This window comes from Candidatus Venteria ishoeyi (genome assembly GCF_030378065.1).
GTDB lineage: Bacteria > Pseudomonadota > Gammaproteobacteria > Beggiatoales > Beggiatoaceae > Venteria > Venteria ishoeyi.
On sequence record NZ_JAUCGJ010000001.1, the window covers coordinates 57,672 to 115,342 of the forward strand.

A 57,671-nucleotide genomic window follows, 5' to 3' on the forward strand; every position below is an offset into this window, starting at 1 on the left:
GTCATTGTATGTATCAGACAACCAATTAACAGGTTTAATTCCTCCAGAATTAAGCACATTACCCAAATTGCGGTATTTACGCTTAAATAACAATCTGTTTCATGGGGAAATTCCCAAAGAACTCGCACAAATTCAGACATTAAAAACCTTAGCTTTATATGATAATTTATTAACAGGAAGTATCCCCAGAGAACTGGCACTACTGGAAAACCTTGAGTTTTTATTATTATTTAACAACCGTTTAACGGGGGAAATTCCTGCTGAATTAGGTCAACTGAACAAGCTGCAATGGCTGGATCTAGAAGTGAATCAACTGTCCGGAGAGATTCCACCTGAACTGGGTAACTTATCCAGCCTGACACGTCTGGATCTCGATCATAATTTATTGGTTGGTACACTGCCGATAGAGTTGGCCAAGTTATCCAATTTAACCGATTTATATATTAAGAAAAATCAGTTAACCGGAATCCTGCCCCCTGAATATAGCCAAATGACCAAACTGAAAAAAATCTATTTACAAAGCAATGACTTTACAGGGCCTTTACCCGAGCAATGGTCTAGTATGCAGGATTTATTATGGCTTAATTTATCCGATAATCATTTTACAGGCACAATTCCCCAGACATTCTCACAGTTAAGCAAACTGGAACGCTTATATCTGGCAAATAATCAATTAACCGGGATCTTGCCCGTTGAATTGATGCAGCTTACCGCACTGGAAGCTGAGACTGGCTTTAATATTGCGCGTAATGCTTTATTCACCACTGATCCGCAATTACAGGATTTTATCACACAGAAAAGTACAACATGGTTATCCATGCAGGCCATCGCACCAAGCGATATAAGCGTATTGGGTGTTACGGGTAGTAGTGTTACACTGAGCTGGACAGCACCTAATAGCTACGCGCCTTATGATGGCTTTTATCGTATTCAATATGCAACCGAACCGGGTGGCCCTTATCTGCTTAATGGTGGCAGCGTGACTAATAAACGCCAGACGACTCACACAATCAACAACCTGCTGCCAGAAACAAGCTATTATTTTGTACTTGAAACCTATACCCTGCCTAATGAGCCTCAGCGCAATACTATCATCAGCGCAAGTAGCAGCGAAGTCAATGCAACCACCCCCTCTCTGGCACAAATTGCAGGCAATTTTCATATTGCAGCTTTAACAGAGAACACCCTAATGCGTGATTTAAGTTTTCATGGCAATATGGGCGTTTTTGACGTTAATAACGAAGGGGGCCTATTTAGCTTAAGTGTACAGCGTGAAGGTGACCTGACAGGCTCGGCAAGTATTGATTATTACTTTACTCCAGCTACTGCTGATGAAGGCGATGATTTTTTATCGCAAACAGAAGATGAAGAATACACGGCAACATTACTATTTGCTGCGGGAGAACAAGAAAAATCTGTACAAATTCAGATTATTGATGATGGAGAAGCAGAAGAAAGCGAGTATTTCCGGTTTTTCCTGAGTAATCCCAGCACCGGAATGAAAGTCATTGATGATACACTGATTTTTCATGTTCTGCCAAATGAACTGCGTCCGGAAATTGAAACTGAAGAAACTGAAATTACGATGTATCCGGGCCAACTGCGCTCACTTATATTCAATGGTGGTACAGGTAAACGCTTGATACACCAGCCATCTGATCCGGACATACTGGAAACTAAAGACTATGATGGTGGTGATATTCTAAGCCTGATTGGCAAACAAGTGGGAAGTACGCAAATTATTCTGGAAGATGAAAACACCCCGCCAGAGCTTATACAATTAAATATTGTGGTTGCTATCCAACCACAAAAAATGTATGACCCAGGCAGACCCGATACAGTATTTAACTTTCCTAAAAACAAGGTTGATTTAATACAGCCCATGTATGTCCCTGATACAGATGATGCCCAGGAATCCTTACCCATACTTTTTGTTATCAAGCTAGGTGATCGCTTTTTAGGGGTTAAAAATATCGCCACTTGCCAAAGGGAAGCTGGATGTCCATCAGCTTATCAACTCAGTTATATTGATGATGATTTAGCCGGTCAGATGTTTTTTCATAAAAGAGTCTTACATGAAAGCCTGGATTTCAGTGAAGACTTATCCAATGTGAGCGGATTCGATTTAAATAATCTGGATTTATCCAGTATTGATGAAAACTTATCTGTGGATGTATTTATGGGTTATGGAAAAGATAACAATGAAACATTGATATGGACTTGGTATCAGGTCAATATTCATGACTGATTATGCAAACTTTTGATCCCGTTTACAGCCAGCTCAATGGCATTAATCTGATTGAAGCCAGCGCAGGCACCGGTAAGACTTATACCATCGCCACCCTGGTGCTACGTTTATTGCTGGAACAGCATCTGGACATTCAGCAGATACTGGTGGTGACTTTTACCGAAAGCGCCACTGCCGAATTGCGTGACCGGGTGCGGCATAAAATTGTTGAAGCACTGGCACATTTAAATGCAGATTTTTATGGCAGCGAGAGTATCGCTGTCAAACCGGATGAGACCTTATCTGCGATTCTGGCGCAGCAAAAGAATACCGCACTGTGTCGCAAACGCCTGGAAAAAGCCCTGCATCATTTTGATGAAGCCGCGATTTATACCATTCATGGCTTTTGTCAGCGCATGTTGCTGGAAAATGCCTTTGAAAGCGGCATTCTGTTTGGCACGGAATTACTTAAAGATCAAAGTGATTTGCTGGAAGAAATCGTGCTGGATTTCTGGCGTATTCATTTTTATCCTGATACTGATCCACAGTTTCTTGATTATTTGATGGGTCGGGGTTACGGCCCGGAAAAGCTGACAAAATTTTTGCGGGGCAAGCTCGGGCAGGCGTTCTTAAAACGCATTCCTGAATTAAACACTGAATCATCGACCGAGCTGCTGGATAAAGATGCAGAAGCAGATTTATTACAGGCCTATATCACGGCTTTTGAAGAGATGCGCCAGAGTTGGCCAGTGGTGGAAGTTCAGGTCATGAAGCTGTTATTACAGCACCCGGATCTCAGTCGTAATAAATATCGGATAACCTCCCTGCAAAACTGGCAGGTGGCAATGCAGCAATTATGCGCTTTAGCGCATCCACCCATACAGGTTTTTGAAAAATTTGCCCAGTTTACGAATAACAAACTTCAGGAAGGTACTAAAAAAAATGGGCAAACACCGGAGCACGTATTTTTTGATTTATGCGATAGTGTGCTGGAAACCCGCGAGGCCTTGCTGGAAGCGTATACTCAGCGTGAGTTGTGGTTAAAGCATCAGTTATTTGATTATGCGGAAGCTGAGTTTAAAAAACGTAAACATGTGTTGCACCAGCAAAGTTTTGATGATTTGCTGCAAAATTTGTATTTTGCATTAGTTGGTGAGCATGGTGCAGCCTTGGCGGAGGCAATACGCAAGCAGTATGCGGCGGCTTTGATCGATGAGTTCCAGGATACTGACCCGTTGCAATATGCCATTTTTCAGCATTTATTTCCGGCAGATGCGCAACAGGCACACAGTCTGTTTTTAATCGGTGATCCCAAGCAGGCGATTTACAGTTTTCGTGGCGCGGATATTTTTACTTATTTAAGCGCAGCCAATGATGCGCATCAGCGTTATACACTGGATACCAATTGGCGTTCTAAAGCTGCGTTGATTGCGGCGGTTAATCAATTATTTGGCAGGGAAAATCCATTCTTACTGGAGGAAATCCAGTTTCGCCCGGTGAATGCGCCACAGTCTGCCTCGAAAAAATCTATTACCAAAAAGCCGTCTGCGGCAATGACGCTGTGGTTTACAGAACGTGTGGCAGCCCGACAAAAAGATAAAAAACCGATTGATAAAAAATGGGCCAAACGTTTTTTACCGGAACGGGTGGCGGGGGAAATCCTGCGTTTACTGAATGAATCCGATAATGGTGCGGAGGAAGCGGTGATGGCGGGGGACATTGCCGTGCTGGTGCGTAGTAATCAGCAGGCAATAGAAATGCAGGCAGCGTTGCAGCAGCACCGCATTCCCAGTGTCTTATACAGTCGGGAAAGTCTGTTTGCCAGTCATGAAGTGGTTGAAATGCTGCATTTAATGGCGGCGATACTGGAACCCTGGCATGAACGACGTTTGCGCACGGCCTTAGCCACTGATTTGTTAGGCGTGGATGGGAACGCTCTGGAGGCTTTGGCGGATCAGGAAGCCGTGTGGGAGCGGTGGTTGTTTTCGTTTCAGCACTGGCATGAGCGTTGGCATCAGCATGGTTTTATCCAGATGTTCCGCAACCTGTTACAGCAACAACACATCGCCGAGCGTTTGTTGCAATATCCCGATGGTGAGCGCCGCCTGACCAATTTACTGCATTTAAGCGAGGTGCTGCAACAAGCTTCAACGCAGCCGCAGCGCGGTATGCATCAGCTTTATCAATGGCTGACACAACAAAGCCAGCAACGCCCTGATGATGATGTCTATCAATTGCGGCTGGAAAGTGATGCGGCAGCAGTGAAGCTGGTGACAATTCATAAAAGTAAGGGGCTGGAATATCCTGTCGTATTTGTACCGTTTGCCTGGGATGGGCTGTTGCGGGCGGGTAAAGATGAAATCTGCGTGTTTCATGACAGAGATAATGCACAACGGATGCTGGATTTAGGCTCGGAAGATTTGCAAGCACATCAAAATCAGGCCGAACATGAAGAACAGGCAGAAAATTTGCGCCTGCTTTATGTTGCCATCACCCGCGCCAAGCACCATTGTTATCTGGTTTGGGGCGCGTTTAAGGATGCTCAGACCTCTGCTTTGGGACATTTGCTGCATGGCAGTGACGCTAATATTATTCAGACCCCGGATACTGAGCTGCGCCAGGACTTAGACAGGTTGGCAGCAAATTCCCAAGGCTGTATTCAGGTAAACGATCTACCGCAAGCCAATGTCCAGGCAGCCAGTTATTATCCGGTTAATTTAGAACAGCAGCCAGTACTGGAAGCACGCCCGTTTTCGGGGAAAATACCACTGCCCTGGTCATTTGCCAGTTTTACGGCCCTGGTGGTAGCAGAAGGCCATACCCAGCAGAACAATGCCCAGGATAATAGTGAATATCAGGTTGATGAGCGCCTGCAACGCACCGGAGAAACAAGCAGCGGCATTGCCACAGGCGAAACAAAGCAGGTTGACGGTAGTCTCAGCCTTGTAGAAGAAACAGGATGTGCTAACAGCCCACATCCGGCTTTCTTATTTCCAGCAGGTGCTAATGCCGGAAATTTTTTGCACGAACTGCTGGAGCACTTAAATTTTAACCGCTGGCAGGCAGATAATGACCCCGGTTTGTTTTTGCACCTACTACAAGCTTATGGCTTTGCTGAAGAACTGGAAGCCGCCTTATATCAGTGGCTTGATGCCATCTTAAATACACCACTGGAGCAAGCTGAAAACACAGCAGAAAACAGCGGGGAAACGCCATTAACATTAGCGCAATTAAATAACCAACAGCGTTTGAATGAATTGGAATTTTATTTTCCACTGGCAAAAATTAATACCCGGAGCTTATATCATATCCTCCATCCTGTCTGGCAACAACACTGGTCAAAAACTTTTGCCATGCCGCCAGAATTTCCGCCGCTGGAAGGTTTTATGATGGGGTTTATTGATCTGGTATTTGAGTGGCAGGGGCGGTTTTATCTGGTGGATTACAAATCCAACAGGCTGGGTGAAGATATTGCGGATTATCACCAGGATCGCTTACTTGCAGCCATGCAGGAAAAACATTATTTATTGCAATACCATATTTATACGGTTGCCCTGCACCGCTATCTGCAACAGCGTATTGCTGATTATCATTATGATACCCATTTTGGCGGGGTGTATTATCTATTCCTGCGCGGTATGCGACCTGATTTGGGCGCTGACTATGGCATATTTCAGGATCGCCCGGAGCTGGAGTTGATTGAGCAGTTAAGCGAATACTTTGCGCAAGAATGAGAGGTAGGGTGGAATAGCACAGCATATTCCACCATTTCCCTTCGCTGCTGTTTTCCTGAGTTGACTTCCAGTATGATGTCAAAATCTATCGTATTTATGAGCAAAGGAGCAGGCATATGGTTCAGGTTAAAGTGCCACCATTAGCAGAGTCACTGACAGAAGCGGTGGTGATGGAATGGGTGAAGCAACCGGGAGACTGGGTCAAAGCCGATGAAAAACTGGTTGATCTGGAAACCGATAAAATTGTACTGGAAGTGGTAGCGCCACAAACCGGGCGTTTAAACAAAATCCTGAAACCTAAAGATACGGTGGTGGGTAGTGAAGAGGTGCTGGCAGAGATTATTGCCCAGGCACCGCCCACAGAGGCTGTGCCTGTTGATATGCCGGAAGCCACTGAAGTGGAACAAGACAAGACAACGGCTAAAGACACATCAGATACGACTGATAGCCCGGAAAAAATTGAAATTAAAGTCCCCGCGCTGGCTGAAAATATTACTCAGGCTGTTATGTTACCCTGGTATAAAAAACCAGGCAGTTGGGTGAAATCCGGCGATCATCTGGTGGAAATTGAAACCGATGGCATGGTACTGGAAATTGTTGCACCTTATAACGGACAATTACGCAAAATTTATCAAACTGAAGGCGATGTTGTCAGTAGTCATGACGTGCTGGGAGATTTATTTGTTTCCAGTGAGGAAATGAGCAGTCGGGAAATTCCCATTCAAGTGCCTCCCATGCCAGAAATTCAGATTGATATCCCTGAAAATATTGAAGTTAATCTTGCAATGGCCCCTAAAACCGGCCCTGCCGTGCGCCGCATGACCACTGAATTGGGTATTACGCCTGAACAAGTACCGCATCATGGGGATCGGGTGCGGCGTGAGGACGTCTTAAATTATCAACAGCAACAAGAAAAGCAGACACCAGCACCTGTGACACCTGTAACACCGAAGCCAGCGCCGCAAACAACCCATACAAAACCACGTATTCAAATTCCAGCTGATCCTTTTGGACGTGAGCAAGAACGAGTGCCGATGAATCGCCTGCGCAGTCGGGTTTCTGAGCGTTTGCTGGAAGCGCAACAAAATCATGCGATTTTGACCACGTTTAATGAAGTCAACATGCAACCGATCATGGACTTGCGTAAACAACACCAGCCAGCTTTTGAAAAAGCGTATAATGTGCGTCTGGGTTTTATGTCGTTTTTTGTCAAAGCTGCCATCGTCGCCTTGCAAAAATATCCCGTGCTCAATGCATCCAGCACTAACGATGAAATTATTTATCACGGTTTTTATGATATCGGCATAGCCGTCAGTACCCAACGTGGTTTGGTAGTACCGGTATTACGTGATGCGGATCAGTTATCTTTTGCACAGATTGAAAAAAATATTCGCGCCTATGGGCAAAAAGCCAAAGAAAACCGTCTGAAAATGACCGATCTTGAAGGGGGGACTTTTTCTATTACCAACGGCGGCATATTTGGCTCCATGCTCTCCACACCAATACTAAATCCCCCGCAAAGTGCAATTTTGGGTATGCATAATATTGTTGAACGTCCGGTGGCGGAAAATGGTGAAGTAGTCATTCGCCCGGTGATGTATATTGCGCTGTCTTACGATCATCGTATTATTGATGGGCGTGACGCAGTGCAAGGATTAGTGGCAATCAAACAATCACTGGAAGATCCGATGCGTTTGTTGTTGGAATTATAAGCTGATGTTACGCAGGTGATTTTTTATTCGAGTGTGTCCCACCTAACCTAAAAGAGCGTAAGCGTTTAATGGGTAAAATGCTCTATGAACAAGACAAAACTGTTCTACCCAAATATATTGCCATTATTCACAAAATTGACGAAATGGGAAATTATTGGGTATTGTTTGAGCGTGAAGATAGTTTAAAAATCATTGACATCATAGATGTGTTACATCGCAAACAAGCGTATTGCAGGAGGTAGCCATGTTTGAAAATATACAAATTATTCGTGATCAAGGGAAAACAAAATTTGCCGTGATTGATTTTGAGGAGTTTGTGCATATTAAATCCTTGCTGTCTGACGAGGAAAAGCTTGAGGATTATCTGGATTATTTACATATCCAGAAGGTTAGATAAACGCTTGAGTCTTGCGGAAGTGCGGCAAGCTTGTACTGATGAAAAATGAGATAAATAACCTGAGTTTGACGTAAGCTTCTTTTTGCGCTTATAGCACAAAAAACTGCTTCCGTCTTACGCTAAATTTTTAATAGTATGTGCTAGAATTAAGTATTTTTGGAGAAAAAACCTTATATCAAACTCAGGTTCAATAACTTGCTGATGTTACGCAAGGGCTTCATTAGTTTGTAAATTAAACTAAAACCGCTGCCATTCACAACAGGCAGCATCCTACATTGTTATTATTAAGAGGATCACGATGAAAAAATATTTATACTTTATGCTATTCAGTGGCTTATTATTATGCCGCAGTGGTTTTGCCGGCACGGGAAATGGCTATTACCACAAAGATAACAGTACCAATTTTGTACATTATGATGCGGTAGCATCTTATGCAATCAGCCCGGTTGTAATTGATGGCATCTTATCCACAGGAGAATGGAACACCGCATTAGCCCGGGATTTTTATAAATTTGATCGTGCTGATAACCGTATGCGTATATTGCATCAGTATGACGATACCTATTTGTATTTGTTAGTACAGGTGGATGATGACAAACTTTATGATGACAATCCGCAGGTATCAACAACGCGATCAGGCTCTGGTTTTATCAACTGGGACACTGACAAGGATGATGGCCTTGAAATTTATATTGACGCCAATAACAGCCGTGACAGCATGGCTCAGGTCACTGATAAGGTACTGGCTTTTTCAATTTTAGGGCGGCATTTCCGTTACGATACAGGTGATGGTGCAGGTGAGACTGGTTTTTTTGCAGAAATTAGCCCGGTACCAACCCACAGTGCAGGTGTCACCCGAGGGCAGGCGGTAAGCAATGGTACAACCATGTCATTTGCTGTGGGTGTAAATGGTAGCGTTAATATTGACAGTGATACTGATCAGGGGTATGTGGCAGAAATTGCCCTGCCTTGGAGCCATCTGGGCGCTTCACCTGTGCCGCTTTCTTTTGTTTCCAGCAATGTCATTGTTATCGAAAACGACCGTGCCAATGGTTTTGAAGTAGAGGAAAATAGCGTCCTGGATCAACCACAGGAGTTGGATCGGTTTTATAAATGGTTTAGTGATGGTTTGAATGGACCAAAAAATTATGCGCGGGTGTATTTATTACCGAAAACAGATATTACCGCACCGGGTGCAGTCACGGGTTTAAGCATCAGCCATACCCAGGCAATGTCGGCTTTATTATCATTTAATGCAAGCGGCGATGATGCTAACAGCGGTATGGCAGCCGCTTATGACATCCGTTACAGCAACAGCGCCATCAGTACTGAAGCTGATTGGGAAGCAGCCAGTGTGTATCAAAACCGTTTTATACCACGCCTGGCAGGTAAGCCGGAACAACTACGCATACTCGGCCTGCAAGCTGCCACTAATTATTTTGTTGCCGTGCGCGCGGTGGATTACGCGGGCAATCGTGGCCCCATCGCCAGCACAGTGCTGACTACCCTGGCAGCACCAGCAGATTACGGCAAGGGGCATATTTATCCCGCTCCCGCAGGCAAGGCTTTTGTTTATGAAAATGGTGACTTATTCATGCCTTCACCACAGGCCATGGGTATCAGCTGGTATGGCCTGCGTGATTTATATACCCGCTCGCTGTGGTATGAAGTGGATAAAATACTGGTTAACTGGTCAGAAGTTCAGGAGGAATCCGGTAATGCACGTCAGTTAATTGCTGAACTTGCCAATAAAGATGTCAACCTGATACGCTTGTTTATTGAAGACTTGGCATTTGCTGATACAGCGAGTCATCCTGATGCGCTGCGTGCTTTACCCGGTGCTTCAGCCAGTAATGATGGCGTTGCCTGGTTAGAATTTCCAGCAACGGCAGCAGGCAGTAACTATATACCGGAAACCCTGCAATTTTTAGATGATTTTATGCGCCTGTGCGCAGAATACGGTATTTATGTGGTAATTACCCCCTGGGATAATTATTTCTATCGTGAAGACCTATTTGCTGTACATCCTTATAATGTTGCCAATGGCGGTACACTTAACACCCGTGAAGCATTTATTACCGACACCGGTGAAACCCGCACTGCACAGAAGCAACGCTTAAATACCCTGTATAACATCGTATCCCAGCACCATAATTTCTTTGGTTGGGAAATGATGAATGAGTGGGATAATAAGACTTTTGCCGAGCGCGATGATACCAAACCTGAAATCTGGCAGGCTCAACGCATGGCCTGGATTCAGGATTTGCTGGCACATTTACGCATGATTGATAAAACCCATATGATCACCGTGTCTTCTGTAATTGAAGAGCCACAGTTTGGGTTACAGGATTTCCTGTTGCGCAGTGATTTATTTGATTTTGTCGCTATCCACAATTATGGTACCGCAATCAGTGATCCCCGCAAAGCCAATGACAGTGATATGACCATTCGCCCAGCACTGGATGCCGCGCAGATGGTGCGTTATATGGTGGCTAACAGCCGTGATCACCGCCCGGTTTATGACCTGGAATCTGGCCCAATTGATGTGTTTAAGCTGGATGCAAATGGTAAAGCGGTTTCCGGTTATCCTGCTGATTACAGTCAGGCCCAGGATGAAACCATATTACATCATATTCAACGCAGTTCTCTGGCAGCAGGACTGGCGGGTATTTCTCTGCGCTGGCCCAGCAAGGTGCTGGAGCCTTTAGGTCCGCAGCTTACATCCAATATGCGCACTGATCAGCAGCAACTGAGCACTATCCTGGAAAATACTCAGGTTAACTACAAAACCTTTGTACCATCACCTTGGGAAAAACAGGTTGCCAGTTCGGTATCCACACTGCAAATCACTGCCAGCAGCGATGGTCAGCAGGGCTTGGTGCATTTGTTACAAGATACCCGCAAAGCCCTTGCCAGTGTGCCAGAATCGGTGCTGACCTTAACCGGTATGAGTGATGGTATTTATCGTGTTGCCAGTCATGACAACCTGGGCGGCGCAGCGCAAACGCAGGATGTTACAGCCAGTAATGGTACCTGGTCTGTGGCTTTGCCAGCTTTTAATAATGACTTATTGGTCAGCTTTGCTTTGATACAAGCTGCTTACCAAGCTGCTACGCCAGTCTTTAATCAATCAGCTTATCAGATTGGTGATAACTTAAAAGTCACCCTGTCGCATAACCAGACGGGCAAAGATCGTTATGTGGCGATTCAGATTCCGGTCATTGATTTATTATTTATGCTGACAGGTAATAATCAGTTTGTCGCTTTTGATGGCAGTCTGCCTTTATGGCAAGGTCAGACGGATGTCATGGATCTGACTCTGACACCGGATTTGCCAAAAACGACTTATATGATTTATGTACTGGAAGCACCCAGTGGCAGCACGGATCCCTTAACTGAGGGGGAATTGACGTTTCAGTCATTTATGATTCAATAAGGAACCTGAGTTCGGTATAAGTTTTTTTCAGCGCCAAAGGTGCTGAAAAAAACTTACATCTCACGCCAGGTTATTTATCAGCAGGGAATCAGGCTGGAATTACCTACGCTTTGGGTTTGCTTTGGGTTTACTAACGCTTAATATAATATTTCGACTTGTTCCTTACCCAGAAGATGAAATAACTGGTTTAGCAATTCCTGCTCAGGTTTAATATACCAGTCAGCACTGAATTTAAGTCGGGCCTGAATACCGTCTTCCCGGTAATATTGTAATGAGACGGGCATTTGACCGGGACGAAAGTGCTTGAGCGTTTCTTGTAATTGCGGCAATTGTCCGGCTTGGTTTTCATAGAGCTTTAATTGCAATCCGGTGGCGTTTTGTTCACGAATACCGGCAATGTCCCATAGGTTTTTAACCGTCATGCTCAGGCCGCCATTGTATTCATCTTCTGCAACTTCACCTTCAACAATTAAAATACTGTCTTTAATCAGTAAGGGCTGAGCACTGTCACAGAGCTCGGAATATAACTTGGCTTCCAGACGCGCACTGCCATCATCCAGGGTTAAGAAAGCCATTTTACCGCGACTGGTACTACGTTCGCGTTTTTCAATCAGCAATCCTGCGGTTTTCAGGGTGTTGCCACGCCCGGTAATAGACATCTTGCTAAGGCGGCGGCTGAAGTGTGCAAGTTCAGGTAAATATTGGTTAATGGGGTGGCCTGTGAGGTATAAACCCAGGGTGTCTTTTTCACCACGTAAGCGGATATCATCAGACCAGGGGGCGATGCCTTTTGCATAAGGCAGATGCTCGGCAATTTTTTCTGGCACGCTTGTCTGGGTTGCGCCAAACATACCAAATAAATCCTCCTGCCCGCTGTCAATAGTGGTTTTATGTTGTTCCGCCATTCTCAACGCCGTATCCAGCGAGGCCAGCAATACAGCGCGATCCTGTTGTTGATCCAATTTATCCAGCGCCCCGGCACGAATTAAACTTTCCAGCACCCGGCGATTACATTTTTTTAAATCCACACGCCTGCAAAAATCAAATATATCCGTGTAATTACCCTGCGTCAGACGCTCCTGCACAATACCTTCCAGCGCAGCTTCTCCCGCACCTTTAATTGCGCCCAAACCATAAAAGACCACATCTGGCGCGGCATTAGAGACGCTGAACTTAAACTCGCTGCTGTTGACATGTGGTGGGTGTACTTCCAGCTTCATGGCTTTGCATTCTTCAATCAGCCCCACCACTTTGTCGGTATTATCCATATCTGAAGACAGCACTGCCGCCATGAATGCCGCAGGATGGTGCACTTTAAGCCAGGCAGTTTGGTAGGAGATTAAGGCATACGCCGCAGAGTGAGAATTAGAACAACACAGCCCCGAAGCCAGCAGAAAATTATGTTCAGGATGATCTACTTCAAGATCGTAACTTTGACGCCATCCCAGGAAAGTTGCTCGTACAGGCTGCCGTAACACCGTATCCCGTCCCAACTGCCATCGTTGATCAGGTCGAGCAGTTGGTTCAGTTCGGGATAAATAAGTGCGCCAGAGTTGCCTTTGAAACATGTCATCGAAAGACGGATTAAGCGCCAGGATCGATGCAGGATCTCTCGATCCAAGAGACGATCTCGCGCTTGTACTATTTGTAGTCGTTCTTCTGAATTGATGGGCAGAAAATGCCAGGGACCATCCACTTCGATGACTATTTTCTTCTGCCGATGTACAAAGTCGATTTGTTTGCGTTCTTGCTGACACTTCATTTGTGTATTGCGAAGAAAACCCAGTGGAATTAAGTGGGGTTCTAACCATATTTCCATTTTGGACAACTTCGGAGAACCATGCGCTTTGGCTTGAATTGCTTGAAATTCTTCTGGATGTGTGTCGCGCCATATTTTCAAGCGTTGCGCCCGTTCTTCCTGTATCTCGGGACGTGCTGATGTTTGCTTCGCCGTCTGCGAATATTTCTCGCGCATTTCTGGTGTGTGTTCTAAATCCCTGCATGTCTGTGCACGAATTTCCTGGCGAATCTTTTGACATGCCTCGCACTGCTGAAAATGCGCGCTGGCTTTCTTGCGCGTTTTCATGACAAGGCCGCAATACATTGTCCGCGCTTTGCCTGCCGAAGGTCCCGAATGAATCATACTCATACAAACCGGACATTGTTTCTGATGTGCATGAATATCGCGCTTTCTGCGTTGCACCGCGCCACATTTCGCCACCCAGTGATATTTCTTTTTTGCATCCTCGCAGGCTTGACAGGTTTTCTGATGCGCTTTCATCGCCCGCTGTGTAGGCAGCACAGCCCCACACCTTGCTTCCCATTTGTAAGATTTTCCACAGCGGCTGTTGTCCGTATTCGGTGAGCCATTTGTGGTCGAGGGTGCATTTTTCGATTGTTCCGTCATCAAATTCAATCTCCCAAAGTGGTGTCAGTCCGTGGTCATGTAAGGCGACAACCGTGCTATATACAGACTTGCCTGTTGAGCTACGACTCAGCACCTTGTCACCTGTTTTACAATCTTCTATTGACTTAATGCCATTCATTGTATAGACTTTTGTTTGAGGGTCAACCGATTTGTTGAAACCGTACCCAGCAAATTTTTCCATTAAGTCGAAAATATAAGTTGCCTGGTCTGCATCGACATTTCTTTCCAGCGCGCCTTTCATAAAAATATCGCGTTGTTTTGCCATTTCTTCAGGCTTTTTCTTGCCCATGGCTCGGCGCAACATATCCGCGCCGCCCAGCGTGTAACTCGCCAGAATCTGCGCAATCTGCATCACTTGTTCCTGATACAGAATAACGCCGTAGGTGGGTTGTAATATGGGTTCTAAATCAGCATGGGGATATTCAATTTTTGCCCGCCCATGTTTACGATTGATGAAATCATCCACCATGCCCGATTGCAACGGGCCGGGGCGATAGAGTGCGACTAATGCGATAATATCTTCAAAATTATCGGGTTTCAGGCGTTTAATCATCTCCTGCATGCCACGCGATTCCAACTGGAATACAGCAAGGGTTTGACCAGATTTGAGCAACTCAAAAGTAGGCCTATCATCCAGCGGAATACTCAGAATATTGAGCTTTTCAGCGCCTGGATCAGTGTCTTGCTGTGCATTTTTCTGATTCTCAAGTTTTCTGAGATTATCCAGCGCCCAGTCAATAATGGTCAGGGTACGCAAACCCAGAAAGTCAAATTTGACCAGGCCCACGGATTCCACATCATTTTTATCAAACTGCGTGACGATGCTGGGTTCATGCTCTTCACAATACAGTGGCGAAAAATCAGTCAGTGCAGTCGGTGCGATGACCACGCCACCGGCATGTTTACCGGCATTACGGGTCAGTCCCTCCAGTTTCAGCGCCATGTCGATCAGGTCATGGACTTCTTCTTCATCATCATAACGACTTTGCAGTTGCTCTTCCTGTTCCAGAGCTTTGGTCAGGGTCATGCCGATTTCAAAAGGAATCAGCTTGGCAATCTGGTCAACGAAACCATAAGGGTGATTTAATACCCGCCCAACATCGCGCACCACTGCTTTTGCCGCCATCGAACCATAAGTGATAATTTGTGAGACTTTTTCACGTCCATAATGCTCGGCGACATAATTAATCACCTCATCGCGCCCTTCCATGCAGAAATCCACGTCAAAATCGGGCATGGAAACACGTTCAGGATTAAGGAAGCGTTCAAATAGTAAATCATATTCCAGCGGATCAATATCGGTAATGCCCAGGGCATAGGCCACCAGCGAGCCTGCACCAGAACCACGCCCAGGGCCAACGGGAATATCATGTTGTTTAGCCCACTGAATAAAGTCAGCAACAATCAGAAAGTAACCGGGGAAATCCATGCCGATGATGACATCCAGCTCAATTTTCAGGCGTTCTTCATATTCCTGGCGATGCGCCTCAGCGTCTTCGCCAAACAGGAAAACCAGACGTTGTTCCAATCCTTGCCGGGATTGCTCGCGTAAATAATCAGCAGTGCTTTGCTTGCCGGTTGGGAATTGGGGCAGGTAGTTTTTGCCCAAAGTCAGTTCAAGATTACAGCGTTGGGCAATCAGCAGGGTGTTGTCAATGGCTTCAGGTAAATCAGCAAATAATTCAACCATCTCCTGTGGACTGCGCAAGTATTGCTGTTCACTGTGACGCTGCACGCGGCGTTTATCATCCAGGGTAAAACCGTCATGAATACAGACCCGGACTTCATGGGCTTCAAAATCTGTTTTGTGCAGAAAATGTACATCGTTGACTGCAACCACAGGTACTTGATTTTCTAATGCCAGGTTAACCGCCTCATGCAGGTATTCTTCCTCTCCTGTGCGCCCGGTACGGGAAACTTGCAAATAAAACCGATCCGGGAACAGGTTTTGCCAGCTTTGTAATTGTTGACAGGCTCGATCCTTGTTGCCTGCAAGCAGGGCCAGACCCGGCTCGCCTAAGTGTCCACCGGATAGTGCGATAAGCCCGGCATTATCTGCTTGAATCCAGGATTTTTGCAGTGCGGGTATACCCAGTTTCTGGCCTTCAATATAACTTCTGGAGATGAGCCTTGACAGGCTGAGATAACCCTCATGATTTTGGCACAGCAAGACTAAACGACTGAGTTGATCCTGCTCGTCACGCAACCAGACATCGGCACCAGCGATTGGTTTGATACCCGCGCCTTGTGCTGCGCGATAGAATTTAACCAAGCCAAATAAGTTATTCTGGTCGGTAATGGCGCAGGCAGGCATAGCCATCTCCTGCACGGCTTTAACCAAGGGTTTAATGCGCAAAAGACCATCAACAACAGAGTATTCGCTATGAGTCAGCAAGTGTATAAAAGGTGTATTTTCAGACATGAGTATTTTCAAGTAATAAGGAGCGCACAAATCAAAACAGCATTACGCAACAGCGCCTTTTTCCAAGCGCATTGAAAGGGTGCTAAGGAACGAGGATGAAATATCAGTATTTTTAGTTACAGAAATTTTTTATTTTTAGAAAATTATTTTCTGAAAACCTATAGCTTTACAAGGATTTGATAATATCCTGTACCAACTTCGGCCCCTGATAAATCAAGCCGGTATAAATCTGCACCAGACTGGCACCAGCTTTGAGTTTATCTTGTGCCTGTTGCGCGTTCATAATGCCACCGACGGCAATAATCGGCAGCTTGCCATTGCTGGCTTGCGCTGCCGTTGCAAGCACATGGTTTGCTGCATTCAGCAGTGGTGTGCCGCTGAGTCCACCAGTCTCTTTGGCAGTGGCATATTTGTTCAGGCCAGGACGGCTGTTAGTGGTATTGGTGGCAATCAAGCCGTCGATTTCATGACTTAGCAGGGTTTGGGTGATGTCGATGACTTCTTCTTCAGCTAAATCCGGCGCAATTTTTAAGAATAAAGGTACATAGCGGCCTTGCTCCGCATTTAAGCTATATTGTGCATTTTTTAATTTTTCCAGCATTTCATTAAGTGCCTCGCCATGTTGTAGTTCTCGCAATCCCGGCGTGTTTGGCGATGAGATATTAATCGTGACATAATCGGCCCATTGATATGCGGCATATAAACCTTTTAGATAATCATCCACTGCATTTTCCAGTGGGGTATCAAAATTTTTACCCAGATTAATACCTAAAGGCACTTTAGTTTGACGCTGTTGCACCTGTTCCAGCAGATAATCCAGGCCTTTGTTATTAAAGCCCATGCGATTGATGATGGCTTGCACCTGGGGAATCCGAAATAAACGCGGGCGGGGATTGCCCGGTTGTGGTCTGGGGGTGATGGTACCAACTTCGATAAAACCAAAACCCAAAGCCGCCAGCACATCAATATACTCGGCATTTTTATCCAGGCCCGCCGCTAAACCCACTGGGTTTGGGAATTGTAAACCCGCGACTGAGACAGGTTTATCATAAACCGGGGCAGGTAACAGCAAATGCAGCAGCCCCAGCTTTTCCAATAAAGACAGGCTGTTTAAGCTGGCAGCATGGGCGGTTTCTGGCGGCAATAAAAATAATAAATGACGCAATAAGGCATAAGGCATAGGAGAGGCTCTTTATAAAAAATGGGTAAGTTAAGATTTAGACAGCTTCTGTTTATAATATTTTCTGTTGTAAACAGATATAGCTTTTACGTGGTATTGTGCGTAATACTTATTTATTTAACAATATCGGGCATTTTACGCGAGCAATGGCTTAAAGTAAAAATTGACGGACATGTTGCAGCCGTGCTGGAAGCCATTAAAAATCTGGAACATGTATAACCTGAGTTCAATATAAATTTAATCAACGCTAAGGAGTGAGGATGAAATAAATGCAGAAACTGGGCGCAGGATTTTTATTCATTTTCAAGGCGTGAAAACAGGCGCATAGCAAGCTATGTAACTGTTTTCACAACGCAGAAAATGGAGGGAAAGACCAGCCAAGTTGCTGAAGTTATAAAATTCTCACTCCTAAGATGCTGGAAACTGCTTCCATCTCATGCAATGATTAAATGATGGGTAAGGAATAGGGGGTAACATGATTGACTGGAAAAACAATTTAACTCTGCGGTGTCAATATGCCCATTAAATTTTTAGCCAAAAACAAAGCGCTGCTGTCTAAAATTCACCTGTTTCGTTCCGTGGATTTAGAAAGTATTGAAGTCTATCTGGAGGCCTGTATCGAAAAAAATATTGCTGCCAATGAGGTTCTATTGTCTCCTCAACAACAAAACCAACATATTTATATTTTATTGAGCGGCGTGTTACAGGTTCATCTGGACTCTTTGGATAATCCACCGCTAAATAAGATCGAAGAGGGGGAATGTGTCGGTGAAGTGTCGATTATCGACAGTCAGGAGCCTTCTGCATATGTTGTAGCCAAAACAGATGTAAAACTGTTGGTTTTATCACAAGCCACGATTTGGGCAATGGTAAATGTCTCACATATGGTGGCAAAAAACCTGTTATATATTTTGACAAAACGCTTACGTCATGGTCACAGTGTGATTGCTGATGGTGTTGAGTTGCAAAAACAATTACAGCATCATGCCGTTGTTGATGGTTTGACGGGGATTCATAACCGGCGTTGGTTCGATGAGACTATCAGCCGGAAAATTCAACATAGTCGCTTATCTGAGAAAGCGTTATGCCTGGTGTTAATTGATATTGATTATTTTAAATCTTTTAATGATAGCTTTGGTCATCTTGCCGGGGATCGTGTTATTTGTGCTGTTGCTGATGTATTACTGAACAATATGCGGGGGGATGATATGTTGGCGCGTTTTGGGGGGGATGAATTTATTGTTGCGCTGACAGATACTGAATTAGTGCAAGCTTTGCGTATCATTCAACGCATAAAAAACCTTATCGGTCACTTATCGGTGTATGATGACAATCGTTTATTACCCGTAATCAACATCACGGCAGGCATTAGCAGACTAGAGGCAAAGGATACTGCGGCATCTTTCTTTAAGCGTACAGATCAAGCGCTTTATGAGGCAAAAAATAAAGGCCGTGATTGCATTGTTGCAGTTTGAAGCCATATAACAATCGCTTAGGAGTGAGGATGAAATAAATGCAGAAACTGGGCGCAGGATTTTTATTCATTTTCAAGGCGTGAAAACAGGCGCATAGCAAGCTATGTAACTGTTTTCACAACGCAGAAAATGGAGGAAAAGACCAGCCAGGTTGCTGAAGTTATAAAATTCTCACTCCTTACTACACAGGCAGCAGAAAAAAATAGGCACAGAATAGTTTACAGTTCACGGATAATACTATGCTGGGTATAATAACAGCATGAATAAAGAAAAATCACTGACTTCCCCGCAGCCGGGACAGCATCAACGGGGTGCGGAAAAAACTGCACGCATTCCCGTTAAAATTCAACATGACGAAACGCCCTTATTGCGTAAACCTGCCTGGATACGCAGCAAAATTATCAATCCAGTCAAAATAGGCAAACTCAAAAACACTTTGCGCGAGAATCAATTATTTACCGTATGCGAAGAAGCCGCCTGCCCGAATCTGGGCGAGTGCTTTTCCAGCGGAACCGCCACATTTATGATTCTGGGTGATATTTGCACCCGCCGCTGTCCATTTTGCGATGTTGCGCATGGTCGACCACAGCCAGTGGATGGCAGCGAAGCGCAAAAATTGGCGGCAACGGTTAAGGCCATGTCGTTAAATTATGTGGTCATAACTTCTGTTGATCGCGATGATTTGCGCGATGGCGGTGCCCAGCATTTTGTCGATTGTATTTCAGCATTGCGCGAAGTGCTGCCGCAGTTGAAAATTGAAATTCTCACTCCCGATTTTCGTGGACGCATGAAAGTGGCGCTGGAGATTTTTAAACAAGCACCACCGAATGTATTTAATCATAATCTGGAAACTGTGCCGCGTTTGTATAAAGCCGTGCGTCCTGGTGCAGACTATTTGTGGTCGTTACAATTACTTCAGGCATTTAAGGCCTTGCACCCGCAAGTGCCGACTAAGTCCGGTTTAATGCTGGGCGTGGGGGAAACCCTGGAAGAAGTTGAAGCCGTGATGCGGGATTTGCGCGAACATGATTGTGAGATGCTGACCCTGGGGCAATATTTACAACCCACGCGTGGTCATTTACCCGTTAAACGTTATGTCACGCCTGCCGAGTTTGAGCAGTTAAAAACGATTGGCTTGGAAATGGGTTTTGCCCAGGTTGCCAGTGGGCCATTGGTACGCTCTTCATATCATGCGGATAAACAGGCAGCAGATTTGACATAAAAATTAACATTGAGATCTAACGCTGAAAAAGCATATCTACATTATTTTATACCGTCATCTGAGTTTGGCACATATCTGGTATACTGCTCTCGGACAGCCTCCTAAGGTTTGCTTTCATAAAATTCTCATAAGGAAAAGTGTTCTTTCATGGACAGTATCGTATTAAATATGGAAATGATCGTGGTCATGTCGATTCTGGCATTTACCATGTATCTGTTTATCTCTGAAGTTGTGCGCGTTGATGTCGCGGCAATTCTGGTGATGGTGTTACTGGGTGTAATCAGCTATGTCTGGCCCTGGATTGGTGATCCGGGGACGCAGATTCTGGATATTAAACACTTGTTTGACGGTTTTTCCAGTAATGCCGTGATTTCGATTATTGCGGTTATGATTATTGGCGCAGGTTTGGATAAAAGCGGCATTATGGGCCAGGTTGCCAATAAAATTATGTCCGTGGGTGGCACCACGGAAAAGCGCATTATCCCCCTGATTTCCAGTACTGTTGGTATTATTTCCAGTTTTATGCAAAATGTCGGTGCAGCGGCTTTGTTTCTGCCGGTAGTCAACCGGATTTCCAACACGACCGGTTTGCCGATGTCACGTCTGCTGATGCCAATGGGTTTTTGTGCGATTCTTGGCGGCACCGTTACCATGATTGGCTCCAGCCCGTTGATTTTGCTTAATGACTTGTTGCCTGCGGATATGGAAGGTTTTAACCTGTTTGATGTCACGCCGGTTGGATTGGCACTGATTGCCACTGGCGTATTGTATTTTGTATTGCTGGGGCGTTATGTTCTGCCTGCCAGCAGTGAACAGGAAGACACCCTGGCAAAAACCATGTTGCATTTTAAGTCCACTTACGGACTGGAAGGACAGCGTATTGAGGTTGTGGTACCCAAAAACAGTCCGCTGGTGGGAAAAACAGTCAGTGACCTGGAAGCCCTGTCTAATTATGAAATTTTGATTCTTGCCAGCTTAAGCGGCAGTCATATGCGGGTGTCCCCGGCTAAAGATGTGAAAATACAGGCAGGTGATGCATTGGCTTTATTGGGAGAGCCTGCCACCATAGAAAGCTTTGGTCAAAATCAGCAATTGCACATGCGCTCTGAGTTGGAAGTCTTCGCCGAATCACTGGGGCAAAATAAAGCAGGGATCAGTGAATTGGTGATTCCTCCCGGTTCACGCCTGAGCAATAAAAGTCTGATGGATCTGCAAATGCGTAAAACCTATGGCTTGAATGTGATGGCAGTATTTCGTGGCGAGCAAACCATTCGCCAGGGTTTTCGGGAGCTGGTATTACATGCGGGTGACACGCTGGTGGTACACAGCCTCTGGGATGACTTAAGCGCACTGGAAAAAAACCGTGATTTTGCAATTATCACCGCCGATTATCCTCATGAAGAGCTGCGTCCACACAAATTGAATTATGCTTTAGGCTTTTTCTTTGTCGCCATTGCGCTGGTATTGTTTACCGATATGCGTTTGTCGGTGGCCTTGCTGACGGGCGCGGTAGGCATGATACTCAGCGGCGTTTTGACCATTGATGAAGCCTATGAAGCGGTGAGTTGGAAAACTGTATTTTTGCTGGCGAGCCTGATTCCGCTAGGCATGGCTGTTGAAATCACAGGCACCGCCGCCTGGATTGCGCAGGAAACCTTAAATATTTTAGGTGATGTACCGGCCTGGATGCTACAGGCAGCCATTGCGGTACTGGCAACCTTTTTTACTCTGGTGATGTCCAATGTGGGCGCAACCGTATTACTGGTACCACTGGCGGTGAATATCGCGCTGGGCGCTGGGGCAGACCCCAGAATATTTGCGCTGACAGTCGCCATTGCTACTTCTAACTCCTTTTTGATTCCCACCCACCAGGTTAATGCCTTGATTATGGGACCGGGCGGTTATCGGGTGAAAGACTTTATGCTGGCAGGCGGGGGCATGACCATTTTATTTTTGATTGTATCCATGATAATGATGAACCTTATTTTTTGAACCTGACGTGTTCAAAAAATAATACAGCACAGGTACGCTTTATCGAGATATGAATTCCTGTGAGTATTGAGAGAAAGGGGAAAAAGCGATGCTATACAGCATCGCTTTTTTTTGATAACTTGCTACGAATTCCCGCAGAGCGTGGGAATAAGGCGCTTAAGGCATTTTAACCGGATTGTTTTTACCCGCTTGCGTCCACTCATGCATAGAAGCATCATAAGAGGCCGCTTTATCATTACCTAACAATTGATTGAGTACAAACCAGTGACCGGTACTGTAATGTCCACTGTTACAATAGATGATACTGGGTTTGCTGACATCAATACCTGCATCAGTAAACAAAGCTTTAAGTGCTTCGGGACTTTTATGGGTAATGACGCCGGTTTTTGTATCAGTTTGATACAAGTTCAGATGCGAAATATTGTGAGCCGTCGGAATATGGCCTTTGGCATAGACATAATCCTTTTGTTTTTCTCCCGTGAAATAAGGTGGGGTGCGGCCATCAATAATACTGTCTGAGCCTGTATCAACAGCTGACTTCACTTCTTGCTCAGTTGCCAAAATGTCTTCATTGGTTTTGCCGCTGACGCTGAAATTACCTTTGACAACAGTAGGTGCCTCGGTGCTGAGTTCACGTTTTTCCACGGCCCACTTGTGTGTACCGCCCTCTAATAGCGCGACATTATTATAATCAAAGTATTGAAATGTCCAGAACAAACGGGTGGCAAAGGTCAAATCTTTTGAAGCTTTGCCTTTAAAGCTGATGACCACAGTGCTGTCTTTATTAATCCCAGCCGCTTGCATTTGTGCTTCAAATTCCGCTTTGCTCGGTACAATCTTAATTAAATCGTAACCATTTTGATGACGCTTGACCCGCACTTTTTTCCAGTTAATCAACACCGACCCTGGGATATGTGCCGTATCATAACTTTTCAAATCCTTGCGTACATCCAACACACTCACCTGTTTGAGATTATCAGCAAGCCATGCCGTATCAACCAATGAACCAGGCACATCCAATGCCCAGGTGTTCAAACTGCTGGCGCTTAACACCGTTACACATAACAATTTGCGTACTAACATAACATCCTCCTGTTTTTTATTTAATTTTTATTGAGTATTGAATTGTACCTGAGAACAAAAACTCAAACTAATAAAAAATGGGATATTCACTAAATGAGTGGCAGTACATTATTATCTGTAATCAGTAGCGTTTGTATATCCAGCGTACCTGAAGAGATTGCTTCCAGACTGGTGTCTGTTACGGGCAGGAGTGCTTCACTATTGTCTGTCTCAATATTTGTTGGCTGAGGCTCGGGTGCCTGAAATTCCGGGTCTTCCTTGATGTCATCAGCTAATATGCTCGCTTCAGGTGTATCTAATAAGTCAGCAGGGTCTAAAATCTCACCATCTTGCACAAGGCTTGCAGGATCTTGAATTTCAGCTTGTTCAGCTTCTGCCGCTGTGGCAGTATCAGCGTTTAGCTCTACTCCATCCTCAGTTCCTGCAAGATTTGGGCTTGTATTTTCTGGTGTTGTTGTTTCCTCTATTTCGGTTTCTAAATCGGGTGCCTGTTCAGTTTCTACATTATCCTCTACATCTACATCGCTATTATCTTGCAATGTTGCATTGTCATTGAATTGCTCTGATTCTGGTAAATCTGGTGTGTCTTCAGTTGCTTCTTCAGTTGCTTCTTCAGTTGCTTCTTCCGTCGCTTCTTCCGTCGCTTCTTCCGTTGCTTCTTCCGTTGCTTCTTCCGTTGCTTCTTCCGTTGCTTCTTCCGTTGCTTCTTCCGTTGCTTCTTCCGTTGCTTCTTCCGTTGCTTCTTCCGTTGCTTCTTCCGTTGCTTCTTCCGTCGCTTCTTCCGTTACTTCATTAGTCACTTCATCAACTATTTCATCACTTGTTTCATTTTCATCGGCTGCAAGGTCAATTGCCGGATTATTTTCTACATCAGCTTCCAGTGCTTCATCTTCTGCCTGAACCTGGATGACAACATGCGCCTGTGACAGATTTTCGTGTTGATTTTCCAGTGTATAATCAAAGCCAGCTTCTCCCAGCCAGTTTTCATCCGGAGTAAATTGCACCAAAGATGCGCCTGTGTTTTCTGGTTCCAATAATGCAACCTCACCGTGTTGCGCATATCCAACCTGTGTAACCAGTGCCTGATCACCCGGTGTGATAGCATCATTTTCCAGCAAATCAGTCACCGGGATGGTGAGTATCTGTCCTGCTGTCACCATAAAAAAATCATTTCTGGCTTGTAATACCGGTTCAGAATGTAAAGCAGTATCATCCACAATACTCTCCAAAGCCGGTGGTGATACAACTTCTGGCGGCTCAGCTTCAGCAATACCTTGTTCTGAAACCGGTGTTTGCAGTGTTGGTATCGCTTCTCCTGAATTCAAATCTTCCGTAATGTGCTCTTCATATGTTGGGCTACCCGTAATTGAAGCCAGTGGCGGCGTTGTTGTATCTATTGCTGTTGATTCCGGGGAATCGGTTTCTGGAGATGTTAATGCAGGGCGAGCAGCCAGTTGTGGTGGTGCTGGTTTTGCGGGTGTTTCCTGCTGCGCCTGTGGTGTTTGCTTATCAGCTATTACCAGATTTGGGGTGCTGACCATACTACCGCCGCTGAAAACACTGGAATTGTTTGATACAGGGGGTGTAGCAGGGGTTTCCAATGTGGCTTGCGTGGATGTTGCAGATGCTGGAACAAGCGGTGTATTTACACCACTGATATCACTGTTTTGCACAACATCAATGGATTGAGTCACTATATCAACTTGCATCCCATCGGATTCAGCATAAACAACTTCTGTTGCTGGCTCAGGTGTTGGAGCAACAGATGTGTCAATCACTGTTTGCGTGGCAAGCAAGCTATTTTCCTGAGGAGGATAATTGTTAGTATCAACGACATAGGGTTGGCTGGCTTCAGGCGCATGGCTTATAAACGCTTCATTGTCACTGATATAAGCTGAAGATTGTGCCAGCATAGTGCTATCCGGCGCTGCATTTAAAGGCTGTAGAGGCAATAACTGCTCACGAAACCCCGGTAAATCCATTAATGCGGTGCTGCTGATGCTGAGCGGTTCATTGGATATGGGAATATGAATCGCATCGCCCATTTGCAAAGCAGACAAGGAATCACGATATTGTGTGGGTTGAATATCCAGTCTACCCGTCAGATAAACCACATTGGTCGAGCCATCGTTATCAATCCAGCCATCAACTTCAGCCCCCTGACTGCTTAATGTGGCTGCCGGAGTATGAATGGTGCTGCTATAACTGGAATCGGCCTGAATCAAACGAAATAAACCACTTTCCACGCTGGCAACAAAAGTTTCCTGGTGCTCACTTTGTAAGGCATACAGTTCCAAAGTAATACGGGAATCGGGGCCAAGCTGAAACATGGTGCCGTCTTTTAACACCAGACTCAGATAGCAGCCTTTACTCGTAATAATGGTATCGTTTAGATAAACCGGGGAGCCTTGATGCAATTCGCGTAATAATTCACCATTTTGCGCCGTTGCTGTTGCACCCTTGATAAAGCCAACCGTACCAATTTGCTGCAAACTGATTTCATCCGCAACTGTGGGGGCGATTTGCCAATCCTGATTGCCAGACTGGGCTTTCACTGTGCTGTTTTCAGCAAGCAAAATAGACGTTGATGCGACAAACATTGGAGCAATCCCATCTTCTTGTTGCACGGTGGTATCAACCTTCATATTAGAAAAAGTGAGCGCGCGCATAATATAACCTGAATATCGGTTTTATTGTTTTAAATAATTTTATAGTACAACACTAGCAAATCAACTGCCTGTTCAGACTAATGGCATAAATCAAGAGATAATACCGGGGTTTTTTATTTATTCACTGAAATTACACACACCGGTTGTTATGATTTTAAAGCTGACACCGCACCTGGACTGGCTAAAAACCAGTATGGAGAAAAAAATATTTTTTTTGCACCTCAAAGCACAAAAAAGAAGCTTTTGCGTAACGCCACTTATTATTCATCAATCCTGCAAGGCCTTCTCTGTATTTAGCGTGTATATTTATAGTACTAAGGAACGAGAATTTTATAACTTCAGCAACTTGGCTGGTCTTTTTCTCCATTTTCTATGTTGTGAAAACAGTTACATAGCTTACTATGTGCCTGTTTTCACGCCTTGAAAATAAATAAAAATCCTGCGCCCAGTTTCTGCACTTATTTCATTCTCGCTCCTTAACTAGCATTATGCAAAGGAGATGTATTATGAATATTTATGGGAACGCCTACACAAATAGCCTTGTCGGTGTGTTGTTCTTATTCATCAGCAGTCTGTTTTCCTCTGGTTTTGCAGCAATTTCTGGTGGTGATTCACAGTGGAATGTACCCTCTAATTTACGCTGGGGACGTGTCAACAGCTTACTGGAAAATGAAACCGGTTTATGGGTAGGCACATCTAGTGGATTGGAGCAGCATGATATACAAAGTGGCAAGCTGGTGCGAGTGTGGACCGATCTGGACGACCTGCCTGGTAATGGTCGTGGGGTTGACTTTTTATTATCCGGCATGGGGGGTTCAATCTGGATAGGCATACGTAATTACGGCGTAGCGCAACGCAGTGCAGAAGGTGAATGGCGCACTTTTACCGACTTACCCAATGCTGATATCAATACCCTGCTCAGCGATCAACAAGGTGGTGTCTGGGTCGGTACTGAGCGTGGTTTGTTGCATATTGATAATACCAGCACAGTACACAGCTATGATTTCGATAACAGCCAGTTGCCTGGTTTATGGATTAGCGCCTTATATATGGATGTGCAGGGTAATTTATGGGTAGGCACTTTGAGTGGCCTAGCCAGACGCAATATTGATGATTCCTGGTTGGTCTTCACTACAGAAAATTCCCTGTTACCCGATAATAATATTTCTGCACTGGCACCTGATGGTCAGGGTGGTATGTGGATTGGTGCTATCTGGGGCGGTCTGACCCATTTTGCCGCAGACGGTTTGCTCGATCTGATTAATACCTCCAATTCGCCTCTACCTTCTAATTGGATTAAACAATTATTACTCGATGGCAATGGTGATTTATGGGTCTCTTCCAAAAACTACGTGGCTTATCATCCCGCAGCAGGTGGCTGGCTGATTTTTGATCCTGAAGCCGCCGGTTTAATGCGCAACCTGCCACCAGTTTTCTATCAGGGGCAAAGTGGCCTTTGGGTGGGTTCTGACCCCACCTTATTGCGTCTGCAAGGTGTTGATTTACAGGTATACAACCCCGAACCTGAAGCAAGTCTCAGCAGCGGAACCACCAGTGCCGCAGAAGAAAACGCCATCCGCAGGCGTCTGTTTGCACCTGATGCACAAGGTGGACGCTGGTTTGTTGATGGCAGCGAACTGGTATACCAGAATCATCAGGGTCAGAATATTGTGCGCCTGGATGATGAAAACTCAGAATTACCTGGTTACATCCGAAAATTAATTTCTGATCGTCAAAATGGCTTATGGGTAGTCAGTTACAGCAGCGATCAGGGGGGGCTGGTATTCAGTCATCGCAGCTTAAATCCAGCAGATAATCAATGGGAACATTTTACCCTGGATAGTTTTTCTGGTGGTTTGTTGTCCAGTGTCAATGATGTAGTGGCCTCACCTGAAGGTGGCTTGTGGCTCACGGCCAGTACCGGTGAGGTTTTTGCCATGCTGGCTTACCTCACCCCGGATAGACATTGGGAAGTGTCTTCTTTAGGCGAAGATAACGGTTGGCCGTTTAATTATGTACGGGAAATTCTGGTGGATGATCTGGGTAATATTTGGCTGGCTGGTTATCGTTATTTATTACAACGTCCCGCCAGCACGCTACCCGTGCGCCGCATAGACAGCCGCTGGCAACAGATTAATATGGCAGATTTAGGGCTGGGTAATACGGTTAACAGTATGCTGGCTGATGGTGAAGGTGGACTCTGGTTAGCCACCAGCGATGGGCTGGCGCACCGTGATACGCAAAATACCTGGCGCAGTTTTGATGATGTGAATGCCGGTCTGCCCAGTAACTATATTGATGGCTTGCAAACAGGCGATGCTGGCGACTTATGGGTAAATACGCCTAATGGTTTAGCCTACATCGATAGCATTGCTCACCACCAAACCGGTGGTAGCTGGAAAACCATTGATACAGAAAATTCTAACTTGCCTACGAATAATGTCTTCAGTATGTACAACGATGGTGACGGTGGTTTGTGGCTGGACACGGATCTGGGTTTTGGTCACTTAAGTTTTAATTTTGATCTGGATGATGAGATCAGTGGCAAACGCGCAGCCATTATTATTCACGCACGTCCACAAAGCAACAGCGATAAACAACATATTATCCGGGATCGGATTAGTGGTGCGGTATATGACGGTTTAAGCGAGCGTTATTATAAAAATGACGACATTTATTTTCTGTCCTACAAACCGGATATGGATGTTAATGGTGACTTGCAAACTGATAAACTGGCAGTTGATGCCCCCGTGACCTATTTTGAAAGTGGCACGATACCACCGCGTGACTTGACCCTGGCTGATATTAGCGCAGTTTTTAACTGGGCCATACAGCAAGGTAGTTTAGGGCAGGCACTGATTATCAGTATTATTGCCGATGCGGATGAGACTGGCGCACTATTATTAAACCCGGATACCGGGCAAAGCTTAAGTGTGAGTGACCTGGCTGCACTGTTGGATGATTATCAGCAAAATACTGATAATACCGTGATTCTGTTGCTTGAATCTTCTCATGGCGGCGCTTTACTGGAAACCCTTGCCGGTGACAAGCGTATATTGCTCACCAGTACCAGCGCGGAACAAACCGTACAATATCAGGATGTACTGGGTAGTGACAGTTTTCTTTGGAAATATTTCCGTCGTCTGCGCAGTGGCATGAATCTGGAAGCGGCATTTCACCGGGTGGAAACCGAATTGCTGGACTCAGGTAGTGAACAAAGCCCACAACTGGAAGACAGCGGTGATGGCATTGCCAATGGTGACCGGGATGGCAGAATGGCGCAACAATATTGCTTAAATGGCTGTTTTGCACCACGCGCTAACCAGCAAACTTATCAAAATGGCGATATGCTGCGTTTAACAGTGCCCAATTTACCACGCAACAAACTCAGTTATGTTGGGCTGGCATTACCTGATGGGCAAGGTAGCCTACTGTTTGTGGATAAAAACCAGCCTGTGTCCATAGAAGAGGGTTTCCAGGCATGGCGTGGCAGCGATATGATGCTGGAAATGGAGGTCATACCTGAACTGCAACGTGGCGAGTACATTATTTTCCTGATTCGCACACCTAAGGGTATCAACCCGATGGAACAAGTTGAATTATGGGAAACCAGTCAGGAAAGCATAACGATAGAGTAATGCTCATTAACCTGAGTTAATATGAGATGTAAGCGGCTTTCAGAAGCAAAGCGGATGAATAAAGCTGGCATCAAATTCTGATTACCCTATAAACGCTGGCTGCGTTTGATTTCCAGATAATGGTTAATCAACGCCGCTGGCAGTTGCTCAGGTAAGACATCAATTGATAAGGCTCCTTGCGCATTTAATGCTTGATGTGCTTGTCTGCGGCGTAACAGATACTCTTCCAGGGCGGCGTATCTTAATGCGCTCTGAAATGAGCTAATTGGCTTCTCCTGCGTAGCTTCCAAAATCTGTTCCCTTAAACTGGCAATCAGAACCACATGTTTCTTACGCAATAAGCCTAATGCTGTTAATAAAGTGGGATTGTCTTCATCGCGTAAATTGGTCAGTATAATCACCAGAGCACGTTTTTTTTGGCGTTGTAGCAAAGATTGCGCAGCTTGCAGGTAATCACCACTGTTGGTACTGGGTTGCAAATCATAAAGCTGATTTAACAAATGATTAATCGTGTCTTGTCCAGGGCGTGGTGGCAACCAGCGCGTGGCACCGCTAAAGGTCAGTAAACCGGGCGCATCACCTTGGCGCAATGCGGCATAGGCGACCAATAATAAGGCATTTAAACAATGATCAAAATGCGACAAGTGATCATCTTTAGCGCGCATACGCTGGCTGCAATCCAATAAAAAAACAACTTGTTGCTCGCGCTCGTCGGTATATTCACGGGAAATCAGTTTACGTTGCCGGACGCTGGTTTTCCAGTCAATTTGGCGCATACTGTCGCCTTCCCGGTATTCCCGCATCTGATGGAATTCCATGCCTTCACCACGGCGTTGCTGTTTGCGGATGCCCAATTGCCCGAGACGATTTTCCATCGCCAGTTTCATATACTTACGAATCGCCGCAAAATTGGGATAAATGCGTACAGTTTGTGGCAGATGCTGGTAACGCCGTTGTGACCATAAGCGCCAGGGAGAATATAAACGCAGATGTATACCAGGAAATAACATGTTGCCACGTAGCTGTGGTTGAAATAAATACTGAATCTGAAGTTTTTTAGTGGCGGGCAAAAAAACCTGATAAGGCTGATCTTGAACCACAGCAGGTGTGGGGTAATCGTCAAAAATTTCCAGTTTCAGGGGGGGAATTGTGGATATGCTGAGTTTAACCGGACTCCAGATACCTAAGGGGAGTGAATGCGCAAGCTTACGTTCTAGCGTGGGCGTGGGTAAGCGATACAGAGAAATCCAATCTAACAGTGCTAAAAATATAATAAACAGGCCAAACACCTGCCACAATATCTGCATTACGGGAGAAAATAAGCTGCCAACTGCCAGTAACAAACAAAATCCTGATAAATGCAGCAGCAAGCGAGCGGGCTGGACAGTTAGCATAAGCGCCTATGGAAATGAGGATTTTATCCCCGTTCCTTATCTACGCCTGCGCTTGCGTGTTGAACGGCGTTTTTTAGTTCTGCGCTTTTTTGAGCTACGTTTAGTACGCTTACGCTTAGTGCGTTTGGAGCGCTTAGTGCGCTTACTTTTTCTGCTTTTTTTACTCTTCCGGCTTTTTCTGCTCTTCCGACTCTTTCTACTCTTCCGGCTCTTTCTGCTTTTTTTCTTTTTCGTGCTGGTTTTGCCTTTATAACCTTTAGCGCCATTGAAGTTAGCGGCTGCTTTTTTTGTACTTTTATTCATTTTTACGCCACGCAGGTTAGCGCGACGAAAATCTGCACCATTCAGATTTGCGCTATTTAAGTTGGCACCACGTAAATTACAGCTACGCAAACGGGCACGACGTAAATTCGCACCACGCAAATTTGCGCCACGTAAATTACTACTGCTAAGATCAGCCCCACTGAGGTTGGCACCACTTAAATTTGCTGCACGTAAGTTGACGCCACGTAATTTTGCGCCAGAAAGATTAGCGCCATTTAAACGTGCCCTGGATAAATTAATACCGCGCAAATTAGCCCCGGTTAAATTACACTTAGGGCATTTTTTGGTTTTTTTCAGTTTTGCTACATCTTTTGCATTTGCCGCCCAGGAAACCGGAGCTTGCATAAGCAGCAAAAAAGAGATAATAAATAAGCAAGCGAATTTTTTCATGTTGTAAATCTTCGATTTATTTGTGACGAGGTTAGGCGAAGCCATAAAAAAACTCAAGCTTAAATTTAATCTGGAAATGATGACAAGTTTTGAAACTTTGTCGCTTAGATGACAAAATAACAGATGTCATGATTATAAAAGTCAATAATTTCATTAAGTTATATTTTTAGTAGCCAAAGTTAGTCGCTAAAGTTGAAAAATTATGAAACATTTTACCGAATTTTACCGCCATTTATCGATTCGTAGACGCTTTCTACTGATTATTTTTCTATTTTTATTTATTAGCATTACCTTATATGTCTTCAGCCTGCAATTAGCCGGGCACTGGAGTCTGAGTTTATCCTGGTTTATTGTGTTATTAACCGTATTGCTATTACCGCTAAGCCTGTTACTCAGTCAATGGCTGGTAGCGCCATTACGTGATTTAATTTATCAGTTTTCCTTATACTTAACTGAGCATGACAATAGTTTGGAAAACAAAGTGCTATTATCAAACTTTGAAATCAACAGTGTTCAGGATGAGATAAAACCCTTATCTCAATTATTTTACCATCTAGTCACCCACAGCAAACAACAACAACAAGACATCCAACAATTGCAAAAAAATCAACATTGGCTTGAGCAACACTTGAAACGACTAGAAGTGCTGAGCCAGGTATTGGATGAATCTCCAACATCATTGATTGATTATATCAGTGAAATTCAGCAAATCAGCCAGGTACGTTATAGTTTATTTGCCGAGCGGGATACGGATAATCGTTTTCACACCCGCGTTGTGTTTGATAGTGGGTATTTACAAGATAATTTTACCTGCCATTTATCCTGGGCAGAATTTGAAATCCCTTTATGGTCGAATAAAAATCAGGGATGCCAGTTTGTACCGGGGCATCACTTTCCTGATAGCGTAAAGCAACTGGTTGACTGGCCAATTAACAGCGGCTGTTTAATTACATTACACCCGATACAAAATGAAATGGATGGCATAATGCTGTTACTGCATGATAAAACGTTGCCACTCTCATCAACCCAGGTTTTATTTGTTAATTTATACCTTGGGCGTTTATTACAATACCAAATATATCAAAAACAGCAGAAAAAATTAAAAAATATCCCGCAAAAGTTATCTGAAGAAGAAAAAATGGCAATATTTGCATCTGATGCCGAATCTTTCACAGTTGTCGCTCCTATATCAAGTATCGAAGCACCCAAGGATATACCAAGTACACATAAAAATACGATTGCACTGCGTGTTTTAGTGGCAGAAGACAGTATTATTAACCAAGCGGTCATTCAAAAAATGTTAAAACATTTGGGGCATAATGTTGATGTGGCGGAAAATGGCCTAGTTGTCTTAGATAAACTACAAAAACAAGACTATGATTTAATTTTGATGGATTGTCAAATGCCGGAATTAGATGGTTATGCAACCACCCGTAAAATCCGACATCTGGAAAAACAGCAGCAATCCCTGCGTATGCCGATTATTGCGTTGACAGCCCATGCTTTAGATGAGCATCGTACTAAAAGCCATATGGCAGGTATGGATCAACATTTAAGTAAACCTATTAATTTATGGCAATTATTTCAACTCTTAGAAAAATGGGGAAAATATATCGTTGATATGAGAGCAAGGCATACACAGCAGTTAACCGATAGCGTTAGTGAGCAAGATGAAGATATTTTTCAAAGGACAACGCAGACACATAGTGTTATACCACCAGAAATAACGACGACAAAGAATCATAGCATTCAAAATCCACCAAGTTTAAATAAAACAACCTTAAATAATCTCAGTATATTAATGGGTAAAACCCAACTACAAAAAATTATTCAGCAGTTTTTGGATTACGCACAAGTACAATATGCGACATTACAAGAAGCCTATCAAATGCAAAATATGGATTTATTACAGCATAAAGCGCATCAGTTTAAGGGGGAGGCATATCAGATCGGCGCGGAAGTTTTAGGTGATTTATGTAAATCACTGGAAAAATCATCGCATTCAGGTAACATGGCAGATATTAAAAAATATTTAGATTGTATCAAAATTGAGTTACAACATGTGATGACTATATTGACGACCGAGTTTTTATCCGCATGAACAAACCCAGCTCAACACCTCATTCTGAACCACCGGTTCTCCAAACAACAATGCTGCCGCATCATTCTCAGGAAAGCAGCTTAAGCAGTACGATGCACGCACCTAGCCGTATATTGGTGGCAGAAGACTCCCCTGTATTGCTGGCAATTATGCTTAATACCCTGGCTACGGCTTATGGTTATCAAGTGGAAACTGCTGAGAATGGTCAGCAGGCACTTGAATTGTTTATGCTCAATCCAGCCGATATGATTTTGATGGATGCAGATATGCCTGTTTTAGATGGTATTTCTGCTTGTGCCCAGATTCGTCAATTAGCAGAAGGACGTACTGTGCCGATCATGATCGTAACTGGTTATGGCGAGCGTGATTGGGTTGATCGCGCGTATCAGGCTGGTGCAACAGATTACGTGATGAAACCCATTAACTGGGATGTGTTGCGTAATCGTATTGAATATATGCTCAAAGTGAAGCAGGCAGAAGAAGCTTTGCTGGCAGAGAAAGAAAAAGCCCAGGTAACACTGGCCTCAATTGGTGATGGGGTGATTACCACGGATGCCTGGCAACGGGTGGAATATCTCAATCCCGTTGCCAGTCAGTTAACGGGTTGGAGTAATAAGGAAGCAATAGGCAAAAATTTATCCGTAGTTTTTAATATCATTGATGAAGACAGTAAAGAGACGGTCTATATTCCATTACCTGATGAATTATATTTACCCAAAGTGCAAGACAAACACCCACAAATTATTTTGTGTAATGAGCCTCAAACCAAACATTTTTCAGTTGAAAACACGGCAGCACCGATACAGGATCATAAGAATCGGATTATTGGTATGGTACTGGTTTTTCATGATGTCACTGCCAGCCGACAAATGGCAAGGGATATTGAATATCAGGCCAGCCATGATCCATTGACAGGGTTGATTAACCGCCGTGAATTTGAGCGTCGTCTGAACCTGATGACCCAGAGCGTGCTGGAAAAGGAAACCGAACACACCTTGCTCTATATGGACTTGGATCGCTTTAAGGTGGTCAATGATACTTGCACACATGCCGCAGGTGATGAATTATTACGCCAGGTCAGTAAAGTTATTAAAAAACAGATTCGCTACCACGATACTGCGGCGCGCTTAGGTGGGGATGAATTCGGTTTTTTGTTGGAACACTGTACTTTGGATAATGCCCTGCCGATTGCTGAAAAGTTATGTCAGGCCATACAGGAAATCCGTTTTCCCTGGGATAGACATGTTTTTACCATTGGTGCCAGCATTGGCGCGGTATCGGTTAATTTTCAACATGCCAACATGAACCGCCTGCTGAACATGGCCGATGAAGCCTGCGTAACCGCAAAAGATCAAGGGCGTAATCAGGTTTATGTTTATCAGGAAAAAACTAAAACGCAACCGGGCAGTGGGCAGTGGTTTCTACGTTTACAGGAAAGTCTGGAGCAGGATAATTTCTGTTTATTTCAGCAGGCTATTTTACCTTTGAATAAAAAAGACCAGGGTTTGCATTATGAAGTTTTATTGCGTATGCAAGATGAAGCCGGACAGTTAATTTTACCGGGATCTTTTTTTTCCGCAGCTGATCGCTATAACCTGATGCCCAAACTGGATCGTTGGGTTATTCGTTATTTATGCCGGTGGTTACATCATCACCCTGAACATTTGCAAAAGCTCAACCTGGTATCCATTAATATTTCTGACCGCTCTCTGTCCGACGAAGATTTTGCTGAGTTTGTACTGGAACAATTAAGCCGTTGGAATATTCCTGCGCAACGACTTTGTTTTGAGTTTACAGAACTCGCCGCTTCCACGCATTTACTGAATACTCAACATTTGCTGACTGAATTACACCAGGCAGGATGTTATTTTGCACTGGATAATTTTGGTATTGGTATTTCCTCATTTAATACACTTAAAAACCTGCCCGTTGATTTTATTAAAATCCAGGGCAGTTTAATTCAACAAGTCATGGATAATCCATTAAACCGCAGTATTGTGCAATCAATTACGCATATTGCGCAAATTTTAGAAATGTACACGGTTGCTGAGTTTGTGGAAAATGATCCTGAAATGCTGAAAACTTTGCAGGAAATTGGTATAGATTATGTTCAAGGTTTTGCTTTAGCGGAACCCGAACCTTTAAAATAACCCGGATTATTTTATTGGGCAGACTCTTTAACAAACTTATCCATTTTTAACCGGAAAGTCTTGAGCTTTTACCGCTTGCACATAGGCCTTAAAGGCATCAGCAATACATGCTTGTCCCAGCATGAAATTTTTGGCAAAAGCCGGGATCTTACCGGGGGTTAAGCCTAGCATGTCATAACTTACCAGCACCTGACCATCGCAAGCATAACCTGCACCAATGCCAATAACCGGAACTGAAAGGTGTTGCGCGATATACTTACCCACTGTTTCCGGCACGCATTCCAATACCAGCAGACGAATACCTGCCTGTACCAGCTCTGTTGCCTGAGCGTATAACTGATTTGCGGCTTGCTCGGTTTTTCCCTGTTGTCGATACCCCCCCAGTTGATGGACAAACTGTGGCGTTAAACCCAGATGACCACAAACGGGAATACCGCGTTGTGTCAGTTGGGTAACACTATCAAGCACCCAAGCCGCGCCTCCTTCCAGTTTCACCATGTGGATGCCAGTTTGCATCAAAGCACTGGCATTTGCCATTGCCTGTTCTGCTGTGGCATAGCTCATAAATGGCATATCTGCAATAATAAAATTCTGTGGTGCGCCGCGCCTGACTGCGCGACAATGATAAACCATCTCCTCTAAGGTGACGGCTAAGGTACTGTCCTGCCCCTGCACCACCATGCCCAGAGAATCACCTACCAGCAGGCAGTCCATGCCGGCAGCGACAGCCTGTGCTGCAAAACTGGCATCATAAGCGGTTACGCAGGCAATTTTTTTTCCATCATTTTTCATCTGCTGTAGTTGCAAGATGGTTTGTGGTGCAGTGCTTTTCATTGAGAACCTCTAATAACATCGCAAATTACTGGCAGTCAAAAGTTGCAGAGCAAGGCACGAGTAGCGCAGCTTTTGGCTGTCTGAGTGCATTTGCCTTGTTATGTTTAATGATTGGTTTTGGGTGTTGCGACTTCATTTTCTATAATAATTTCTGCTATATATTTGCCTCAATGAAATTGCGCTAAGACATTTTGCTTTATTTGAGTGGACGATGTTCTTGGATTATAACGAACTTGAATAATTTTTTTCCCCTCAGCTTTTAAGTAAGATTCAACATCGATATTATATTGTTTATCCCCCCAATCTTCTCCAATTACAAAAATATCGACATTTAATTCCTTGCAAGCAGATATATATTCAAGTTCATAGTAGGGGCGTACAATATCTACACAGCGTAAAGCCTTCAGCATTTCCTCTCGTTGTTCAAGGGGAATAACAGGTATATTGGGCTTGTAGGAATTCACTACACTATCTGAGGCAACGCCAACCACCACGACATTACCTAAAGTTCTACAGTATTCTAGTAATGCAAGATGACCTACATGTAACAAATCAAATGTACCTACCGTATATATAATCATTGTGTTATTTGTCCCCTGTATCAAAGTAATTTTTATTAATATGCTGTACCAATCTCGTTACTTTCTATAGAAGTTTCCAGCCATAGATAGCAGTCATTCCAAGTGTATAAATAGCAAGAATATAAACATTGACTGGATTTCCAGAAAGTTTTGGTGTTTTGATTTGCGACACATTCAAAGCAGCAAGACCAAGACCACTAGCGTACAAAATAACAGTAAAAATTCCCCCACTAAAAATACCTTCAAATAAAAAAATGAAAACGAGTATTATATTATTGTTATCAAGAGCCATCCCAGTGTATTTCGTCCCACCAGCAAGGCCGAAGGTACTGAAATAACTCAACCGTATCGCACTAGCGGCAATCATTAAAAAAGCACCAACTAAAAATACAGGCTCAAATTTTCCATAGCTCAGCAGAAGAATGGACGGTGCAACACCATAACTGACAATATCTATTAAAACATCAAGTTGTCCACCAAAAGCCCGGTCGTTACCGGTCCGACCTTTCATTCTTCGTGCGATGAGACCATCCGCCCAGTCAAATGCAACAGCCCAGATCATGCCAATCATTGCTGCGTAATAAACACCTAGGATACTGAAGTAAATAGCCAAAACTGTACAAGCCAATCCTGCAAGTGAACACAAGTTTGGCAGATCTTTTACAAAGGAAAGAATGGTAGGCTGTAACGCTTGAGGCTCTACATTATCTGTGGTCATGGTATTCCTAACAGTAATAATTCAATTTTATGATAAATTTAGCGGTATAACTAAAATATCTATAGTTTTTACTTATATACATGGCTGTATACCATTATATACGCACTAAAATATCATCTAAGCGATGTCGTGACTTAGGAAGTTTTGAATTATAGTCCTCTTGAGGATGATGATAGCCAATAGCCAAAGCGACATCACACTGATAACCATCAAGCTCCTTTTTGAATGCTTCGTTTACTAAATCAGTATCAATGCCTTCCATAGGCGTGGAATCTATTTTGAGACGCGCTAAGGTATGTAGTGTATTTCCAAGGGCAATATAGGTTTGTGCTTTTGTCCAACCACTTGTATTTCCAGTTTCATCGGTATTTAGCTCGGCAAACATAAAGACACCAAAGGCACGCTCTCGATCTTCTGGTTTGGTTCGTTTGTCCTCGATGCCTTTATCCACCACTTTGGCAAAATCATCACGGGTGTAACATGGGTTGTGAGCAAAAAGAATAATTTGTGAGCTGTCAAAAACATGAGGCTGATTATATTGATGTTTTTGAGCAAATGTTTTACTCATGCGCTCTTTTGCTTCAGCACTTTCAATGACCACAAACCTCCATGGTTGAGAATTAATAGATGATGCAGAGAGGCGCATTGCTTCAAAGAGCACATCAAGATCTTCTTGAGGAATCTTTTTGCTGGCATCATATTTTTTGGTGGCATGTCTCCAAAGGAGTGTTTCAATAATTGGATGAACCATAGATATTCCTGAAAGTTAATTTGATATTGTTCATTTTTTACACATAACTGATGTTACGCAGTGGCTTCTTTTTTGAGCTAAATTGATTTATTTGTCAAAAAAACCACCACTGTGCAACGCTTTTTGATCTTTGGGAAGCAAAAAATTGCCTTAGATCAAATAACAAGCACAATATGATGCCTGCGTAACTTCAGTTATCAAGGAACATGCACGAAATGAGCAAGTTGTTTTATGTGCGTTTCTAAATACCAGCAGCCTGTTTCAAAGCCTCAGCCTTATCCGTTTTTTCCCAACTGAAACTTTCTTCAGTGCGTCCAAAATGCCCATAACTTGCGGTAGGTAAATATACCGGACGTAATAAATCAAGCATGGCAATCAAACCACCGGGGCGCAAATCAAAATGTTCGCGTACCAATTCAGTCAGGCGGGCTTCATCAATCTTTCCCGTACCAAAGGTTTCCACGCGAATGGAAGTCGGCTCGGCAACACCAATCGCGTAAGACACCTGAATTTCACAGCGATCTGCCAAACCTGCGGCAACAATATTTTTAGCTGCATAACGGCAGGCATAAGCCGCTGAGCGATCCACTTTTGAAGGGTCTTTACCAGAAAACGCACCACCACCGTGGCGCGCCATGCCGCCATAAGTATCAACAATAATTTTACGCCCGGTCAGACCACAATCCCCCACTGGGCCACCAATCACAAAACGCCCGGTTGGATTAATATGATACTGGGTATCGGCATGTAACCATTCTGCGGGTAAGACATGTTTAATAATCTCTTCCATGACCGCTTCATGTAAGGCGCTGTTTTCAATCTCAGGATTGTGTTGCGTAGAGAGTACCACCGCATCAACGGCAACAGGTTTGTCATTTTCATAACGCATCGTCACCTGACTTTTAGCATCAGGGCGCAACCAGGGCAGAGTACCATTTTTACGCAATTGCGCTTGACGTTGTACCAGACGTTGTGCGTAAGTAATGGGCGCAGGCATCAGCACTTCAGTTTCATTGGTGGCATAGCCAAACATCAAACCCTGGTCACCAGCCCCTTGCTCATGCTCTTCTGATTCATCCACACCGATTGCAATATCCACAGATTGTTTACCAATACCGGATAAAACAGCGCAGGATTCCCAGTCAAAACCCATTTCAGAACTGTTATAACCAATTTCCTTAACGGTTTGACGCACCACTTCTTCAATATCAACAATTGCGTTACTGCGAATTTCTCCCGCAACCATAACCATGCCGGTTTTTACCAGGGTTTCACACGCTACGCGGGAGTTTTTATCCTGTTCCAGCATGGCATCAACAATGGCATCAGAAATTTGATCCGCAACCTTGTCAGGATGACCTTCGGAAACAGATTCAGAGGTAAACAACACACTTTCAGACATTCTATTTTCTCTTGTTTAAGTTTTAGGGTAATGGGCGCTGATAAAGTTGCACATATAAACATGCCAGTAATTGCTGACGCACTTGCGCCATATCAATAGCAACACCCTCTTCAGATAAACTGGTCACAGCCAGTCCCGGATAACCACAAGGATTAATCCCCTGAAAAGGCGATAAATCCATGTTAACGTTTAAACTCAGACCATGATAACAGCATCCACGTCTGACTTTCAGCCCCAGCGCAGCAATTTTATGTTCATTAACATACACGCCAGGCGCTTTTTCCCGTCGCTTGGCGATAATACCCAAGGATTTTAAAAACTGGATAACGGTTTCTTCAATCAAATACACCAGTTGCCGTATCGATATATGATGACGTTTAAGATCAAGCAAGAGATAAATTACTAATTGTCCTGGCCCATGATAAGTCACCTGCCCACCTCTATCGACTTTCACAACGGGGATATTTCCCGCTTGCAGGATGTGTTCTGGTTTTCCAGCCAGACCTAAGGTATATACCGGTTGATGCTCCAATAACCAAATTTGATCCGGGGTACTGCTGGTTCTGCGTTCAGTAATCTGTTGCATTGCCTGCCAAACAGGAAGATAAGGAACCAATCCTGGATATTTTACAACTAATGGTGCGGGATTTTTATTCATATCAGAAGCGATGCAAAATTTACAGATACTTTATACTTGCTTTAAGTTACAAAATTGTTTTTTGTTAAAAGCCGAGTTCTTGGTAGTGCATGTTGGGTTTCAGTATTTTTAGATAAAAAATTATCTCAAACTCACGTTAGTTTGTATTACGCAAGATTTTATCTATCAGCCCCAATCTCCCCAGCGTGATTGACAGACAGCCAGCATACTCAGGGCGGCTGTTTCAGTGCGTAAAATACGTTTACCTAAATGCACCCCTGTATATCCTGCGGCTTCAATGGCAGCAATTTCTATATCAGAAAAGCCCCCTTCCGGGCCAATTAATAGCACAATATGCTGAATATGCGCTGGCAATGCGGATAAGGTGATATTGGCAGTTGGTGATAACACAATTTTTGTTCCCAACTGCTCACTTTGCGCTGTAAGATAATGGCTTAAATCCTGCGCCGGGTGTAATACTGGTAAACGATTTCTACCGCATTGTTCACACGCACTGGTAATAATTTTCTGCCAATGCTGCTGACGTTTTTCCAGATATTTTGTATCTGTGCGCTGACTACGCTGCGCCTTTAATGGCACAATATATTGCACGCCCAGCTCTGTGGCTTTCTGCATCACCACATCCATATGCTCAGAACGCCCAATACCCTGCACCAGGGTGATTTGCAGGGGGGATTCTCGTTCCAATGCAGAAAAACCCAATATTTCCAAACTCAGGTTTTTTTTGGTTTGCGCGACAATGCGTGTCCGGTATTCGCCACCTAAACCATTAAATAAAATCACTTCATCATCACAGGCCAAGCGCAAAACCCGCCCCAGATAATGCGCAGCTTCATCTTTTAATGACAAGGTAGCCCCAAGCTGCAAGGTGCTGTCAACATACAAGCGGCTCACCCGTTTATGGTTTTTTTTTGATTTCATGCCAAATAATATGTAGCAGATTTAAGATAAGGGATAACACTCCTTTGAGGGGTGTTATCCCTCCCTAATTCAGAAACAAACGATAAGCGATATTGTCATCTTCTGTCCAATAATTGTACTTAAGATGATCCAGACGCTGATGCAGGATTTCAATTTCGCTATCAGCAACCTGTATACCCATAAGTACCCGACCATAAGCCGCGCCATGATTGCGATAATGAAACAGACTGATATTCCATTCCTTACCGAGTTCGGTCAAAAAATGCAATAAAGCACCGGGGCGCTCAGGAAATTCCAAACGATAAACCCGTTCATTTAAGACGCAGGAAGAATGACCGCCAACCATGTGCCGCACATGGGTTTTGGCGATTTCATTATCACTGAGATCACAGACTGGATATTCACGTTCTTGTAATTTTTCCAGTAATTTTTGTTTTTCATCCGGGCCGTCCATACGCACGCCAACAAAAATCTGTGCATCTTTATGATGGGCATAACGATAATTAAACTCAGTTAAAGTATGCAGACCCAGGGTATGACAAAAGGTGCGGAAACTACCGGGGGTTTCAGGAATGGTAACCGCCATCAAGGCTTCGCGCTGCTCACTGACTTCCGTGCGCTCAGCAATGTGTTGCAGACGCTCAAAGTTCATGTTTGCGCCGCTGGCGATGCTAACCAAAGTCTGCCCCGTGACCCCGGTACGATTGACATAATTTTTAAGACCCGCCAAGGCCAATGCACCGGCAGGTTCCATCGTCACCCGCGTTGCTTCAAAAATGTCTTTGATTGCCGCGCAGATTTCATCGGTATTGACCAGAATCATTTCATCAACATATTCTTTTGCCAGTTCAAAAGGTGCTTGCCCCACCTGCTTAACCGCAACACCATCGGCAAAAATACCCACTTGATCCAAAACCACACGTTCATCGGCTTGCAGTGCAGCATATAAACAACCGGCATCATCGGGTTCCACGCCAATAATACGCACTTCCGGGCGCACATATTTGACATAAGCAGCAATACCCGCAATCAAACCGCCCCCCCCTACAGGGACAAAAATGGCATCCAGCGCACCACTGTGTTGATGCAGGATTTCCATGCCCACCGTACCCTGTCCAGCAATCACATCAGGATCATCATAAGGATGGATATAACTCAGGCCGCGCTCTTGCGCGAGTTTTTTAGCATGTATGCCTGCATCATCATAAGAACTCCCGTGTAAAATAATTTCAGCGCCCCAGTTGCGTACCGCATCCACTTTAATTTCCGGGGTGGTTTTCGGCATCACGATCAATGCCTGAGCGCCTAAAGCACTGGCTGACAAGGCCACGCCTTGCGCATGATTCCCCGCCGAAGCCGCAATCACGCCCCGCGCCAGGGCTTCACGGGAAAGATTTGCCATTTTGTTATAAGCACCGCGAATCTTAAAGGAAAACACCTGCTGGGTATCTTCACGCTTCAAATACACCTGATTATTCAGACGCTCTGACAGCACTTTTGCAAAATCAAGATGGGTTTCTTCCGCCACATCATAGACTTTAGCTTGCAGGATTTTTTTTACATAGGAAGTGAGCATGATATGGTTTACGGTTTACGGTTTACGGTTTACGGTTTACGTTGGCAGAATAAAAGCTATTTCTAGGTTTGACAACACAGGCAAACACCGCTGTATCCCTGAGAAACGGTCCGAGAATACAAGGCCTACTGCGGAAAAACCGGATTTTCCCTGCCAACGAAGATATTGGGAAAGAGGGTAAGCAGACAGCAATAAGTATCCCAACATTCATTCTCTTCATGTACTTCATGGTAAAAATGTTAAAAAACTTATGCCCAGGTACTTAAAAAGAGATCCAAGGTTACCAGCATATTTGGGATAAGTCGATATGCTTTGCATATTTCCGGGGGAGGGTTGTGACGTAAATCTCGGGAATCGTCTTCATGAGCGGGTAGCGAGCAATCGTAGTAGGAATACGGCACTGCTACGTCTCCAGATTTCATCAGTATTTATGTTGCGCCCTTTCAGGGCTTGATTGAAACCAAACATTAAACCCAGGGTTTCACCCTGGGCTGGTATGCAGCGCCCTTTCAGGGCTGAAAATGCACAATAAAAAAATCCGCTTTAAGGCGGATTTTTTTATTCATGGTAAGATTCTCCGTTAAATTAACGAAGATATTGTCCGCATTCACTGTTTTTCATAAAGCTGGAGCCGCTTGTCATGTCAAGAAAACTCATCAGTTTTGACTGGGCTATTAAAAAAATTCTCAGAAGCAAAGCCAACTTCGGCATACTCGAAGGCTTTTTAAGTGAACTGCTGTTTACTGACATCCACATCCTGGAGGTGCTGGAAAGTGAAGCGAATCAGGATACCGGTTTTGATAAATACAACCGCGTGGACATTAAGGTCAAAGACAGCAGCGAACAAATCCTGATTATTGAAATCCAGTATTCGCGGGAGTTGGACTATCTGCAAAGAATTCTATTCGCTACTTCCAAAACCATCAGTGAGCATCTGGCGGAAGGCGCGGCTTACGCCGATGTCAGCAAGGTGATTTCGGTGAATATCCTGTATTTTGATTTCGGCAAGGGCGATGATTACATCTATCACGGCACCACCCGTTTTACCGGCCTGCACAACCACAGCGTTCTGGAACTCAGCGAAGAACAAAAAAGGCTTTATAAAGCGGAAAAAATTGCCGATATTTATCCGGAATACTATTTGATTGAAGTTCGCAACTTCGATGACATCGCCAGAGACAGCCTGGATGAGTGGATTTATTTTCTTAAAAACGAGCAAATCAAGGAAGGATTTAGCGCCAAAGGGCTGAAACAGGCGCAGGAAACCCTGGACGTACTGAAAATGAGTCAACAGGAGCGCCTGGCCTATGCGCACCATCAAGAGCAACTGCATTATGAAGCCAGCATGTATGAGTCCACTTATGTGCTTGGAGAAATGAAAGGCATGGAAAAAGGTATAGAGCAGGGTATTATTATAACTGCTAAAAATATGAAACAAGCCGGGATTCCCGTTACCACCATTAGCAAAGTGACCGGTTTATCAGCCGCGCAAATAGCAACGCTGTGATTGCTGACGCGGCAAAAATATCCACCACAAGCCCCGGAAGCAAGCCCGTATTTTCAGGGAAAATAGTTGTTAAAATTTTACTCAAACACGATTTAATTGGGAAATAATGAAAAAAGCCTTAAAAATCAAGGCGGAGACTAACTTTTTTGCACTGTTTTGGTGCGGCAAAAAAGCCTTGCAATTGACTGAAAATACTATTAAATTTAAAAACACTTAGGGTTGACAGCTACCCAGCCAATAAAGGCGATTGGAACCCGTAGAGACTTAGCAGTGCTATGTCTCTACTACGGTAGCTAAACCCGGCAATGAAGATAATCAAAATTAAAAAAATCCGCCCTAAAGCGGATTTTTTTATGGGTATTTAAAATTTTGCCTAAAGCAAAATTTTATGGATTTTTTTATTTTTCTCTTTCTGCTTTTTAGCTTTGCTTGACCATTTACCGATGCTTTGGTAAAAATCCCTGAGCCGGGCGTTGTCCGGCGTTTCGCTGCCGAGTTTGTTATACCAGTCGGCGGCTTTGGCTTCGGCTTGGGCGGGATTGCCGTTCAAGTCCTGGTAGAGCGCCTTTTCCAGCGGGGTGTCCAGTTGTTCCAGCGCAGTCTCAAACTGTATCTGTTTTGCCTGTGCGGCGGCTTTTTGCGCCAGCGCCGGTAAGCCAGCCTGGAACGCGCCGGGCTGAGATGAAATAAATTCATTAATTCACGTAAAGCGCCTTTGCTCATGCCTTCTTTGCTCAGTGCATGACGTAGTTCACCAAGCTTGGATAAGGTGGCTTGACCTGGAGGTTTAAAGTTCCCGGTAAAAAGGGATAGGTATCGGCGTAGCAGCAGGCGGACTTGAACAAGGCGTAACCAAAAGCACCGGCAAGCATGGTGCCGGGCGTACTGCCAGCATGTGGCGGTAGATAAAATGGCTGTTCGGCCCGGCATTGCAAAAGCAGTTGTTGTACGGGCAGAGTAAAGGGATGGTTTTGCGGATCGTATGCCATTGCAGATGGGTTTATTGAAGAATCGGGCAGGTTCATTGATGTTATCCAAAAAGGAAGGAGGTAGATATTCCCTCCCCCCTCAATCCTCTCCTGCAAGGAGGGGAGGGCAAAAGCCTGCGTTTATGGGCTACTCACGCTGTTTTATTTTGACAACACAGGCAAACACCGCTATGCCCCTGGCTGTCCGGCCCCATTAAATACAGATAATGCTTCATTACATCTTCAGGCCTGGCAAGTGCTTGTGGATTTTCACCTGGATAGGCGCTTTCCCGCATCCGGGTACGCACCGGGCCGGGATCGATGCAGTTGATACGCAGGTTTTGTTGATGCTCTTCTTCATCCGCCAGAATTTCCATCATGCCTTCCAGCCCATGATTGGCAACCCCATAAGCGCCCCAATAAGCACGGCCTTTGCGCCCGACATCGGCACTGGTAAAAATCAGCGTAGCGTCGGCTGATTTTCTTAGCAGCGGCAAACAAGCCTGGGTCATCATAAAAGGTGCATTGACATTGACATGCAATACCTTGTGCCAGAGTTCTATATCATAAAGCTCAATCGGTGTCAGTGTGCCAAGGATGGCGGCGTTATGCAGCAAGCCATCAAGCTTGCCAAAGGTTTCATTCAGGCGTTCCCCCAGTTCTTCATAATCCTTGGGGCTTGCACCCTCCAGATTCAGGGGATAAATTGCCGGTTGCGCACCGCCATCAGCTTCAATTTCATCATAAACCTGCTCAAGCTTTGCCACGGTGCGGCCCAGCAATATCACAGTTGCACCGTGCGCGGCAAAGGTTTTGGCAGCAACACGACCAATGCCGGAACCGGCACCTGTCACCAGGATGGTACGATCTTTTAATATATCGGTGGCGGGCGTATAGTCTTCAGGCAATTGAATTTCAGTAGTCATAATAGTGATGTTGTCCAGATTCAGGAATTAGAACGGTGTTATGCGCCAGTGGCGCGGGTTCCGGGTAATCCAGGGTATAGTGCAGACCCCGGCTTTCAGTGCGTTGCAATGCTGAGCGAATAATCAGATCAGCCACCAGCACCAGATTACGCAGTTCAATCAGGTCATTACTAACCCGGAAGTTACGATAATATTCATTAATTTCATTATGTAATAAGTCAATACGCCGTTGCGCGCGTTGCAGGCGTTTGGTGGTACGCACAATACCCACATAATCCCACATAAAGCGACGCAGTTCTTCCCAGTTGTGAGAAACCACCACTTCTTCATCGGAATCGGTGACGCGGCTTTCATCCCAGGGTACTTGCCAGCCAACAGCGGGGCTGTCGGGTAACAGTGATTGAATTTTTCCGGCAGCAGCGTGAGCAAATACCAGACACTCCAGCAAAGAATTACTGGCCATGCGGTTAGCGCCATGTAAACCGGTGAAAGACACTTCCCCCACTGCAAACAGGTTATGAATATCAGTTTGCCCATTACGATCAATGACAATCCCGCCACAGGTATAATGCGCGGCAGGCACCACCGGAATAGGCTGAGTGGTCATGTCATAACCATATTCCAGGCAACGGGCGTAAATATTTGGAAAATGACGGGTGATAAAATCAGCCGGACGGTGGCTGATGTCAAGAAAGACATAATCACTGCCCAGACGTTTCATTTCATGATCAATCGCGCGCGCAACAATATCACGCGGTGCCAGCTCGCCGCGAGGGTCAAAGTCTGACATAAATTGACTGCCATCAGGTAATAACAATTTACCGCCTTCACCCCGCACCGCTTCAGAAATTAAAAAGGATTTAGCGGCAGGATGATACAGGCAAGTGGGATGGAACTGGATAAACTCCATATTGGCAATCCGGCAGCCTGCGCGCCAGGCCATCGCGATACCATCGCCGGTGGCTTCATCGGGATTGCTGGTATATAAATACACCTTACCGGCACCACCGCTGGCTAAGACCACAAAACGGGCGGCAAAGGTTTTCACATGATCAGCATCCCGATCCAGTACATAAGCCCCTTCACAGCGGCGCTGCCCCGGTCCTTGTTTATTATGCACAATCAGATCAATAACCAGGTGACGCTCAAATACATCAATATTATTATTTTCTAAAACCTGTTCAGTCAGACTGTCAGCCAAGGCTGCGCCAGTGGCATCTTCCGCGTGAATCACGCGGCGGTGGCTGTGTCCGCCTTCGCGTGTCAGGTGGTACTCAGACTCACCGGAATCTGAACGGTTGTCATTGCGCGTAAATTCCATGCCTTGCTGTATCAGCCATTGAATACGCTCAGCACCTTGGGAAACCGTATAGTGCACAATATCGGGGTCACACAAACCTGCACCGGCATTAAGCGTGTCATCAACATGTGATTGAATTGAATCATTGGCATTGAGCACTGCGGAAATGCCGCCCTGAGCATACTGGGTAGAACCTGAGTGCAAGGTACATTTGGATAATAAAGCCACCCGTGCCTGTGGTGCCAACTCCAAGGCCAGACTTAAACCGGCAGCGCCGCTGCCGATAATCAGGACATCGTATTCATATTGATTTGCGTGTTGATTAGGCATTACAGATTATTCATAAAGGCAGGGTGAGTTATGGCTGCATGGTATCATTTATCTGAGTTCGGTGTAAGCTTCTTTCAGCGCTAAAGGCGCTGAAAACTGGTTTCACCTTACGTTGGTTCATTAGGTAATACCTTGAGTTTGGTGTAAGCTTTTTTTAGTGCTAAAAGTGCTGAATACCACTTCCATCTCATGCTGATTTATGAACTTGGATTGAGTCCATAATTACGATAAAAAAACCAGTCATAGATCTTAATGCGCAAGGGATCGTTTATGTTAACCGCAGAAGGCACTGTCGTTGCCAGTCGTGAAGAAGACGGAGAAAACTGGATTTGGGTGGAAACCCGCAACGCCGGGGGCTGTAATGCCTGCGGTGCGGGTGATGGCTGCGGTACAGGGGCTATGACCCGTTATTTCAGCGCCCGTCAGAGCAACTTAAAATTACCCAATTCTCAAGCCGCTGAAGTTGGCGACCAGGTACTGATTGGCCTGCCGGAACAAGCGATATTACAAGCTTCCAGTTATTTATATCTGTATCCTTTACTCTTTTTATTCCTCGGCCTGCTCGCTTATGAAGGACTGGCCTACTGGCTGGAATGGTCAGTACAGGATGGCTGGGCGTTGTTGGCTGGTTTTTGTGGTTTGGCAGTGGGTTTACAGTACATGCGCCGCAAAACAAATAAACGCAATATTCATTCATATCAACCCAGATTATTATCGATTTTACAAAAATAGCCGTACATCTGTTAATCACTTTATACGACATAGGGAGATACCGTGTTGAAATATCACAACTTAAAAACTTTTTATATCCCGTGGGCACTGTTGTGCGCATTTTTATTCAGCAGTCTGCACACGCAAGCTGCGGGATTGCCAGATTTCACCAAAATGGTGGAACAATATGGCCCGGCGGTGGTCAATATCAGCAGCAGCAACAACCACAAATCCAAAGACAGCAAACGCAGTCGGGAAATCCCCAATATTCCAGAAGACAGTCCCTTATATGACTTTCTGCGTAAATTTCTGGAAGAAGAGGAACGCAGTGGCGGTGATGAAGACAGCCTGCCCCACCGCTTTTTGCGCTCGCAGGGTTCCGGTTTTATTATCTCCCCGGACGGTTATGTCGTTACCAATGAGCATGTAATCCACGATGCCGATGATATTATCGTGCGCCTGACTGATCGCCGTGAACTCACTGCAAAAGTCATTGGTACTGATAAACGCAGTGATTTGGCCCTGTTGAAAATTGATGATAATGATGAAAACAAAGATTTACCTTTTGTTAAAATCGGCTCTTCTGACAAGCTGAAAGTTGGGGAATGGGTATTGGCCATTGGTTCACCCTTTGGTTTTGAAAATACCGTCACTGCCGGTATCGTCAGTGCAAAAGGTCGCAGCCTGCCGGAAGGCAACAGCAATTACATCCCGTTTATCCAGACTGATGTGGCGATTAACCCCGGTAACTCCGGCGGCCCCTTGTTTAATCTCAATGGTGAGGTGGTTGGCATTAACGCCCAGATTTATAGTAAAAGTGGTGGATTCATGGGGGTTTCTTTCACCATTCCCATTGATATCGCAATGAGTATCATTAACCAGATTAAAGATAAAGGCTCAGTTTCCCGTGGCTGGCTGGGTGTTTTAATCCAGGATGTGAACAGCGATTTGGCAAAATCCTTCCATATGGATAAACCCAAAGGCGCGCTGGTGGTGGAAATTTTTGATGGCCCGGCAAAATTGGCAGGCTTGAAAGTACGTGATGTCATTATTGCCTTCGACGGTCATAAAATCACCCGCTCTTCGGAACTGCCCCCCATTGTCGGTTCGGTGCCTGCCGGTGCAACGGTGGACGCGCTGATCATTCGTGCGGGTAAAGAAATACCGATTAAAGTCACCGTAGGCGAATTACCCGCAGAAGAAGACATGGGTCGGGTTACTGGTAAAGCCGATGCCGTGGAAAAAACCGCACGTTTAGGCGTTGCTGTAACCGATTTGGATGAGGATATGCGCAAAGCCTTGAAAGTTGAAAAAGGCGGTGTGCTGGTGAAAAAAGTTAAATCTGATGCAGCTAAAGAAGCAGGGGTTCGCAAAGGTGATGTTATTCTCATGCTGGGCAGTCAGGAAATTGCCGATGTCAAAAGTTTTGAAGCGATTGCCGATACATTAAAAGCCGGAGAATTTGTCTCTATTTTGATTAATCGTAAAGGCTCCCCGACTTTCCTGGCGATGGAAGTGCCTGAAAAATAGTGGAAATGTGCTGGTGCAGCTTGCAAACCTGTATCAGCCCATTTACGGATAACACCCCTTCAAAGGGGTGTTATCCGTTGGCTTCTTGGAAAATTAATTATCTGAAATACTATAGATAAAAAACTTATATCGAGTCCAGGTTAATATGCTGAATCTCACGCTTTACACCCGCCTTGACTGCCATCTCTGCGAAGACATGCAGCAAGCTTTGATGCCCTTGCAGACTGAATATGGCTTCAGTCTGCATATTGTTGATATTGATGCAGATGACCACCTGCGCGTGCTGTATAACGAACGGATTCCATTGTTAATGGCAGGCGAACAGGAAATATGTAGTTATGTATTAAATGAAACAATGCTGCGGGAATTTTTTAAGCAGACATGAGATGTTTCCGACCTGCTTGAAATATTCCAGTCGCGGTTATGGAACAGGAATGAAATAAAAGCCGCAACTGGACTTGTCTTTTTATCCATTTAAAGTTACCAGCACTGTTTCAGTCTTAATGACCTGATGAGTGAGAAGTTATAAAATTCTCACTCCTGATGCCTTTCGCCATCCACAACCCCGGCCTGCTGCTCATCACCGAAGAACTGCAACAACATCCCCAATATCAAAACCTGGAACAATACCCCATATTTCAAAAATACTGCGTTCCCTTTGACCTGCGCAGCATCAGCAAAATCTGTTTCAAATTGTCAGACAGCAGTCGGCAATTTATCAGTTTTCACTACATGCACAGTCAGGCAAGACACGACTGATATCAACAAATCAGCACACCCAATCCGCTTGAACCCAGCCATAAACTGGAAAAATTCAAGGTCTCAACAGCTACATCAAATACATCTGTCAGCATAACGCCGATTTGTTTGGCGAATATCACGGCAGTGGCAAGCGCCACTATGCGTTTCTGGTGGATATTGCGTTTTCCCGGAAAAATTTTTGGTAAAAACCTGATGTTTGGGGTTTTTGTATGGATACAGCTATGGTAGTTTGAAGATGAATAATTTATTGAAAATATAATCAGGAGTCACCGCATGAAAAAATTATATTTAATATTCGGATATATCTTAATCCTGTGCTATCCCATAGCACATGCTCAAATACTAGAATTTCCCACTTCTCAAGTCGGAATGAATTACGATAATTACGGTTTTTTATGGCTGGAAGATGGCGAGGATTTACCAGGCATTCCAAGTGAAGATAAAAGCCAATATATACAGGAGTTAATGAACTGGGCAGCTTATTGGGATTTACCAATTCATCAGGTATATGCTTCCGGCCTTATTAACCTACCTGTTGATAGCATCATTGATGTGGACAAGCTCAATGGTATCGAAGAATATTACGACATCAACACACCGCTTTGGAAATTGATGCGTGATGTGCTATTTCTGGAAAGTATGCAAGATAGCATCGTCAAGTGGGAAAGCGAGTATATTATAGGTGTGAGTGCTAATGGAAAAGAAGGAAAGTTTAAGGAAGCTCTTTACCTTGCAACAATCATTATGGAGCGCTATCAAAACTATATTGGTGATGAAGAGCGAAATGTATTGCTCAGTGTTCTGCTTGGCATAGGTGAACAAGGTGAGCATAGTTGGGGTAACCTTTTATTGGCTGATCATACAGCAGAAGCACTGACCAAAGATAAGGTCTTGGAGTATTTAGCAGAAGGTCGCCTGACTTTTTTTGATGAAAAAGACAACTTGGCTATTATTGATGGCAAAAAACTGTTAGCAAGCATTGGTATATCTTATTATGCTAAATCTGCCAAATCAGAAACTGATAAAAAAGTTGTTGCCTTATTTGAAGCAGGGCAAACTATCTGGGGTGCCACTCAAGGGGGCATGGGGCTGATTGCTGCGCCAGGTTTACTGGTGTATCAAGGTCTTACATATGTTATTGATGGTATAAAGGCAGAAACATTAGGTGCGCATTTACTCAATTATTATCGTTTAGCAACAGAACACACATCGCTTCTGAAAAATTATGCAGACAGTGGAAATACCGCTTCATGTGGAGATTTGAACAACTCCATGTTTGACGCCACTAACAAAATCCTTTGCTTTGGTTATAACCGCGCTGGTGGTTATAATGATTACTTCCGTAGCACTTCTCACACTAATGACTCAACATTAAATGAATTAGCTTATTTAAGAGAATGTACTTTCCTTAATGATGAAGAAAAGAGAAACTGTAGCGTTGATCTAAATCCTACAGGTTCACAAATCACCAAAATCCAAAAAATGTATGCCTGGGCAAATCTCTTTGCCAGCATAAAAGCCTTGAATATCCTACAGATTAAAAGAGATATTGCCGCCCATGCACATCTTAAAATGTTAATTGCAGGGGATTTTAATCTGGATATGAACTGCGATGTCAGTAATGATGGTTATGCACCTGCCACAATAACTTGCGATGCAACACAAGCGCTTCCCAATGAGGTTTCAATTAAAGAGTATCACTATGAATTCCCAGGTGATAGCACACCTGTTGCTATTGGTGTAACCGCTCCAGGAATAAGGCAAGCTAATTTTCCGGCTGCGGGGGTTTATGATATTTCTTTGACTATTAAAACAACGGAACAAGACTATACCATTAACAAAAGAATCACCATCAAAAAACCCCCGGTTCAGGCTGCCACAACACCGCCGGAGCCACCAAAAATCAAACTGGAAATCGAGGGTGAAAAAGCCAAATTATCCTGGCTGGATATTTTTGATGCTGAAAACTACACCTTGTTTTATGCGCCATACTCCAATCCGGTCACGCAGGAAACCCTGGATAATATTCAAAGCATTCCCGTAGGCCAGCAAAACTTTTTCTCGGTCGCCTTTGATAGAGGTGTCAGTCTTTATCTTGCGGTGCAAGCCAATAACCAGATGGGTACAGGTAATTTCTCCAATGTCGAGGCACTGGTGATTCCCGATCCAGTCACCGTACCGCCACAAGCACCTGAATTTAGAGAAACCAAACAACGGATTAACCGTATTCTGATGAAATGGAATGCGGTTGATAAAGCTGAAAGCTATACACTCTATGTGCAGGAAGACGGGCAGGCGGAACAAGTTTTGGCATCGGGTTTAAGCAATACCTATTATATTCACGGCAATGTAAAAAATGGTGTTACTTATCGTTATCGCCTGACGGCGCAGGATATAAATGGTTTAAGCAGTGCTTATTCCGTACCAGTATCTGAAACTTTTAACAATGCAGGAGAAGAACCAACGCTTGCTCCAGCTTTATCTGCACCGGATAATCTGACAGCCACCCCCGGCGATGCTGAAATCACCCTCAGTTGGGATGCGGTCAGTGGCGCGGCGGCTTATCGGATAACGCATAAAACTGGCACTGGAAAATTTGGCACTACGGTAGCCTCCGTGCCGGGAACCAGCCACACCCTGACCGGGCTAACCAATGGCGGCAGTTATGTGTATAAAGTCGCGGCACTAGATGCCGATGGCAACAGCGGCGACTATTCCGCCGAAGTCAGCGCCAGTCCGCAAGCCGCTACGCCGCCACCGGTTATCGGCGGCACCGGCAAGCTCAACGACACCGGCATCACCTGGGGTGGTGAGTATTCCAGAGGCAACAACGATACTTGCACCGGAGAAACCATCAGCCAGCAGGACTGCTCACAGGGGCGGGATGTCAGCCATAACGATGACAGCGATGGCAATGCAGGCTTCAGCTTTGCCAAAGTATCGGGCGGGCAATGTGTGCAGGATAACGTCACTGGCTTGATGTGGGAAGTCAAACAAGGCGGCAATGGCACTAAAGGCGATGAAGGACTGCATGATGCCGATGATGAGTACAACTGGTACAACACCGACTCCAGCAGCAACGGTGGCGCGGACGGCTATGCCGATGATGACGGTGACATTTGTCATGGCTACCAGTCCGGCAGCACCGGCACATATTGCAACACCCAGGCGTATGTGGCGCGGGTCAATACTGAAGGCTGGTGTGGTTATACCGACTGGCGTATGCCCACACGAGAAGAATTACGCTCGATTGTCGATTATGGGACTTATAATCCGGCGATAGACACCCGTTACTTCCCCAATACACAATCCGATTGGTACTGGTCGGGCTCGCCCTATGCCGCCGTTTCAAACGACGCCTGGCACGTGGACTTCAACTATGGGCACTACGGCAGCTACTACCGTAGCTACGGCCAGCACGTTCGCCTGGTGCGCGACGGACAGTGACCTTTGCTTTTTGCCTGCCCGGTTAAAACTGTGCACGAAAGTTTTTGCTGGGCACGGAGCTAATCAGAATGCTGTCCGGGAACGCAAGACCTACTCTATTCTTCGGACAGCCCCGAGCCTTATCCCCGCTTGCGGGGATCGCGACATTTTTTGGAAATCTACCGCTATGTATCAGAAAACCAGCCCGATATTACGTGATGCCAACCGCCTGCTAGTTGAAATGGAACAAGTAGTACGCCATTTTCCGCGTTATCACAAATACACTCTGGGTAGTGAGTTACGCAGTCAGGTATTCAAAATCAACCAGCTCATTGCACGCGCCTGGCAATATAAACAACAAACAAACTATTACCTCAAACGGATCATTCGCAGTATAGATGACTTAAAAATCCAGTTACAACTGGCAAAAGAATTACAAGTATTTCGTAATTTTGCAGAATTTCAACGCCTGGCTGAATTAACAATCAGCCTGGGCAAACAGAGTGGGGGCTGGTTGCGGCGCCTAGCCAAGCGACAGCCAGAAGCAGAGCAAGGCGGATAAGCAATCGCTTCTCTGTTTTGCTTTATTGCGCGTGCTGATGTCACTGTGCGCGGGTGAGACCCGGCTATGCGCCGGGTATGAAAAAAAGCCCAGGCTACCGTCAGGATGCCAAAGGCTTGAGGAACTTCACCCGCTAAGGAATTGTCTGGTCAGGCTCGCCCTATGCCGCCAATTCAAACAACGCCTGGAACGTGAACTTCAACAATGGAAACGACAACAACAACAACCGTAACAACAACCAACACGTTCGCCTGGTGCGCGACGGAAAGTGGCAACGCATCGGTATTCAACTTCGCTGACTTGTACGCGGCTTATCTGCAATGCAGACGACGCAAACGCGGCACGTCAGATTGTCAGCATTATGAACAACGCTGGCTGGACAATTTGTTTGATACCTTATTTCGCTTACAGCAGCAAAGCTACCAGCCCACCACGACTCATTGCTTTGTCGCAGTCAAGCCTAAAGCACGGGAAATTCATGCCGCAAACTTCGCCGACCGCGTGGTGCATCACTGGCTGGTACCACGTCTGGCGGCTTTGTATGAGCCAATTTTTATTCATGATTTATATTCCAATCGTGAAGGCAAAGGCACCCATGCAGCAGTAAAGCAGTTGCAACATTTTATGCGTAGTAAAAATCTCTCAGGATTAAATAGACCTTACTTCCTGCAACTGGACATTCATAACTTTTTTAACAGCATTGATCGCCCAATTCTCTTTAAGCAGTTACAAAAACGCCTGGGTAAAGCGATTAAACAAGGCAAGACAGGGCAGCAGGAAGCCCAAGCCCTGCGCTGGCTTTGCCACGTATTGCTAAAACACGACCTCAGTGCCGATGTACAATATATTGGCAAAGCCAAAAGTTTCAGCCAGGTGCCACCGCATAAACGCTTTGGCGCCTTAGGTGCAGACAAGGGCTTGCCAATAGGCAATCTCACCAGCCAGTTTTTTGCCAATGTCTATCTCAATGAACTGGATCAATTCATCAAACATCAGCTTAAATGCCGCCATTATTTGCGCTATGTCGATGACTTTATCCTGCTGCACCAGGAACCAGCGCAACTGCGCCGCTGGCAACAACAAATCAGTGTGTTTTTGCAACAAAACCTGTTATTGCAATTAAAACCGGGAACCCGGTTGGCACCCGTTGCCGATGGCGCAGACTTTCTTGGTTATATCGTCCGCCCACATTACCGTTTGGTGCGCCGCCGCGTGGTGGGCAATTTATATGAAAAACTCCATACCTGGCAAAAGCACTTTATTTCCGGTTCTCTTGTCACTGGTTGGCGCATCAAGCTCTATCAGCAAGCCCGGGAACAATTACGCACCACTTTAAGCAGTTATCTGGGGCATTTTCAGCATGCCCATCATTACCGCCTGGTGCAGCGTATTTTTACCCGTTTTGCATGGCTCTCCTTGCTATTTCAGGCACCAGAACTACCTTTGCACCCATTGTGGCAACCGCAAACGGTCAGTAGCTATCGTAGTCAGATTGCTTATTTTCGCCGTTTATTTCCAAAGGCTTGCTTGCATACGCAGCGTGGACGTGAATGTGATTTTGTCCTGCCAGGCATAAGCCTGCCAATCAGTCATACCGCATTTAACCTGCTCAAGACACTGGACTGTCTGCCAAAACAAGCAGCAAACCCACAAAATCTGTCAAGGCTTGCGGTAAGTAAGCTTGTTATCAGGGAAGCCGGTTTTCTTAAGGGCGGACTCAAACGCCGCCTTATTACCCAAATCCACACTTTTCCAGGAGTACCCTTATGTTATCACGTCTAATATTTGTAGCTTGCGGGCTTGTTTTTACTTGCAACCTGTCCGCCCAAACCTGCAACCCCGACATCCAGGCAAGTACCCCCGATGCGCGTTTTACCCACAATGGGGATGGTACAGTCACTGACCAGCAAACCGGCTTAATCTGGAAGCGTTGCCTGGAAGGGCAAAGCGGCGCGGATTGCATGACAGGTACGCCAGAAAGCTTTACCTGGCAACAGGCTTTACAACGCGGGGCATCACAAAGCCCCTGGCGTTTACCCAATATCAAGGAACTGGCTTCTATTGTTGAACTGCATTGTTATGATCCGGCAATTAATTTAACGATGTTTCCTAATGACCCTGGTGGTTATGTCTGGTCAGGCTCGCCCTATGCCGCCCATGCGAACCTCGCCTGGTACGTGGACTTCGACAGTGGGCACGCCAGCGGCTACTACCGTGGCTACAGCCGGCACGTT

The 57,671-nt window shown here is 44.9% G+C and carries 40 protein-coding genes and 1 pseudogene (2 of these 41 cut by a window edge); 21 read left to right on the forward strand and 20 right to left on the reverse strand.

Annotated elements, in window-relative coordinates:
* From QUF61_RS00280 to QUF61_RS00305, 6 genes are all read left to right on the forward strand, one after another.
* Nucleotides 1-2,248: the 3' portion of a Calx-beta domain-containing protein gene (locus QUF61_RS00280; protein ID WP_289679881.1), read on the forward strand. Its footprint begins 407 nt before the window's first position; 2,248 of the gene's 2,655 nt are visible here — the last part of the coding sequence; its start codon lies beyond the left edge, outside the window; the stop codon is at nt 2,246-2,248.
* Between the two features lie 2 nt (nt 2,249-2,250).
* Nucleotides 2,251-5,961 carry an exodeoxyribonuclease V subunit beta gene (gene recB, locus QUF61_RS00285; protein ID WP_289679882.1) on the forward strand — a complete coding sequence of 1,237 codons (3,711 nt, stop codon included), beginning with the start codon at nt 2,251-2,253 and terminating at the stop codon, nt 5,959-5,961.
* A 116-nt stretch (nt 5,962-6,077) separates the two neighbouring features.
* Nucleotides 6,078-7,673, forward strand: coding sequence for a 2-oxoglutarate dehydrogenase complex dihydrolipoyllysine-residue succinyltransferase (odhB, locus tag QUF61_RS00290; RefSeq protein WP_289679883.1), 1,596 nt, complete (start codon nt 6,078-6,080; stop codon nt 7,671-7,673).
* Between the two features lie 68 nt (nt 7,674-7,741).
* The gene (locus QUF61_RS00295) at nt 7,742-7,915 is read left to right on the forward strand and encodes a hypothetical protein (RefSeq protein ID WP_289679885.1); all 174 of its coding nucleotides are present in this window, start codon (nt 7,742-7,744) and stop codon (nt 7,913-7,915) included.
* Nucleotides 7,916-7,917: 2 nt separating this feature from the next.
* Entirely contained in the window at nt 7,918-8,070 is a 153-nt protein-coding gene (locus QUF61_RS00300; protein ID WP_289679886.1) for a hypothetical protein, read from the forward strand.
* Between the two features lie 298 nt (nt 8,071-8,368).
* Nucleotides 8,369-11,506, forward strand: coding sequence for a sugar-binding protein (locus tag QUF61_RS00305; RefSeq protein WP_289679887.1), 3,138 nt, complete (start codon nt 8,369-8,371; stop codon nt 11,504-11,506).
* A 137-nt stretch (nt 11,507-11,643) separates the two neighbouring features.
* Here QUF61_RS00305 and QUF61_RS18145 read toward each other — a convergent pair whose 3' ends face one another.
* The 3 genes and pseudogenes from QUF61_RS18145 to QUF61_RS00320 all read right to left on the reverse strand — a co-directional run bounded on the left by QUF61_RS18145 (nt 11,644) and on the right by QUF61_RS00320 (nt 17,536).
* Entirely contained in the window at nt 11,644-14,052 is a 2,409-nt protein-coding gene (locus tag QUF61_RS18145; protein ID WP_320416055.1) for a helix-hairpin-helix domain-containing protein, read from the reverse strand.
* 27 nt (nt 14,053-14,079) lie between these two features.
* Nucleotides 14,080-16,356 (reverse strand): annotated as a pseudogene (dnaE, locus tag QUF61_RS00315) (DNA polymerase III subunit alpha); the annotation flags it as partial.
* A 166-nt stretch (nt 16,357-16,522) separates the two neighbouring features.
* Nucleotides 16,523-17,536: a quinone-dependent dihydroorotate dehydrogenase gene (locus QUF61_RS00320; protein ID WP_289679889.1), complete on the reverse strand. Its 1,014-nt coding sequence runs from the start codon at nt 17,534-17,536 to the stop codon at nt 16,523-16,525.
* A 515-nt stretch (nt 17,537-18,051) separates the two neighbouring features.
* On the opposite strand from QUF61_RS00320, the gene QUF61_RS00325 reads away from it, so the two are divergent.
* The 3 genes from QUF61_RS00325 to QUF61_RS00335 all read left to right on the forward strand — a co-directional run bounded on the left by QUF61_RS00325 (nt 18,052) and on the right by QUF61_RS00335 (nt 22,225).
* A complete protein-coding gene (locus tag QUF61_RS00325; protein ID WP_289679890.1) occupies nt 18,052-19,011 on the forward strand; it encodes a GGDEF domain-containing protein in 960 nt (319 codons plus the stop codon).
* A gap of 259 nt (nt 19,012-19,270) precedes the next feature.
* Nucleotides 19,271-20,233: a lipoyl synthase gene (gene lipA / locus QUF61_RS00330; protein ID WP_103919687.1), complete on the forward strand. Its 963-nt coding sequence runs from the start codon at nt 19,271-19,273 to the stop codon at nt 20,231-20,233.
* A 147-nt stretch (nt 20,234-20,380) separates the two neighbouring features.
* Entirely contained in the window at nt 20,381-22,225 is a 1,845-nt protein-coding gene (locus QUF61_RS00335) for an SLC13 family permease (RefSeq protein ID WP_103919688.1), read from the forward strand.
* Nucleotides 22,226-22,381: 156 nt separating this feature from the next.
* On the opposite strand, the gene QUF61_RS00340 is transcribed toward QUF61_RS00335, so the two are convergent.
* Nucleotides 22,382-23,308: a sulfurtransferase gene (locus tag QUF61_RS00340; protein ID WP_289679894.1), complete on the reverse strand. Its 927-nt coding sequence runs from the start codon at nt 23,306-23,308 to the stop codon at nt 22,382-22,384.
* 89 nt (nt 23,309-23,397) lie between these two features.
* Complete coding sequence (locus QUF61_RS00345) at nt 23,398-25,977, reverse strand: FecR domain-containing protein (protein WP_289679896.1); 2,580 nt, start codon at nt 25,975-25,977, stop codon at nt 23,398-23,400.
* Between the two features lie 506 nt (nt 25,978-26,483).
* Here QUF61_RS00345 and QUF61_RS00350 point away from each other — a divergent pair.
* Nucleotides 26,484-29,615: a ligand-binding sensor domain-containing protein gene (locus QUF61_RS00350; protein WP_289679897.1), complete on the forward strand. Its 3,132-nt coding sequence runs from the start codon at nt 26,484-26,486 to the stop codon at nt 29,613-29,615.
* Between the two features lie 86 nt (nt 29,616-29,701).
* Here QUF61_RS00350 and QUF61_RS00355 read toward each other — a convergent pair whose 3' ends face one another.
* A complete protein-coding gene (locus QUF61_RS00355) occupies nt 29,702-31,009 on the reverse strand; it encodes a DUF58 domain-containing protein (RefSeq protein WP_289679898.1) in 1,308 nt (435 codons plus the stop codon).
* 36 nt (nt 31,010-31,045) lie between these two features.
* Nucleotides 31,046-31,723: a pentapeptide repeat-containing protein gene (locus tag QUF61_RS00360; RefSeq protein WP_289679899.1), complete on the reverse strand. Its 678-nt coding sequence runs from the start codon at nt 31,721-31,723 to the stop codon at nt 31,046-31,048.
* A gap of 202 nt (nt 31,724-31,925) precedes the next feature.
* Between QUF61_RS00360 and QUF61_RS00365 the strand changes: the two genes are divergently transcribed.
* Nucleotides 31,926-33,824 (forward strand): response regulator, encoded by a 1,899-nt coding sequence (locus tag QUF61_RS00365; RefSeq protein ID WP_289679900.1) that lies wholly within the window; start codon nt 31,926-31,928, stop codon nt 33,822-33,824.
* Nucleotides 33,821-35,974, forward strand: a complete 2,154-nt coding sequence (locus QUF61_RS00370) for a GGDEF domain-containing response regulator (RefSeq protein WP_289679901.1) — start codon at nt 33,821-33,823, stop codon at nt 35,972-35,974. The genes QUF61_RS00365 and QUF61_RS00370 overlap by 4 nt, the downstream gene beginning before the upstream one ends.
* 36 nt (nt 35,975-36,010) lie before the next feature.
* On the opposite strand, the gene panB is transcribed toward QUF61_RS00370, so the two are convergent.
* The 8 genes from panB to ilvA all read right to left on the reverse strand — a co-directional run bounded on the left by panB (nt 36,011) and on the right by ilvA (nt 43,415).
* Nucleotides 36,011-36,808 carry a 3-methyl-2-oxobutanoate hydroxymethyltransferase gene (gene panB, locus QUF61_RS00375; protein WP_289679902.1) on the reverse strand — a complete coding sequence of 266 codons (798 nt, stop codon included), beginning with the start codon at nt 36,806-36,808 and terminating at the stop codon, nt 36,011-36,013.
* Between the two features lie 167 nt (nt 36,809-36,975).
* Complete coding sequence (locus QUF61_RS00380) at nt 36,976-37,389, reverse strand: FAD synthase family protein (RefSeq protein WP_289679903.1); 414 nt, start codon at nt 37,387-37,389, stop codon at nt 36,976-36,978.
* A 64-nt stretch (nt 37,390-37,453) separates the two neighbouring features.
* Complete coding sequence (locus QUF61_RS00385) at nt 37,454-38,107, reverse strand: CDP-alcohol phosphatidyltransferase family protein (protein WP_289679904.1); 654 nt, start codon at nt 38,105-38,107, stop codon at nt 37,454-37,456.
* Nucleotides 38,108-38,201: 94 nt separating this feature from the next.
* The gene (locus QUF61_RS00390; RefSeq protein WP_289679905.1) at nt 38,202-38,858 is read right to left on the reverse strand and encodes an NAD(P)H-dependent oxidoreductase; all 657 of its coding nucleotides are present in this window, start codon (nt 38,856-38,858) and stop codon (nt 38,202-38,204) included.
* A 241-nt stretch (nt 38,859-39,099) separates the two neighbouring features.
* The gene (gene metK / locus QUF61_RS00395; protein ID WP_289679906.1) at nt 39,100-40,260 is read right to left on the reverse strand and encodes a methionine adenosyltransferase; all 1,161 of its coding nucleotides are present in this window, start codon (nt 40,258-40,260) and stop codon (nt 39,100-39,102) included.
* Nucleotides 40,261-40,282: 22 nt separating this feature from the next.
* Nucleotides 40,283-40,918, reverse strand: coding sequence for a lipoyl(octanoyl) transferase LipB (gene lipB / locus QUF61_RS00400; RefSeq protein ID WP_289679908.1), 636 nt, complete (start codon nt 40,916-40,918; stop codon nt 40,283-40,285).
* Between the two features lie 165 nt (nt 40,919-41,083).
* Entirely contained in the window at nt 41,084-41,839 is a 756-nt protein-coding gene (locus QUF61_RS00405) for a 16S rRNA (uracil(1498)-N(3))-methyltransferase (RefSeq protein ID WP_289679909.1), read from the reverse strand.
* Nucleotides 41,840-41,903: 64 nt separating this feature from the next.
* Complete coding sequence (ilvA, locus tag QUF61_RS00410) at nt 41,904-43,415, reverse strand: threonine ammonia-lyase, biosynthetic (protein WP_289679910.1); 1,512 nt, start codon at nt 43,413-43,415, stop codon at nt 41,904-41,906.
* 640 nt (nt 43,416-44,055) lie between these two features.
* Here ilvA and QUF61_RS00415 point away from each other — a divergent pair.
* Nucleotides 44,056-44,922 (forward strand): Rpn family recombination-promoting nuclease/putative transposase, encoded by an 867-nt coding sequence (locus QUF61_RS00415; protein ID WP_289679911.1) that lies wholly within the window; start codon nt 44,056-44,058, stop codon nt 44,920-44,922.
* 373 nt (nt 44,923-45,295) lie between these two features.
* Here the strand turns inward: QUF61_RS00415 and QUF61_RS00420 are convergent, their stop codons facing one another.
* The 4 genes from QUF61_RS00420 to nadB all read right to left on the reverse strand — a co-directional run bounded on the left by QUF61_RS00420 (nt 45,296) and on the right by nadB (nt 48,446).
* Nucleotides 45,296-45,472, reverse strand: a complete 177-nt coding sequence (locus QUF61_RS00420) for a hypothetical protein (RefSeq protein ID WP_289679912.1) — start codon at nt 45,470-45,472, stop codon at nt 45,296-45,298.
* 184 nt (nt 45,473-45,656) lie between these two features.
* Complete coding sequence (locus tag QUF61_RS00425) at nt 45,657-45,947, reverse strand: hypothetical protein (protein ID WP_289679913.1); 291 nt, start codon at nt 45,945-45,947, stop codon at nt 45,657-45,659.
* 95 nt (nt 45,948-46,042) lie between these two features.
* Nucleotides 46,043-46,816: a YciK family oxidoreductase gene (locus QUF61_RS00430; RefSeq protein WP_103921414.1), complete on the reverse strand. Its 774-nt coding sequence runs from the start codon at nt 46,814-46,816 to the stop codon at nt 46,043-46,045.
* Nucleotides 46,806-48,446, reverse strand: a complete 1,641-nt coding sequence (gene nadB, locus QUF61_RS00435; protein WP_103921413.1) for an L-aspartate oxidase — start codon at nt 48,444-48,446, stop codon at nt 46,806-46,808. Before nadB ends, QUF61_RS00430 begins: the two co-directional genes overlap by 11 nt.
* 270 nt (nt 48,447-48,716) lie before the next feature.
* Between nadB and QUF61_RS00440 the strand changes: the two genes are divergently transcribed.
* The 4 genes from QUF61_RS00440 (at nt 48,717) to QUF61_RS00455 (ending at nt 51,446) form a co-directional block, all read left to right on the forward strand.
* Nucleotides 48,717-49,178 carry a SoxR reducing system RseC family protein gene (locus QUF61_RS00440; protein WP_289679917.1) on the forward strand — a complete coding sequence of 154 codons (462 nt, stop codon included), beginning with the start codon at nt 48,717-48,719 and terminating at the stop codon, nt 49,176-49,178.
* Between the two features lie 42 nt (nt 49,179-49,220).
* Nucleotides 49,221-50,687, forward strand: coding sequence for a DegQ family serine endoprotease (locus QUF61_RS00445; protein ID WP_289679918.1), 1,467 nt, complete (start codon nt 49,221-49,223; stop codon nt 50,685-50,687).
* Between the two features lie 145 nt (nt 50,688-50,832).
* Nucleotides 50,833-51,072, forward strand: a complete 240-nt coding sequence (locus tag QUF61_RS00450; protein WP_289679920.1) for a glutaredoxin family protein — start codon at nt 50,833-50,835, stop codon at nt 51,070-51,072.
* A 158-nt stretch (nt 51,073-51,230) separates the two neighbouring features.
* Nucleotides 51,231-51,446 (forward strand): hypothetical protein, encoded by a 216-nt coding sequence (locus QUF61_RS00455; protein WP_289679921.1) that lies wholly within the window; start codon nt 51,231-51,233, stop codon nt 51,444-51,446.
* A 2-nt stretch (nt 51,447-51,448) separates the two neighbouring features.
* On the opposite strand, the gene QUF61_RS00460 is transcribed toward QUF61_RS00455, so the two are convergent.
* Nucleotides 51,449-51,586, reverse strand: a complete 138-nt coding sequence (locus tag QUF61_RS00460) for a hypothetical protein (protein WP_289679922.1) — start codon at nt 51,584-51,586, stop codon at nt 51,449-51,451.
* Between the two features lie 136 nt (nt 51,587-51,722).
* On the opposite strand from QUF61_RS00460, the gene QUF61_RS00465 reads away from it, so the two are divergent.
* The 4 genes from QUF61_RS00465 to QUF61_RS00480 form a co-directional block, all read left to right on the forward strand.
* Nucleotides 51,723-54,896, forward strand: a complete 3,174-nt coding sequence (locus QUF61_RS00465; protein ID WP_289679924.1) for an Lcl domain-containing protein — start codon at nt 51,723-51,725, stop codon at nt 54,894-54,896.
* Nucleotides 54,897-55,062: 166 nt separating this feature from the next.
* Complete coding sequence (locus tag QUF61_RS00470; protein ID WP_289679926.1) at nt 55,063-55,437, forward strand: four helix bundle protein; 375 nt, start codon at nt 55,063-55,065, stop codon at nt 55,435-55,437.
* Nucleotides 55,438-55,641: 204 nt separating this feature from the next.
* Nucleotides 55,642-57,219, forward strand: coding sequence for a reverse transcriptase domain-containing protein (locus QUF61_RS00475; protein WP_289679927.1), 1,578 nt, complete (start codon nt 55,642-55,644; stop codon nt 57,217-57,219).
* Nucleotides 57,204-57,671, forward strand: the 5' portion of a protein-coding gene (locus tag QUF61_RS00480; RefSeq protein ID WP_289679928.1) for an Lcl C-terminal domain-containing protein. The gene runs 24 nt beyond the window's last position; only the first 468 of its 492 coding nucleotides appear in the window; it begins with the start codon at nt 57,204-57,206; its stop codon lies off the right edge, out of view. The genes QUF61_RS00475 and QUF61_RS00480 overlap by 16 nt, the downstream gene beginning before the upstream one ends.

Coding starts and splice junctions, on each gene's coding strand:
- QUF61_RS00470 (WP_289679926.1), top strand. CDS start 55,063: ATGTATCAGAAAACCAGCCCGATATTACGTGATGCCAACCGCCTGCTA.
- QUF61_RS00465 (WP_289679924.1), top strand. CDS start 51,723: ATGAAAAAATTATATTTAATATTCGGATATATCTTAATCCTGTGCTAT.
- ilvA (WP_289679910.1), bottom strand. CDS start 43,415: ATGCTCACTTCCTATGTAAAAAAAATCCTGCAAGCTAAAGTCTATGAT.
- QUF61_RS00320 (WP_289679889.1), bottom strand. CDS start 17,536: ATGCCTTATGCCTTATTGCGTCATTTATTATTTTTATTGCCGCCAGAA.
- QUF61_RS00370 (WP_289679901.1), top strand. CDS start 33,821: ATGAACAAACCCAGCTCAACACCTCATTCTGAACCACCGGTTCTCCAA.
- recB (WP_289679882.1), top strand. CDS start 2,251: ATGCAAACTTTTGATCCCGTTTACAGCCAGCTCAATGGCATTAATCTG.
- QUF61_RS00305 (WP_289679887.1), top strand. CDS start 8,369: ATGAAAAAATATTTATACTTTATGCTATTCAGTGGCTTATTATTATGC.
- odhB (WP_289679883.1), top strand. CDS start 6,078: ATGGTTCAGGTTAAAGTGCCACCATTAGCAGAGTCACTGACAGAAGCG.
- QUF61_RS00325 (WP_289679890.1), top strand. CDS start 18,052: ATGCCCATTAAATTTTTAGCCAAAAACAAAGCGCTGCTGTCTAAAATT.
- QUF61_RS00475 (WP_289679927.1), top strand. CDS start 55,642: ATGGAAACGACAACAACAACAACCGTAACAACAACCAACACGTTCGCC.
- QUF61_RS00415 (WP_289679911.1), top strand. CDS start 44,056: ATGTCAAGAAAACTCATCAGTTTTGACTGGGCTATTAAAAAAATTCTC.
- QUF61_RS00335 (WP_103919688.1), top strand. CDS start 20,381: ATGGACAGTATCGTATTAAATATGGAAATGATCGTGGTCATGTCGATT.
- QUF61_RS00295 (WP_289679885.1), top strand. CDS start 7,742: ATGGGTAAAATGCTCTATGAACAAGACAAAACTGTTCTACCCAAATAT.
- QUF61_RS00300 (WP_289679886.1), top strand. CDS start 7,918: ATGTTTGAAAATATACAAATTATTCGTGATCAAGGGAAAACAAAATTT.
- QUF61_RS00430 (WP_103921414.1), bottom strand. CDS start 46,816: ATGACTACTGAAATTCAATTGCCTGAAGACTATACGCCCGCCACCGAT.
- QUF61_RS00345 (WP_289679896.1), bottom strand. CDS start 25,977: ATGCGCGCGCTCACTTTTTCTAATATGAAGGTTGATACCACCGTGCAA.
- QUF61_RS00390 (WP_289679905.1), bottom strand. CDS start 38,858: ATGGTTCATCCAATTATTGAAACACTCCTTTGGAGACATGCCACCAAA.
- QUF61_RS00360 (WP_289679899.1), bottom strand. CDS start 31,723: ATGAAAAAATTCGCTTGCTTATTTATTATCTCTTTTTTGCTGCTTATG.
- metK (WP_289679906.1), bottom strand. CDS start 40,260: ATGTCTGAAAGTGTGTTGTTTACCTCTGAATCTGTTTCCGAAGGTCAT.
- QUF61_RS00380 (WP_289679903.1), bottom strand. CDS start 37,389: ATGATTATATATACGGTAGGTACATTTGATTTGTTACATGTAGGTCAT.
- QUF61_RS00365 (WP_289679900.1), top strand. CDS start 31,926: ATGAAACATTTTACCGAATTTTACCGCCATTTATCGATTCGTAGACGC.
- QUF61_RS18145 (WP_320416055.1), bottom strand. CDS start 14,052: ATGAATGGCATTAAGTCAATAGAAGATTGTAAAACAGGTGACAAGGTG.
- QUF61_RS00425 (WP_289679913.1), bottom strand. CDS start 45,947: ATGAACCTGCCCGATTCTTCAATAAACCCATCTGCAATGGCATACGAT.
- lipB (WP_289679908.1), bottom strand. CDS start 40,918: ATGAATAAAAATCCCGCACCATTAGTTGTAAAATATCCAGGATTGGTT.
- QUF61_RS00385 (WP_289679904.1), bottom strand. CDS start 38,107: ATGACCACAGATAATGTAGAGCCTCAAGCGTTACAGCCTACCATTCTT.
- QUF61_RS00405 (WP_289679909.1), bottom strand. CDS start 41,839: ATGAAATCAAAAAAAAACCATAAACGGGTGAGCCGCTTGTATGTTGAC.
- QUF61_RS00440 (WP_289679917.1), top strand. CDS start 48,717: ATGTTAACCGCAGAAGGCACTGTCGTTGCCAGTCGTGAAGAAGACGGA.
- nadB (WP_103921413.1), bottom strand. CDS start 48,446: ATGCCTAATCAACACGCAAATCAATATGAATACGATGTCCTGATTATC.
- QUF61_RS00455 (WP_289679921.1), top strand. CDS start 51,231: ATGCCTTTCGCCATCCACAACCCCGGCCTGCTGCTCATCACCGAAGAA.
- QUF61_RS00450 (WP_289679920.1), top strand. CDS start 50,833: ATGCTGAATCTCACGCTTTACACCCGCCTTGACTGCCATCTCTGCGAA.
- QUF61_RS00350 (WP_289679897.1), top strand. CDS start 26,484: ATGAATATTTATGGGAACGCCTACACAAATAGCCTTGTCGGTGTGTTG.
- QUF61_RS00340 (WP_289679894.1), bottom strand. CDS start 23,308: ATGTTAGTACGCAAATTGTTATGTGTAACGGTGTTAAGCGCCAGCAGT.
- lipA (WP_103919687.1), top strand. CDS start 19,271: ATGAATAAAGAAAAATCACTGACTTCCCCGCAGCCGGGACAGCATCAA.
- panB (WP_289679902.1), bottom strand. CDS start 36,808: ATGAAAAGCACTGCACCACAAACCATCTTGCAACTACAGCAGATGAAA.
- QUF61_RS00355 (WP_289679898.1), bottom strand. CDS start 31,009: ATGCTAACTGTCCAGCCCGCTCGCTTGCTGCTGCATTTATCAGGATTT.